This window comes from Microbacterium sp. NPDC028030, from assembly GCF_040637855.1.
Taxonomy (GTDB): Bacteria; Actinomycetota; Actinomycetes; order Actinomycetales; family Microbacteriaceae; genus Microbacterium.
The window spans coordinates 1,619,382-1,677,052 of record NZ_JBEZXF010000001.1 but is presented as its reverse complement, the minus strand read 5'-3'; the positions used below and the strand labels follow the sequence as shown (position 1 = coordinate 1,677,052).

At 69.5% G+C, this 57,671-nt stretch carries 54 protein-coding genes, 2 tRNA genes and 1 other RNA gene (2 of these 57 cut by a window edge); 11 read left to right on the top strand and 46 right to left on the bottom strand.

Annotated elements, in window-relative coordinates:
• The 9 genes from AB0E56_RS08335 to AB0E56_RS08295 form a co-directional block, all read right to left on the bottom strand.
• A protein-coding gene (locus AB0E56_RS08335) for an alpha/beta hydrolase (RefSeq protein ID WP_359798115.1) crosses the window boundary here: on the bottom strand, positions 1-66 show its 5' portion. Its footprint begins 1,488 nt before the window's first position; only the first 66 of its 1,554 coding nucleotides appear in the window; the start codon lies at positions 64-66; the stop codon falls past the left edge of the window.
• A complete protein-coding gene (locus tag AB0E56_RS08330; RefSeq protein WP_359798114.1) occupies positions 63-1,220 on the bottom strand; it encodes a DNA polymerase III subunit delta' in 1,158 nt (385 codons plus the stop codon). Before AB0E56_RS08330 ends, AB0E56_RS08335 begins: the two co-directional genes overlap by 4 nt.
• A gap of 69 nt (positions 1,221-1,289) precedes the next feature.
• Positions 1,290-1,919 (bottom strand): dTMP kinase, encoded by a 630-nt coding sequence (gene tmk / locus AB0E56_RS08325; RefSeq protein WP_359798113.1) that lies wholly within the window; start codon positions 1,917-1,919, stop codon positions 1,290-1,292.
• Entirely contained in the window at positions 1,916-4,777 is a 2,862-nt protein-coding gene (gene topA / locus AB0E56_RS08320; RefSeq protein WP_359798111.1) for a type I DNA topoisomerase, read from the bottom strand. Before topA ends, tmk begins: the two co-directional genes overlap by 4 nt.
• A 79-nt stretch (positions 4,778-4,856) precedes the next feature.
• Positions 4,857-5,183 carry a helicase gene (locus AB0E56_RS08315; protein WP_359798110.1) on the bottom strand — a complete coding sequence of 109 codons (327 nt, stop codon included), beginning with the start codon at positions 5,181-5,183 and terminating at the stop codon, positions 4,857-4,859.
• Positions 5,183-5,533: a TadE family type IV pilus minor pilin gene (locus tag AB0E56_RS08310; RefSeq protein WP_359798109.1), complete on the bottom strand. Its 351-nt coding sequence runs from the start codon at positions 5,531-5,533 to the stop codon at positions 5,183-5,185. The genes AB0E56_RS08315 and AB0E56_RS08310 overlap by 1 nt, the downstream gene beginning before the upstream one ends.
• Before the next feature lie 44 nt (positions 5,534-5,577).
• The gene (locus AB0E56_RS08305) at positions 5,578-5,775 is read right to left on the bottom strand and encodes a DUF4244 domain-containing protein (protein WP_359798107.1); all 198 of its coding nucleotides are present in this window, start codon (positions 5,773-5,775) and stop codon (positions 5,578-5,580) included.
• A gap of 49 nt (positions 5,776-5,824) precedes the next feature.
• Positions 5,825-6,727, bottom strand: a complete 903-nt coding sequence (locus AB0E56_RS08300) for a type II secretion system F family protein (protein WP_359798105.1) — start codon at positions 6,725-6,727, stop codon at positions 5,825-5,827.
• A complete protein-coding gene (locus AB0E56_RS08295; RefSeq protein ID WP_359798103.1) occupies positions 6,721-7,728 on the bottom strand; it encodes a TadA family conjugal transfer-associated ATPase in 1,008 nt (335 codons plus the stop codon). Before AB0E56_RS08295 ends, AB0E56_RS08300 begins: the two co-directional genes overlap by 7 nt.
• A 401-nt stretch (positions 7,729-8,129) precedes the next feature.
• On the opposite strand from AB0E56_RS08295, the gene acs reads away from it, so the two are divergent.
• On the top strand, positions 8,130-10,097 hold the full coding sequence (gene acs / locus AB0E56_RS08290) for an acetate--CoA ligase (RefSeq protein WP_359798102.1): 1,968 nt from the start codon (positions 8,130-8,132) through the stop codon (positions 10,095-10,097).
• Between the two features lie 87 nt (positions 10,098-10,184).
• On the opposite strand, the gene AB0E56_RS08285 is transcribed toward acs, so the two are convergent.
• Entirely contained in the window at positions 10,185-10,643 is a 459-nt protein-coding gene (locus AB0E56_RS08285; protein WP_359798101.1) for a RidA family protein, read from the bottom strand.
• Positions 10,640-10,864, bottom strand: coding sequence for a hypothetical protein (locus AB0E56_RS08280; protein WP_183150688.1), 225 nt, complete (start codon positions 10,862-10,864; stop codon positions 10,640-10,642). Before AB0E56_RS08280 ends, AB0E56_RS08285 begins: the two co-directional genes overlap by 4 nt.
• Before the next feature lie 89 nt (positions 10,865-10,953).
• On the opposite strand from AB0E56_RS08280, the gene AB0E56_RS08275 reads away from it, so the two are divergent.
• From AB0E56_RS08275 to AB0E56_RS08250, 6 genes are all read left to right on the top strand, one after another.
• Positions 10,954-13,512: a transglycosylase domain-containing protein gene (locus AB0E56_RS08275; protein ID WP_359798100.1), complete on the top strand. Its 2,559-nt coding sequence runs from the start codon at positions 10,954-10,956 to the stop codon at positions 13,510-13,512.
• Positions 13,503-14,444 carry a metallophosphoesterase gene (locus AB0E56_RS08270; RefSeq protein WP_359798099.1) on the top strand — a complete coding sequence of 314 codons (942 nt, stop codon included), beginning with the start codon at positions 13,503-13,505 and terminating at the stop codon, positions 14,442-14,444. The genes AB0E56_RS08275 and AB0E56_RS08270 overlap by 10 nt, the downstream gene beginning before the upstream one ends.
• Positions 14,445-14,501: 57 nt before the next feature.
• A tRNA-Pro gene (locus AB0E56_RS08265) sits at positions 14,502-14,578 on the top strand.
• Between the two features lie 66 nt (positions 14,579-14,644).
• On the top strand, positions 14,645-15,121 hold the full coding sequence (locus tag AB0E56_RS08260) for a VanZ family protein (RefSeq protein WP_359798098.1): 477 nt from the start codon (positions 14,645-14,647) through the stop codon (positions 15,119-15,121).
• Entirely contained in the window at positions 15,118-15,873 is a 756-nt protein-coding gene (locus AB0E56_RS08255) for an HAD-IIB family hydrolase (RefSeq protein ID WP_359798097.1), read from the top strand. The genes AB0E56_RS08260 and AB0E56_RS08255 overlap by 4 nt, the downstream gene beginning before the upstream one ends.
• A 49-nt stretch (positions 15,874-15,922) precedes the next feature.
• Positions 15,923-16,765 carry a DUF1295 domain-containing protein gene (locus AB0E56_RS08250; protein ID WP_359798096.1) on the top strand — a complete coding sequence of 281 codons (843 nt, stop codon included), beginning with the start codon at positions 15,923-15,925 and terminating at the stop codon, positions 16,763-16,765.
• A gap of 28 nt (positions 16,766-16,793) precedes the next feature.
• On the opposite strand, the gene AB0E56_RS08245 is transcribed toward AB0E56_RS08250, so the two are convergent.
• The 16 genes from AB0E56_RS08245 to ffs form a co-directional block, all read right to left on the bottom strand.
• Complete coding sequence (locus AB0E56_RS08245; RefSeq protein ID WP_359798095.1) at positions 16,794-18,053, bottom strand: alpha-hydroxy acid oxidase; 1,260 nt, start codon at positions 18,051-18,053, stop codon at positions 16,794-16,796.
• Positions 18,022-18,786 (bottom strand): FCD domain-containing protein, encoded by a 765-nt coding sequence (locus tag AB0E56_RS08240; RefSeq protein ID WP_359798094.1) that lies wholly within the window; start codon positions 18,784-18,786, stop codon positions 18,022-18,024. The genes AB0E56_RS08245 and AB0E56_RS08240 overlap by 32 nt, the downstream gene beginning before the upstream one ends.
• A 99-nt stretch (positions 18,787-18,885) precedes the next feature.
• Positions 18,886-19,539 (bottom strand): thymidine kinase, encoded by a 654-nt coding sequence (locus AB0E56_RS08235; protein ID WP_359798092.1) that lies wholly within the window; start codon positions 19,537-19,539, stop codon positions 18,886-18,888.
• A gap of 9 nt (positions 19,540-19,548) precedes the next feature.
• Entirely contained in the window at positions 19,549-20,979 is a 1,431-nt protein-coding gene (mqo, locus tag AB0E56_RS08230) for a malate dehydrogenase (quinone) (protein WP_359798274.1), read from the bottom strand.
• Between the two features lie 105 nt (positions 20,980-21,084).
• Positions 21,085-22,155, bottom strand: coding sequence for an aspartate-semialdehyde dehydrogenase (locus AB0E56_RS08225; RefSeq protein ID WP_359798091.1), 1,071 nt, complete (start codon positions 22,153-22,155; stop codon positions 21,085-21,087).
• A gap of 270 nt (positions 22,156-22,425) precedes the next feature.
• Entirely contained in the window at positions 22,426-23,706 is a 1,281-nt protein-coding gene (locus tag AB0E56_RS08220; RefSeq protein WP_359798089.1) for an aspartate kinase, read from the bottom strand.
• 115 nt (positions 23,707-23,821) lie between these two features.
• Positions 23,822-24,739 carry a DMT family transporter gene (locus AB0E56_RS08215; protein WP_359798088.1) on the bottom strand — a complete coding sequence of 306 codons (918 nt, stop codon included), beginning with the start codon at positions 24,737-24,739 and terminating at the stop codon, positions 23,822-23,824.
• A complete protein-coding gene (recR, locus tag AB0E56_RS08210; protein WP_017201469.1) occupies positions 24,736-25,329 on the bottom strand; it encodes a recombination mediator RecR in 594 nt (197 codons plus the stop codon). The genes AB0E56_RS08215 and recR overlap by 4 nt, the downstream gene beginning before the upstream one ends.
• Positions 25,329-27,569 (bottom strand): DNA polymerase III subunit gamma and tau, encoded by a 2,241-nt coding sequence (locus AB0E56_RS08205; protein ID WP_359798085.1) that lies wholly within the window; start codon positions 27,567-27,569, stop codon positions 25,329-25,331. Before AB0E56_RS08205 ends, recR begins: the two co-directional genes overlap by 1 nt.
• Positions 27,570-27,614: 45 nt before the next feature.
• Positions 27,615-30,122: a glycosyl hydrolase family 65 protein gene (locus AB0E56_RS08200; protein ID WP_359798084.1), complete on the bottom strand. Its 2,508-nt coding sequence runs from the start codon at positions 30,120-30,122 to the stop codon at positions 27,615-27,617.
• Positions 30,119-30,877: an HAD-IA family hydrolase gene (locus tag AB0E56_RS08195; RefSeq protein ID WP_359798082.1), complete on the bottom strand. Its 759-nt coding sequence runs from the start codon at positions 30,875-30,877 to the stop codon at positions 30,119-30,121. The genes AB0E56_RS08200 and AB0E56_RS08195 overlap by 4 nt, the downstream gene beginning before the upstream one ends.
• Before the next feature lie 101 nt (positions 30,878-30,978).
• Entirely contained in the window at positions 30,979-32,199 is a 1,221-nt protein-coding gene (locus tag AB0E56_RS08190; protein ID WP_359798080.1) for an acetate kinase, read from the bottom strand.
• Positions 32,196-34,313 carry a phosphate acetyltransferase gene (gene pta / locus AB0E56_RS08185; protein ID WP_359798079.1) on the bottom strand — a complete coding sequence of 706 codons (2,118 nt, stop codon included), beginning with the start codon at positions 34,311-34,313 and terminating at the stop codon, positions 32,196-32,198. The genes AB0E56_RS08190 and pta overlap by 4 nt, the downstream gene beginning before the upstream one ends.
• A gap of 64 nt (positions 34,314-34,377) precedes the next feature.
• The gene (locus AB0E56_RS08180; protein ID WP_359798077.1) at positions 34,378-35,031 is read right to left on the bottom strand and encodes a hypothetical protein; all 654 of its coding nucleotides are present in this window, start codon (positions 35,029-35,031) and stop codon (positions 34,378-34,380) included.
• Positions 35,032-35,087: 56 nt separating this feature from the next.
• Positions 35,088-35,699: a rhomboid family intramembrane serine protease gene (locus AB0E56_RS08175; protein ID WP_359798076.1), complete on the bottom strand. Its 612-nt coding sequence runs from the start codon at positions 35,697-35,699 to the stop codon at positions 35,088-35,090.
• Positions 35,700-35,762: 63 nt separating this feature from the next.
• Positions 35,763-35,859: signal recognition particle sRNA small type (gene ffs / locus AB0E56_RS08170), an RNA gene on the bottom strand.
• A gap of 145 nt (positions 35,860-36,004) precedes the next feature.
• Between ffs and AB0E56_RS08165 the strand changes: the two genes are divergently transcribed.
• From AB0E56_RS08165 to AB0E56_RS08155, 3 genes are read left to right on the top strand one after another with little or no spacing between them, the layout of a single operon-like run.
• Entirely contained in the window at positions 36,005-36,994 is a 990-nt protein-coding gene (locus tag AB0E56_RS08165; RefSeq protein WP_359798074.1) for a MoxR family ATPase, read from the top strand.
• An 11-nt stretch (positions 36,995-37,005) separates the two neighbouring features.
• Complete coding sequence (locus AB0E56_RS08160; RefSeq protein WP_359798073.1) at positions 37,006-38,196, top strand: DUF58 domain-containing protein; 1,191 nt, start codon at positions 37,006-37,008, stop codon at positions 38,194-38,196.
• Positions 38,183-40,450, top strand: coding sequence for a DUF3488 and transglutaminase-like domain-containing protein (locus AB0E56_RS08155; RefSeq protein ID WP_359798072.1), 2,268 nt, complete (start codon positions 38,183-38,185; stop codon positions 40,448-40,450). Before AB0E56_RS08160 ends, AB0E56_RS08155 begins: the two co-directional genes overlap by 14 nt.
• A 36-nt stretch (positions 40,451-40,486) precedes the next feature.
• On the opposite strand, the gene AB0E56_RS08150 is transcribed toward AB0E56_RS08155, so the two are convergent.
• The 13 genes from AB0E56_RS08150 to mpaB (AB0E56_RS08090) all read right to left on the bottom strand — a co-directional run bounded on the left by AB0E56_RS08150 (position 40,487) and on the right by mpaB (AB0E56_RS08090) (position 51,212).
• Positions 40,487-41,377, bottom strand: coding sequence for a rhodanese-related sulfurtransferase (locus tag AB0E56_RS08150; RefSeq protein WP_359798070.1), 891 nt, complete (start codon positions 41,375-41,377; stop codon positions 40,487-40,489).
• A gap of 75 nt (positions 41,378-41,452) precedes the next feature.
• Positions 41,453-42,187, bottom strand: a complete 735-nt coding sequence (locus AB0E56_RS08145) for a hypothetical protein (protein ID WP_359798068.1) — start codon at positions 42,185-42,187, stop codon at positions 41,453-41,455.
• A complete protein-coding gene (locus AB0E56_RS08140; RefSeq protein WP_359798067.1) occupies positions 42,184-42,912 on the bottom strand; it encodes an ABC transporter permease in 729 nt (242 codons plus the stop codon). The genes AB0E56_RS08145 and AB0E56_RS08140 overlap by 4 nt, the downstream gene beginning before the upstream one ends.
• Complete coding sequence (locus tag AB0E56_RS08135; RefSeq protein WP_359798065.1) at positions 42,909-43,625, bottom strand: ATP-binding cassette domain-containing protein; 717 nt, start codon at positions 43,623-43,625, stop codon at positions 42,909-42,911. Before AB0E56_RS08135 ends, AB0E56_RS08140 begins: the two co-directional genes overlap by 4 nt.
• A gap of 13 nt (positions 43,626-43,638) precedes the next feature.
• Positions 43,639-45,318, bottom strand: coding sequence for a daptide biosynthesis intramembrane metalloprotease (mpaP, locus tag AB0E56_RS08130; protein WP_359798064.1), 1,680 nt, complete (start codon positions 45,316-45,318; stop codon positions 43,639-43,641).
• Positions 45,315-46,103, bottom strand: coding sequence for a daptide-type RiPP biosynthesis methyltransferase (gene mpaM / locus AB0E56_RS08125; protein ID WP_359798062.1), 789 nt, complete (start codon positions 46,101-46,103; stop codon positions 45,315-45,317). Before mpaM ends, mpaP begins: the two co-directional genes overlap by 4 nt.
• An 86-nt stretch (positions 46,104-46,189) precedes the next feature.
• Complete coding sequence (gene mpaA3, locus AB0E56_RS08120; protein WP_359798060.1) at positions 46,190-46,300, bottom strand: MpaA3 family daptide-type RiPP; 111 nt, start codon at positions 46,298-46,300, stop codon at positions 46,190-46,192.
• A gap of 45 nt (positions 46,301-46,345) precedes the next feature.
• Positions 46,346-46,471, bottom strand: coding sequence for an MpaA2 family daptide-type RiPP (gene mpaA2, locus AB0E56_RS08115; RefSeq protein ID WP_258566874.1), 126 nt, complete (start codon positions 46,469-46,471; stop codon positions 46,346-46,348).
• A 42-nt stretch (positions 46,472-46,513) separates the two neighbouring features.
• On the bottom strand, positions 46,514-46,648 hold the full coding sequence (mpaA1, locus tag AB0E56_RS08110; protein WP_359798058.1) for an MpaA1 family daptide-type RiPP: 135 nt from the start codon (positions 46,646-46,648) through the stop codon (positions 46,514-46,516).
• Positions 46,632-47,837 carry a daptide-type RiPP biosynthesis dehydogenase gene (gene mpaC / locus AB0E56_RS08105; RefSeq protein ID WP_359798056.1) on the bottom strand — a complete coding sequence of 402 codons (1,206 nt, stop codon included), beginning with the start codon at positions 47,835-47,837 and terminating at the stop codon, positions 46,632-46,634. Before mpaC ends, mpaA1 begins: the two co-directional genes overlap by 17 nt.
• The gene (mpaD, locus tag AB0E56_RS08100) at positions 47,834-49,093 is read right to left on the bottom strand and encodes a daptide-type RiPP biosynthesis aminotransferase (RefSeq protein WP_359798054.1); all 1,260 of its coding nucleotides are present in this window, start codon (positions 49,091-49,093) and stop codon (positions 47,834-47,836) included. Before mpaD ends, mpaC begins: the two co-directional genes overlap by 4 nt.
• Complete coding sequence (mpaB, locus tag AB0E56_RS08095) at positions 49,090-50,139, bottom strand: daptide biosynthesis RiPP recognition protein (RefSeq protein ID WP_359798053.1); 1,050 nt, start codon at positions 50,137-50,139, stop codon at positions 49,090-49,092. The genes mpaD and mpaB (AB0E56_RS08095) overlap by 4 nt, the downstream gene beginning before the upstream one ends.
• The gene (mpaB, locus tag AB0E56_RS08090) at positions 50,139-51,212 is read right to left on the bottom strand and encodes a daptide biosynthesis RiPP recognition protein (RefSeq protein WP_359798051.1); all 1,074 of its coding nucleotides are present in this window, start codon (positions 51,210-51,212) and stop codon (positions 50,139-50,141) included. Before mpaB (AB0E56_RS08090) ends, mpaB (AB0E56_RS08095) begins: the two co-directional genes overlap by 1 nt.
• Positions 51,213-51,393: 181 nt before the next feature.
• Here mpaB (AB0E56_RS08090) and AB0E56_RS08085 point away from each other — a divergent pair.
• A tRNA-Ser gene (locus AB0E56_RS08085) sits at positions 51,394-51,481 on the top strand.
• A 59-nt stretch (positions 51,482-51,540) separates the two neighbouring features.
• On the opposite strand, the gene AB0E56_RS08080 is transcribed toward AB0E56_RS08085, so the two are convergent.
• The 6 genes from AB0E56_RS08080 to AB0E56_RS08055 all read right to left on the bottom strand — a co-directional run.
• Positions 51,541-52,143: a GNAT family N-acetyltransferase gene (locus tag AB0E56_RS08080; protein ID WP_359798049.1), complete on the bottom strand. Its 603-nt coding sequence runs from the start codon at positions 52,141-52,143 to the stop codon at positions 51,541-51,543.
• 29 nt (positions 52,144-52,172) lie between these two features.
• On the bottom strand, positions 52,173-52,802 hold the full coding sequence (locus AB0E56_RS08075; protein ID WP_359798048.1) for a phosphatase PAP2 family protein: 630 nt from the start codon (positions 52,800-52,802) through the stop codon (positions 52,173-52,175).
• 31 nt (positions 52,803-52,833) lie between these two features.
• Complete coding sequence (locus AB0E56_RS08070; protein WP_359798046.1) at positions 52,834-54,231, bottom strand: multidrug effflux MFS transporter; 1,398 nt, start codon at positions 54,229-54,231, stop codon at positions 52,834-52,836.
• A gap of 105 nt (positions 54,232-54,336) precedes the next feature.
• On the bottom strand, positions 54,337-55,491 hold the full coding sequence (locus tag AB0E56_RS08065; protein ID WP_183150711.1) for a cystathionine gamma-synthase: 1,155 nt from the start codon (positions 55,489-55,491) through the stop codon (positions 54,337-54,339).
• A gap of 85 nt (positions 55,492-55,576) precedes the next feature.
• Positions 55,577-56,953, bottom strand: a complete 1,377-nt coding sequence (locus AB0E56_RS08060; RefSeq protein WP_359798044.1) for a cystathionine beta-synthase — start codon at positions 56,951-56,953, stop codon at positions 55,577-55,579.
• Positions 56,954-57,049: 96 nt separating this feature from the next.
• Positions 57,050-57,671, bottom strand: the 3' portion of a protein-coding gene (locus AB0E56_RS08055; protein ID WP_359798042.1) for a carbohydrate ABC transporter permease. Its footprint extends 338 nt past the window's final position; the window shows 622 of its 960 coding nt (coding positions 339-960); the start codon falls outside the window, past its right edge; the stop codon is at positions 57,050-57,052.

Sequence of the window (57,671 nt, the reverse complement as noted above, 5' to 3'; positions counted from 1 at the left end):
CGCAGCGGCGATGCCGGCGATCACCGCAGCGGCGCGACGGAAGCGGGAAGTCGATCGATTCGTCACGGTTTCCTCCCGCTCGTGATCGTCACGAGCAAGCTCTCCAGGGCGAGCAGCGGGGCGACATTGCGCTCCAACGCCTGCCGCGTCTCGGCAAGGTGGTCAAGTACGACCAGCGTACGGGTCTCCGACCAGGCGTCTGCGAGACCCTCGAGTTCGGAACGCAGCTCGCTGTTGATCAGATCGTCGCCGCGCCCGAACTGGAGCATGACGACATCGCGGAACAGGGACTGCAGGTCGGTGAGCACGCGGTCGATGCCGTCTCGCAGGCTGCGGGTGGCGCGCTTCTTCTGGTCGTCTTCGAGAGCGGACAGCTGCGTGCGCAATGCCGGAGGCACCGCCTGCCCCTCGGCGATCCCGATCGTGCGCAGGAGAGAGGCCCGCTCGTTCGCGTCGCGCTCGGCGGTGAGGGCCTTCGCATCCTCGGTCGCGGCCTGGATGATCCGCCCGGCGACCTCGACCGCGTCGCCGACCCCGCGCACGGCGATGACCGACCTCAGGGTCTCGTCGCGCCGCCGACGAGCGGAATCGTCGGTCGCGAGTCGCTGCGCCATGCCGATGTGTCGTTGCGCGTGGCGAGCTGCCTGCTCCGCGATGCTCTCGTCGACGCCGGTGCGCAGACTGATCAGTCGGGCGACATCGGTCACGTCGGGCTCGCGCAGACGCAGCGAACGCACCCGGGAGCGGATCGTGGGCAGCAGATCGGCCTCGCTGGGCGCGCACAGGATCCACACCGTCTGCTCCGGCGGCTCTTCCAGCGCCTTCAGCAGCACGTTCGAGGTGCGTTCGACCATGCGGTCGGCATCTTCGACCACGATGACCCGGTAGCGACCGGCCGACGGCGCGAAGTAGGAGCGCTCGACCAGACTGCGAGCCTCGGCGATCGTGATGATGACCTTGTCGGTGCGCAGAGCCGTGACATCGGGGTGGGTGCCCGCGAGCACCTGGCGCATCACGGCCTCATCGTCGGGGTGATCGGCGATGAGGGCTGCGGCGAAAGCGTATGCGAGGGTCGAACGGCCCGAGCCCGGAGGACCGGTGATCAACCATGCGTGCGAGAGCGCTGCAGGATCGGATGCCGCGGTCCGGAGCGTGTCGACGGCCGCGTCCTGGCCCCACACATCCGCCCACGGGAACGGGGCGGGAACGGTCTGGGGCATGCACTCAGCCTAATCGTGACCACCGATGCGCACGCACGAGCGCCACGGAGCGCAGTCCGTCGCCGTCCGTCAGCCGAGCAGCGCGGCCACTCGCCCGCGGATCTGGGCGGCGATCTCTTCCGCCGGGGCGGCGGCGTCGAGCACGAGGAACCGGTCGGGTTCCGCCGCGGCGAGCGCGAGGTAGGCGTCTCGGACGCGACCGTGGAACTCCGCCTGCTCGGCCTCCAGCCGGTCGAACGGCTTGTCCGCCGAGTCGAGCCGCGCACGAGCAGCACCGGGGTCCAGGTCGAGCAGGAGGGTCAGATCGGGGAGCGCGCCTTCGGCCGCCCACAGCGACAGCTCGCGGATCTCGGTCGCATCGAGGACGCGGCCTGCGCCCTGGTAGGCCACGGAGGAGTCGAGGTAGCGATCCTGCAGGACGATCTCGCCGCGGTCGAGCGCCGGCCGCACGACCGTCGCGACGTGGTGCGCCCGGTCCGCCGCGTACAGCAGCGCCTCCGCGCGCGGCGCGATGTCACCGCGGTGATGCAGCACGATGTCGCGGATCAGGTGTCCGACCTCGGAACCGCCGGGTTCGCGCGTGCGCACCACGGTGCGACCGGTGCCTTCGAGCCATTCGGCGAGCAGATTCGACTGCGTCGTCTTGCCCGACCCGTCTCCGCCCTCGAGCGTGATCCACACCCCGTGACCAGAGGTCACGAGTCCGCCTTCTCTGCGGCCTTCGCCGCAGCGTTCGCGGCCCGAGTCGCCGCCGCCTTCTTCGCCGCCGCCGACCGGGCAGCCGATGTCGCCGCGGTCGTCTTCTTGGCGGCGGGCTTCTTGGCCGCGGGCTTCTTCGCGGCTGCCGTGGTCGCAGCCTTCTTCGCCGGGGCCTTCTTCGCCGGGGCCTTCTTCGCTGCGCCGCGCTTCGGGGTCGGACCCTTCGCCCGCTTGTCCGCGAGCATCTGCACCGCGATCTCGAACGTGATGTCTTCGACCTTCTGCCCGCGCGGGATCGTCACGTTCGTCTCCCCGTCGGTGACGTACGCGCCGAAGCGCCCGTCGCGGATTCGGATCGGCTTGCCGCTGACCGGGTCGGCCTCGAACTCGACGAGTGCGCTGGACGCGCGCCGCCCTGCCCCGTACTTCGGCTGGGCGTAGATCTCCAGCGCCTGCTCGAGCGTGACGTCGAAGATCTGCGACTCGTTCTCGAGCGAGCGGGAATCGGTCCCCTTCCTGAGGTAGGGGCCGAACCGCCCGTTCTGCGCCGTGATCTCGTCGCCGGTCTCCGGGTCGACGCCCACCACGCGCGGCAGGCTGAGCAGCTTGAGTGCCGTGTCGAGCTCGATCGTGTCGACCGACATCGAGCGGAACAGTGAGGCCGTGCGCGGCTTGGGAGCGGCGTCCTTCTTCTTCGCCCCGCGCTTGGGCTTCGGCGCCTCGACCACCTCACCGGTCGCCTCGTCCACGGCGGCGTCTTCGGACACCGGGTCGTTCTCCTGGACGTACGGTCCGAACCGACCGTCCTTGACCACGACGATCTTCCCGTTCTCGGGGTTCTCGCCCAGCACCCGGTCGCCGGCCACCGGAGCGTCGATGAGCTCCTGCGCCTTCTCGGCGGTCAGCTCGTCGGGTGCCAGGTCTTCCGGCACGTTGACGATGCGCGGCTTGGCCTCGGGGTTCTCCGGGTCGGCGACCTCGAGGTAGGGACCGTACTTGCCGAAGCGAAGGGTGGCCGTCTCGGTGATCGGCGTGGAGTTCAGCGCACGGGCGTCGATCTCGCCGAGGTTGTCGACGACCTGGCGGAGTCCGACGTGGGAGTCCGAGCCGAAGTAGAACGACTTGAGCCATTCGACGCGGTTCTGCTCACCGCGCGCGATCGTGTCGAGGTCGTCTTCGAGCGCTGCCGTGAAGTCGTAGTCCACGAGCTCGGCGAAGTGCTCCTCGAGCAGTCGGACCACGCTGAATGCGAGCCAGGTCGGCACGAGGGCCTGACCGCGCTTGACCGCATATCCGCGGTCGAGGATGGTCTCGGGGATCGAGGCGAAGGTCGATGGACGGCCGATGCCCTTCTCCTCGAGCACCTTCACGAGTGACGCCTCGGTGTATCGCGGCTTCGGCGTGGTGCGGTGGCCCTTGGCCTCGGCATCCGACACCACGAGTTCGTCGCCGACGGCCACGGCCGGGAGCGACTGGTTCTCGGCAGCATCGGCGTCGCTGCGCTTCTCGTCTCGACCCTCTTCGTACGCCTCGAGGAAGCCCTTGAAGGTGTACACGGTTCCCGAGGCGGTGAACTCCGCCTTCTTCCCGGCGGCGTCGACGGCGATCGTCACCGTGGTGGTCTCGTACTTCGCGTCGGACATCTGGCTGGCGACCGTGCGCTTCCAGATGAGGTCGTAGAGGCGCTGCTCATCACGATCGAGCTCGGACGCCAGAGAGGCCGGTGTGCGGAAGGTGTCGCCGGAGGGGCGTATCGCCTCGTGTGCCTCCTGCGCGTTCTTGCTCTTCGACTTGTAGACGCGCGGCTTCAGCGGCACTGCTGCGTCGCCGTAGAGGGCCACCGCCTGGCTCCGCGCCGCCTGCACCGCCTGGGTGCTCAGCGACGTGGAGTCGGTACGCATATAAGTGATGTACCCCTTCTCATACAGCCGCTGGGCGACGCCCATCGCCTGCTTGGCCCCCATGGAGAGCTTGCGTCCGGCCTCCTGCTGCATCGTGGATGTCGTGAACGGCGCGTACGGGCTGCGGGTCCCCGGTTTGGCCTCGACCTTGGTGACGGTGCCTGCGCCGACGGCGTCGATGGCTTCGGCGAGCGCGGTGGCCGCTGCCTCGTCGAGGATGACGACGGCCTTCTTGAGCTTCCCGTCGTCGTCGAAGTCGGTTCCACGGGCGAGCTGACCACCGTCGACGCGGACGAGTCGGATCTTGAACGAGGTGCCCGTCGCCGCCGCTGCGGCGTCGACGTCCCAGTACTCCGCCGACGTGAACGCCATGCGCTCGCGCTCACGATCGACGATGAGCCGGGTCGCCGCGGACTGCACGCGTCCGGCGGAGATGCCGGTCTTGACCTTGTACCAGAGCACGGGCGACACGTCCCAGCCGTAGAGGCGGTCGAGGATGCGGCGGGTCTCCTGGGCATCGACCAGGTCGTGGTCGAGCTCGCGGGTGTTGCCCACGGCAGCCTGGATCGCGTCCTTGGTGATCTCGTGGAAGACCATGCGCTTGACGGGGACCTTGGGCTTGAGCGTCTCGAGCAGATGCCACGCGATCGCCTCCCCCTCGCGGTCCTCATCAGTGGCGAGCAGGAGTTCGTCCGCACTCTTGAGCGCGCGCTTGAGTTCAGCCACGGTCTTGGTCTTGCGGTCGGAGACGACGTAGTAGGGGTCGAAGCCGTTCTCGATGTCGATCGAGTACTTCCCGTACGCCTGCTTGTCGTCGGCGGGGATGTCCTTCTTGTCGGCGAGATCGCGGATGTGGCCGACGGAGCTGAGCACCTCGTAGCCGTCGCCGAGGTATCCCTGAATAGACCGCATCTTCGTCGGGGACTCGACGATGACGAGCTTCTTGCCTTCAGCCAAGGGGCGTCCTTTCTTCGAAGCACACCATACACACCACTGTGTGGGGTTGTTCACAGTGAGCGAGGTCGCACGGCCGTCATCATCCCTCGGGTGGCCCGGCACGGGCTCGGGAGACGGCTGCGAGACCAGCGTACGCCGCCTGGACCTCCACAGTCGCCACGAAGCCTTCGAGGGTGCAGCCGGTGAGGGCGGCACCCGCCGCCTCGGCCACCCGCCCCGCGACCGTGCACGGCGCGTCCGCAGCGGGCACGGCTCCGCTGGCCGTATCTGCTGCTGCGAGCGCTGCGGCGTCGGCGGCACCTGCCGCGCGCTGCGCAGTGACGCACGCTCCTCCGACGGCTGCCAACCCGAGGGACAGTGCGGCCGCGACCGCGAGGACGCCGGCGGCAAGGGCCGTGCCCGCCATCAGAGGCCGCCGTCGAGCGCACAGCTCGACGCCTGCTGCGGCACCCGGATGAGGGTGCCGACCGTCGCCTCGGCGGTGGCCGTGACGCAGACCAGATCGCCCGAACGGGAGGAGGAGACGTTCGCCGCGGGGACCGCCACGTGCACGACCCGTGCCGCCGCCGCGGCCCCTTCACCGCGCCCGAGGAGACGGGCGGCGTCGGCCGACGCGTCTTGCAGGGCGACCTGGCGCGCCGCCGCACCGAGCGCACCCGCTCCGAGCAGGAACGCGAGCACCACCGCGGGCAGCGCGAGCGCGAGCTCGGCGGCGACCGATCCGCGCTCGCCCTGGTCGCGCTCGATGCGCGACACGGTACGGCACCGGCGTCCACCGCCGGACCTTCCCCCCGCACGCATCACGACACCGTCAGCGCTCGCCGCACGAGGTCGGTCAGGATGCCGCGGACCTCGTCGGATCTCATGATCGCGACGAGGAGACCGGCGAAGGCCACAGCGGCCATCGTGGTGATCGCGTACTCGGCGGTCGCTGCGCCGGTGTCGTCGCCGAAAAGTCCTGCTGCACGGCGTCGATCCAACCGGGGGATGTTCTTCATGATGTTCTTCTTTCTCTGGGATGCGGCGCATCGGGTGATCTGGGGGTGGTCACGACGACGGCAAGGGGGTCGACGCCAGGACGCTGAGCAGAAGAGGAGCCACACCGAGCAGCAGGAATGCCGGCAACGTGCACACGCCCAGCGGGATCAAGAGTCGCGTCGAGAGCTTCGCCGCGCGCAGGCGCCCCTGCACTCTGGCGGAGTGGCGGTCCTGTGCCGCGGATGCCCTGAGGAGTTCGGCAGCGGGCACGCCAGCGGCACGCGACAGATCGAGCACGGCGTCGATCCGCTCATCGTCTCCGACGGATGCCGAGCTCTCGGCGACCAGTCGCCGCGCTCGGTCGATGGAGACGCCGCCCGCGAGCGCCACGGCCATCAGTTCTGCCTGCATGCCCGGGATTCCCGGTGCCGGTCGCGCGCGCCGCAGCAGTCGTCCCGTCCACACACGTGCGGCGAGCACGAGGAGGAGGCCGACGATCACGCAGAGGGCGCCGAGAGGGTTCCCGGTCACGACGCCGAGGGTGTCGAACCCGAGAGCGAAGCCGAGCACGAGTCCGGCGAAGGGCATCCAGAGCAGCAGTCGAGCGGTCCCTGCGGGCTCGGCGAGGGCGATGCGCACGTCGTCGGCGGCGGCCGAGGCGTCGCGGAGCGACTCGGCGATGATCCGGAGAACCTCCGCGAGCGGGGCGCCGACCGTCGTCGCGATCTCCCACGCCGCCGCCAGGTCGACCCACGCGCCTCCCTCGGCCTCGATCGCGGGCAGAAGGGGGACGCCGCGGTCGACCCGCTCGACCACGGCCGCAGCGTGCTGGTCTCCGGTTCCGGCGACGTGGCGCCACGCGATCAGCGGCACCGCTCCCGCCTGCAGAAGCACCGCCAGCGTCTGCACGGATGCAGCCACGTCCACACCGTCGCTCGATCCGCCTGCGCGTCCGCGCAGCCGGATCACCACGGACTCACCTCCTGGATGTCGAGGCGGTCGCCGGTGATCACGAGGCGTCCTGCATTGTGGATCCGTCGGACTCCGCCCGGAGCCCGGTCGAGGTGGAGCACCACGGTGAAGGCGCTGACGGACTGACGCGCAAGCGCGACGGCGTCCATGCCCGCCAGAGCACCGAGGGCTTCGAGCCGAGCGGGAACATCCCGGAGTCCACTGGCGTGCAGAGTGCCCGCACCCCCGTCGTGCCCGGTGTTCAGCGCTGTGAGCAGTTCTCGAACCTCTTCGCCGCGGCACTCGCCGACCACCAGCCGGTCCGGCCTCATCCGGAGGGATTCGCGCACGAGGCGGGCGAGGGTGATCCCTCCTGCGCCCTCCAGGTTGGCCTGACGCGCCTCGAGCGCGACGTGATGCGGATGGCGGGGGCGCAGCTCGGCCACGTCTTCGATGGTGACGATCCGCTCGGTCGGCGCCACCGCCGAGAGCAGTGCGGAGAGCAGCGTGGTCTTGCCGGTTCCGGTTCCGCCCGTGATGAGGATGTTCGCGCGCTTCGCGACGAGGTCGAGCAACCATGCCTGTTGGCGCGCTCCGAACGCGCCGAGGGCCGCGAGAGCGTCGAGATCTGCGGCGCGCACCCTGGGGATGCGGATCGACAGAGCGGTTCCCGTGGTCGAGACAGGTGCGAGGACGGCGTGCACGCGGATTCCGGAGTTCAGACGAACGTCGACGCACGGTGCCTGATCGTCGAGATGGCGTCCACCGAGACCGACGAGGGCGACGGCGAGCTCGCGGACCTCCCGCTCCGACGCCCGCCAGTCGGCCACGGCTTCGGGCTCGTGCCCTCGATCGACGAACAGACCGCATGCCCCGTTGACGAAGACGTCGGTGACGGTCTCGTCGATATGAGCGCGGAGGGGACCGAAGGCGTGATCCAGGTGCAGCGGCTCGGAGGCCGCGTCCGCCGAGCGCGCGACACGCGAGTCTCCCCTGGGCTGGATGACGAAGGAATCTGTCATACCGTGACGCTAGGCCGCGGTGCGCCACCCCGGTTCCCGGCGTTCCTCGATGACTCGAGGACTGTGCAGAAGCCGATCCCTCCCCCATCCGGTGCAGGAATTCGGCGCGAGCGGGCGGCCGCATCCGAGAGCGCTCCCAACGGAATGGGCGGCATCTCACGGGGGGAATGAGATGCCGCCCACGGCGGACCACGATTGGGGGAATCGGGCACGCCAAGGCCGGAATGAGATTTCGGCTGTCGTCGAGTGTACGCAAGGCGACCGTCCTGACAAAACCGACGCGACTACCGACTTTCGGCAGTATGCGCCCCCGGGTCACGAGGATAGATTCACCGTGACCTGGTCGACCACCCCCGCGACCACGCTCGAACGACCCGAATGCCGCAAAGGAGCGCCTGCCGATGAGCAGCCAGATCGATCACCTTCTCGACGAGACCCGGCGGTTCGCGCCGTCGGAGGAGTTCGTCGCCCAGACCATCTCGTCGCCTGCCCTGTACGAGCGCGCTGCCACCGATCGCGAGGCATTCTGGGGCGAGCAGTCCCGCGAGCTCGTGCACTGGCACAAGCCGTTCACACAGGTGCTCGACTGGACGAACCCGCCCTTCGCCAAGTGGTTCGACGACGGCGAGCTCAACGTCGCCTACAACTGCCTCGACCGCCATGTCGAAGCCGGCAACGGCGATCGCGTCGCCCTGCACTGGGAGGGCGAGCCCGGCGACTCCCGCCGCATCACCTACGCGGAGCTCACCGACGAGGTCAAGCGCGTCGCGAACGTGTTGTCCGGACTCGGCATCGGTCAGGGCGACCGCGTCGCGATCTATCTGCCGATGATCCCCGAGGCGATCGCCTCGATGCTCGCGGTCGCGCGCCTCGGCGCCATCCACTCGGTCGTCTTCGGCGGGTTCAGCGCCGACAGTCTGCGCTCGCGCATCGACGACGCGGGAGCGAAGCTCGTGATCACCGCCGACGGCGGCTACCGCAAGGGTCGCGTCTCGGCGCTCAAGCCCGCGGTCGACCAGGCGCTGGCCGACCGCGGTGAGGGCGAGCAGCAGACCGTCGAGCACGTCCTGGTCGTCAAGCGCGGCGGGAACGACGTCGACTGGATCGAAGGTCGCGACCTGTGGTGGCACGACGTGGTGCCCGAGGCTTCGACCGAGCACACCGCGCAGGCCTTCCCCGCTGAGAACCCGCTCTTCATCCTCTACACCTCGGGGACGACGGGGAAGCCCAAGGGCATCCTGCACACCTCCGGCGGCTACCTCACCCAGGCCGCGTACTCCCACAAGTACGTGTTCGACCTGCACCCGGAGACCGACGTGTTCTGGTGCACGGCCGACATCGGGTGGATCACCGGACACAGCTACGTCACCTACGGGCCTCTGGCGAACGGCGCGACCCAGGTCCTCTACGAAGGAACCCCGGATACGCCGCACCCCGGGCGCTGGTGGGAGATCATCGAGAAGTACAAGGTCTCGCTCTTCTACACCGCCCCGACCGCCATCCGCTCGTTCATGAAGATCGGCCGCAGCGTCCCGAAGAAGTTCGACCTGTCATCCTTGCGTCTGCTGGGATCGGTGGGCGAGCCTATCAACCCCGAGGCATGGATGTGGTACCGCGAGGTGATCGGCGCCGGCAAGACCCCGATCGTCGACACCTGGTGGCAGACCGAGACCGGCGCGATCATGGTGTCGGCACTCCCTGGTGTCACCGAGACCAAGCCCGGATCCGCACAGGTCCCGCTTCCCGGCATCTCGATCGATGTCGTCGACGAGCAGGGCGTCGAGGTGGGCAACGGCAACGGCGGACTGCTGGTGATCACCGAGCCGTGGCCGAGCATGCTGCGTGGCATCTGGGGCGATCCGGAGCGCTACCGCGAGACCTACTGGGAGAAGTTCGAGGACCAGGGCTACTACTTTGCCGGCGACGGCGCGCGCCTCGACGAGGACGGCGACCTGTGGCTGCTCGGCCGCGTCGACGACGTCATGAACGTCTCGGGGCACCGTCTCTCCACCGCCGAGATCGAGTCGTCGCTGGTGGCGCACGAGGCGACGGCCGAGGCCGCGGTGGTCGGCGCATCCGACGAGACGACCGGCCAGGCCGTGGTCGCCTTCGTCATCATCAAGGAGAGCTACCTCGCAGAACACGAGCCCGCCGGTCTCGCCCAGCAGTTGCGCCTGTGGGTCGGCGAGCAGATCGGCGCCATCGCTCGTCCCCGCGACGTGTACATCGTCGGCGAGCTGCCCAAGACCCGCTCGGGGAAGATCATGCGGCGCCTCCTGCGCGACGTGGCCGAGGGGCGCGAGGTCGGTGACACCACGACGCTCGCGGACACCGCGGTGATGAGCATCATCTCGGCTCAGGTGAAGTAGGTCCGTCACCCCATACGACGAACGCGCCTCCCCGAGACGGGGAGGCGCGTTCCTCGTTCTGCGATCGACACGGATGCCGACGGCGAGTCAGGCGAGGATGAAGGTCACCTCGACCTCCACGGGGCTCCCGAGCGGAAGCTCCGCGACCCCGACGGCCGCGCGGGCATGGCGCCCCGCATCGCCGAAGATCTCGCCGAGCACCTCGCTCGCACCGTTGACGACGCCGGGCTGACCGGTGAATGCGTCAGCGGAGGCGACGAATCCCCCCACGCGCAGCACTCCGGCGATGCGGTCGACGCCACCTGCCGCGTCGGCGGCCGCGGCGAGAGCGTTCAGCGCACAGGTGCGCGCATAGGCCTTGGCGTCTTCCGCCGAGACCTGCGCCCCCACCTTGCCCACAGCCGGCAGAGTGCCGTCGACGAAGGGCAGCTGACCCGAGGTGTACACGAGCCCGCCGTGGACGACGGCCGGGACGTAGGCCGCGACGGGAGCGGCGACGGCGGGAAGCTCGATACCGAGCTCGGAGAGACGGGCGGCGACGCTCACGCCTGTCCTCCCTCGAACTGGCGGGCAGCCTGCTCCGCGGCGGCGAGCCCCGCGTTTGCCGAGGCGTCGGTGGTCACGGGGCGCTTCAGGTAGGCGACGAGCCCTCCCTCGGGACCTTGCACGACCTGCACCAGCTCCCAGCCCTGCTTGCCCCAGTTGTTGAGGATCGCAGCGGTGTTGTGGATCAGCAGCGGCGTGGTGAGATACTCCCACGTGGTCATGGCACTCCTGTCGATCGGGGCGCGACACCCTGATCCGGGGCCGGGCTCGTCAAAGGTGGTATTCAGGGAACTCCCCTACGATCAAGCGTATGCCCCAAAAGAATCGCACGGTGAGAGGCGTCCTCGGCGGTCTCGTCGGGCTCGTCGGTCTGAGCGCCGTCGCCGGACTCCTGGTCGCTGCCAGCGTCACCCCCGTCTTGACGATGTCCGGACTCGCCGGCGCCCAGGCGCTCACGCTCTTCGACGAGCTCCCCGAGGTCCTGCAGGTGGACAACCCCATGGAGCAGTCCACGATCTACGCGACCGATCAGGACGGCAAGGACATCGCCCTCGCCTCGTTCTACGAGCAGAATCGCGTTCCCGTGAAGTACGACCAGGTCTCTCCGGTGTTGTACGACGCGATCCTCTCCAGTGAGGACAAGAGCTTCTACAGTCACGGCGGCGTCAATGTCGGCGCCACCGTGAAGGCGCTGATCGACAACGTCCGCGGAACCTCCAGCCGTGGCGCGTCGACGATCAGCCAGCAGTTCGTCAAGAACGTCCGCATCCAGGAGTGCGAGCAGAACGTCGACACCACCTCCGACACGTATTCCGAGGAGCTGCAGCAGTGCTGGCGGGATGCGACGGAGGCGACGGGCGCCGACGGCATCGAGCGCAAGCTGCAGGAGATGCGCTACGCCATCCAGATCGAGAAGGACTACTCGAAGAACGACATCCTTCTCGGGTACCTCAACATCGCGAACTTCGGCGGCACCGTCTACGGCATCGAGGCCGCGTCGCGCTACTACTTCTCGACGACGGCGGCGAACCTGACCGTGGCACAGGCCGCGACCCTCGCCGGCATCGTGCAGAATCCGAACACGTACCGGATCGACAAGAAGGAAGGCACCTGGACCAATAAGGAAGGCGTCGCCCAGAACAGCGAGGCCGACGGGTACGCGGGGACCAAGGACCGCCGCGACTACGTGCTCGGCCGCATGCTCGCCGACGGCAAGATCACGCAGGCGCAGTACGACGAGGCCAAGGCCGCTCCGATCACGCCCGCGATCAAGGTCCCGACCCAGGGCTGTGGAGGCGCGGGCCCGAACGCATACTTCTGCCAGTACGTGAAGTCCATCGTGGAGAACGACGAGGCCTTCGGGGCGACCGACCAGGATCGGCGCGACCTCCTGCGCCGCGGCGGGCTCAAGATCTACACGTCGCTCGACTTCCGCATCCAGAACGATGCCGCCCGCACGATGGGCGAGATCGTCCCCGCGAACTACGACAACAACTACTTCGGCGCCGCCGGGGTCTCGATCGAGGTCGGCACCGGTCGCATCCTCTCGATGACCCAGAACACGCAGTTCGTGGAGACCCCGACCGACGACCTCGCCAAGACCTCCCTCGTCTTCGCGGGTGACCAGCTGCACGGCAATTCCGGCGGCTTCCAGGTGGGATCGGTGTACAAGCTGTTCACGCTGATCGACTGGCTCGAGAAGGGCCATTCCGTCAACGAGGTGCTCAACGGCCGCGTGCAGACGAACCTGAAGATCCCCGTCTGCACCGTTCCGCAGCCGACGAACACCAAGGAGATCGGCAACTTCGGTGGGGGCGGCGGATCCACGGGGTCGGTCATGAACTTCACGCGCAACTCGCTCAACAGCGGGTACTTCGCCATGGCGTCGAAGCTCGACATCTGCGACATCAACGAGGTCGCCGACCGGATGGGCGTCACGCTCGCCAGCGGCAAGAAGGTCACCGACGAGAACGTGCCGTACGACGTGCTCGGCCCGAAGAACATCTCGCCGATCGCCATGGCCGGCGCCTACGCCACGGTGGCGAGCGGTGGCACGTACTGCACGCCGCGAGCGATCGACCGCGTCGTCGGCCCCGATGGCAAGGAGCGAGAGCTGCCTGCGGCATCATGCACCGAAGGTGTCATCTCCAAGGAAGTCGCTGCGACGGCAGCCTATGCCCTGCAGGGTGTGATGAACGGCGGCACCGGGCGGGATGCGAATCCCAACGACGGCACGCCCCTCATCGGCAAGACCGGAACGCACGACCGCTGGTCCACCATGATGATCGAGTCGAGCACGAAGGTCACCACCGCCGTGTGGGCCGGCCGTTGGAAGGGCCAGGCCGACATCTATCAGAAGTGGGCGGGCAACTACCGGCTCAATGAGATGCGGTACCCGCTGGCCAGGGCTGCGCAGGCGGCCGCGAACGCCGCGTACGGGGGCGACAGGTTCCCCGAAGAGTACGGCAACCTGACCCGCCGCGTGGTCACCGAGGTACCGAACGTCGTCGGCATGACGATGGATGAGGCGAGGTCGACGCTGGAGAGCCGGGGCTTCTCGGTCAACAACGGCGATCCCGTCGAGAGCGACAAGCCGACGAACATCGTCGCCGCTCAGGATCCGTCCGGACAGGCGGCCGGTGGCGCGACCATCACCATCTCGCCCAGCAACGGCCAGGGAACGACCGTGCCGGCGGATCTGGTCGGTAAATCGCCCACCGAGGCGACGGCGGCCCTCCGAAGTGCGGGGTTCACGTCGATCGACATCGACAACTCCTGCAACCCGCCGAGCGCGGTCGTGGCGTCCACGAATCCCCCGCCGGGCACGGCGACCAGCAAGACCACCGGCATCACCGTGACGTGTCAGTAGGTACCGGCCGGACGGCGCACCCGGCCCTCATCGCGCTCGGCGCGGTGGGGGCCGTCGGTGCGGCCGCGGCAGTTTGGGGCATCGGCATCGAGCGCTACCTGTTCACGGTGCGCGACGTCACCGCTCCCGGCCTCCCCGAGGGGTCGAAGCCCCTGCGGATCCTGCACCTCTCCGACGCGCACATGGCGCCGTGGCAGCACCGCAAGCAGGACTGGCTGGCCTCGCTCGCCGCACTGAAACCCGATCTCGTCGTCAACACCGGCGACAACCTCGGGCACGTGAACGGTCTCGACGGCATCCGACGCGCGTTCGACCCGCTCGCGGGCATTCCCGGCGTGTTCGTGCACGGATCGAACGATGTCACGGCTCCCTCCCCCAGGAACCCCCTGCGGTACTTCCTCGGACCGTCGAAGAAGCATCGCGAGCCCGCGCATCTCGACACTGAGGCGATGGACCGCTACTTCACGGACGAGCTCGGCTGGACCGACCTGAACAACGCTGCGGCACGGCTCACGGTCGCCGGAGCCGCGCTCGACGTCTTCGGGGTGAACGACGCCCACCGGGACTGGGACCGTCTCGACGTGCTTCCGGCCGCCATCGCAGACCTCGGACGCGAGGACGCCACGATTCCGATGCTGGGCGTCACGCACGCGCCGTACCAGCGGGTGCTCAACGGATTCACGGACCTCGGCGCGGACGCGATCCTCGGCGGGCACACCCACGGCGGGCAGGTCTGCCTCCCCGGCTACGGCGCCCTGGTAGCGAACTGCGACATCCCGTTGAAGCAGGCGAAGGGGCTCAGCACCTGGTCGCACGGTGGCCGCTCCGTGCCGCTCAACGTCAGCGCCGGGTGCGGGCACTCCATCTACGCGCCGGTCCGTTTCGCCTGTCGCCCCGAGGCGACGCTGCTCACCCTGACCGCACGGAGCTGATCGACCGCCTCGATTCGGTGCGCAGAGCATTTCCCTGTAGACTCGGAGGGTTGCAAACGGGGTGTGGCGCAGCTTGGTAGCGCGCTTCGTTCGGGACGAAGAGGTCGCAGGTTCAAATCCTGTCACCCCGACCAGTGACACCGGAAGGCCGCCCCCAGGGGCGGCCTTCTCTGTATCGGGTTCGCGCACGAAGGGAACGCATGGGCTCTCTGCTCCCGCCGCCGCGCCGTTTCACCAGGGCCTGGGCACTCGTGCTGGCCATCCCGTTCCTCGCCGGTCTCGCCGCCCTCACGCTCACCCCGTCGCGGATCGAACAGGCGATGCCGAACCTGCTCGACGTGGTCCTGGGCGTTGCGCACCGCCTCGGCTGGAATTCGCTCGACTTCACGCGTCTCGAGATCATCGCGAACATCCTGGTGTTCGTCCCCGTCGGCATCCTGGCGTTCGTGCTGCTCCCCCGTCGTGTCTGGCTGCTCGCCCTGCTGGCAGGCCCGGTGCTGTCCGTCGCGATCGAGACCGCGCAGCGCGTCGCTCTGCCGCACCGCGCGGCGACCGTGACCGACGTCCTGGCCAACTCCACCGGAGCGGCCGTCGGTGTCGCGCTGGCAGTGCTCTGCACGGTCCTGGTCGCCCGACGCTCCTCACAGGATTCACCTTCTAGGCTGGAGGCATCATGAACGCGCCCGCACTCGTCGCCTTCGACCTCGATGACACGCTCGCCCCGTCCAAGGGTGTGATCGACCCGCGGATCGCCGATCTTCTCCGCGCCCTCCTCCGCACGGTCGACGTCGCCATCATCTCCGGCGGCAACGAGGCACAGTTCCGTTCGCAGGTCGTCGCGCGTCTCGGTGATGCGGACGCCGCAGACCTCGCACGCCTTCACCTGCTGCCCACCTGCGGCACACGCTATCTCCGCCACGACGGCACCGACTTCACGTCGGTCTACGCGCACGACCTCAGCGATGAGGAGAAGCGTGCCGCACTGACGGCGCTGCGTGAAGAGGCCGAGCGTCTCGGGCTGTGGGAGGCGGAGCCCTGGGGCGAGATCCTCGAAGACCGCGGCTCGCAGATCACCTTCTCGGCGTTGGGGCAGCGCGCCCCTCGCGAGGCCAAGCACGAGTGGGACCCGACCGGGAGCAAGCGCGGTGCCCTGCGCGACGCCGTCGCCGCCCGTCTTCCTGGACTCGAGGTGCGCTCGGGAGGATCCACCTCGATCGACATCACCCAGGCCGGGATCGACAAAGCGTTCGGCATGCGGCAGCTCGCTGCGCACACGGGGATCGCCCTGACCGACATGCTGTTCTACGGCGACCGCCTCGACGAGGGCGGCAACGACTACCCCGTGCTGGCCATCGGCGTGCCTTCTGTGGCGGTGGACGGCTGGGAGGACACGGCCGACAAGCTCGAGGTGCTGCTGCGCGCACTCTGACCTCGCGGGTCGGCGCACCCCGCCCGCCGAGGGGCCCTAGCATGTCGTCATGGATGCGCTGCTGATCGTCATCATCGTCGCCGCGGCCGCGAGCGCCGTGTGCTGGATCCTGTCGCTGATCACGCGAGACACGTCGTGGGTCGACCGCGCCTGGTCGATCGTGCCCGTCGTGTACGTCTGGATCTTCGTGGCCGGCGCCTTCGCCGACGGCGACGGTTCCGCCCGCGTGGTGATCATGGGCGTGCTCGCCACCGCCTGGGGGGCACGCCTCACCTTCAACTTCGCGCGCAAGGGCGGCTACACGGGCATGGAGGACTACCGCTGGGCGATCCTGCGTGGCCGCATGCGTCCGTGGCAGTTCCAGGTCTTCAACGCGCTGTTCATCATCGTCTATCAGATGACTCTGCTCGTGCTGATCACCCTCCCCGCGCTGGTCGCGGCGGAGAACCCCTCCGCCCTCACGGTGTGGGACGCGGTGTTCGTCACCGCATTCCTGGGGTTCCTGGTCGGTGAGACCGTGGCCGACCAGCAGCAGTGGCGCTTCCATCAGCGCAAGAAGCAGGCCGGCGGCACCCTAGAACCCGGGTTCGCGACCACCGGGCTGTTCCGCTACAGCCGGCACCCGAACTTCTTCTTCGAGCAGGCGCAGTGGTGGGCCTTCTACGCGATCGGAGCCACGGCAGCGGTCACGGGCGGTGCAGGTGTGATCGGCGGCGCGGTGAATCCGACGATCGTCGGCCCTGTGCTGCTGACCCTGCTGTTCCTCGGATCGACGATCTTCACCGAGTCGATCACGGCCTCGAAGTACCCGGCGTATGCGGAGTACCGCCGGACGACGTCCATGCTGGTGCCGCTGCCACCCCGCACCCGCGCGGTGGCCCCGCAGTCCTGATCACGGGGCCACCGCTCGGTCGTCTCTCTCAGTGCACGCGAGCCTCGGAGGCCGCGCGCGAGACCGGGACCAGGCGCGTCAGCTGCGTGACGTGACCTGGCTCGAGCTCGGCGAGCGAAGACACGCCGAGCAGTCGCATCGTCCGCTCGATCTCGCTGCGCAGGATCGCGATCGTCCGGTCGACGCCCTGACGACCGCCGGCCATCAGACCGTAGAGGTAGGCGCGCCCGATCAGCGTGAAGTCCGCACCGAGCGCGACGGCGGCGACGACGTCGGCGCCGTTCATGATGCCGGTGTCGATCATGACCGTGAAGTCGTCGCCCACCGCCTTGCGGACTTCGGGCAGCAGGTGGAACGGAATGGGGGCACGGTCGAGCTGACGGCCGCCGTGGTTCGACAGCACGATGCCGTCGACCCCCTCGTCGCGCAGCCGCACGGAGTCCTCCACGTTCTGCACGCCCTTGATGATGATCTTGCCTGGCCAGATGTCACGGATGACCGCGAGGTCGTCATAGCTGATCGTCGGATCCATCGCCGCGTCCAGAAGCTCGCCGACCGTGCCGCCCGTGGTGCTCAGCGAGGCGAACTCCAGCTTCGGCGTCGTCAGGAAGTCGAACCACCACCAGGGGCGCGGGATCGCGTTGATGATCGTGCCCAGGGTGAGCTGCGGCGGGATGCTGAACCCGTTGCGCTTGTCGCGCAGTCGCGCACCGGCGACGGGAGTGTCGACGGTGAACTGCAGGGTGTCGAAGCCGGCGGCCGCCGCGCGACGGGTGAGTTCGTACGAGATCTCGCGGTCGCGCATGACGTAGAGCTGGAACCAGTTGCGCCCGTGCGGGTTGGCGGCCTTCACGCCCTCGATCGACGTGGTGCCGAGGGTGGAGAGGGTGAACGGGATGCCGGCGGCAGCCGCCGCGCCCGCTCCGGCGACCTCGCCCTCGGTCTGCATCAGGCGTGTGAAACCCGTCGGAGCGATGCCGAACGGCAGAGCCGACGGACCGCCGAGGATCTCCACGCTCGTGTCGACGTCGGGCGCAGGGCGCAGGATCCCCGGGTGGAACTCCACATCCTGGAAAGCCTGACGCGCCCGCGTGAGGGAGAGCTCACCCTCTGCGGCGCCGTCGGTGTAGTCGAACGCCGCCTTCGGGGTCCGGCGCTTGGCGATCGTCCGCAGATCGTTGATCGTCAGCGCGGCGTCGAGGCGGCGCTTCCTGCCGTCGAGCTCCGGCTTCTTGAACTTCATGAGCTCGAGGAGCTCAGCGGGGTTGGGGAGCTGGCGCTGCACCATGGTCTGCCTCTCGGTTCGGGGATGAGATGTCGCGGGTGAGGCCCGCAGACGTGTAATAGCCGGTGATGTGCGTGCGCACGAGGGCGCGAGCGGCGTCGACGTCGCCGGCATCGATCGCCGACACCAGGGCGCGATGCTCCGCACGGAGGCTCGCGGCCATCGCCTCCCAATCCGGGATCGCGGAGACGCCCGCCTGCACGTAAGACTCGATCGAGGAACGCAAGCCGGCCATCATCGCGGCGATGACCGTGTTCCCGCTCGCCTCAGCGAGGGAGAGGTGCAGCTGGGCGTCGAGCGCGAGGAACTCCTCCGGCGCGAGCTCCGGGGCATCCATCGCCTGGAGCAGCCGATGGGCGTGCGCTGTGTCGCGCTGCGGGGCCGCGGCCATCTCGGCGACGACGGCGTCTTCGAGCACGAGTCGCGTGCGCACGACGTGATCGAGGGGGAAGCCCTGAGCCGCGACCTGCAACCGGAGCAGGGCCGACATCCCCCCGGTCGGAGTGGCGATGACGATCGCACCGGACTGCGGGCCCGACCCGGTCGCGGTGCGGATGAGGCCCATGACCTCGAGGACGCGGAACGCCTCGCGCACGCTCGATCGACCGACGCCGAGAGCAGTGGCGAGGTCGCGCTCCGATGGCAGGCGGTCGCCCGGCCCGAGGCGGCCGTCGAGGAGGTCGCGCTCGATGTGCTCGAGCACGAGCTGCCATGCGCGCGTCGGCTGGTCGGCCATACGTCCTCCTGTGGTCTGACCACAGGCTACCCCGTGTGGTCAGACCACGCAAACGAGCGCACCCCGCAGACGGGATGCGCTCGGACGACGTCGGAGGGATCAGCCCAGGCGGCCGCCGGACTCCTCGAGGTAGCAGGTGCCGCACAGCGACTCATAGGTGGTGAGCTCCGGCGACGCGGTGCCGACCGCACCCTCATCGATCGCGACCTGGTCTCCGTCGAACACGAATCGTCCTCCGACGACGCGACCGTTGAACACGGCCTTCCGCCCGCAGCGGCAGATCGTCTTGAGCTCCTCCAGCGAGTGCGCGATCGCCAGCAGACGCGCGGATCCGGGGAACGCATGGGTGAGGAAGTCGTTGCGGATGCCGTAGGCCATGACCGGGATGCCGTCTTCCACTGCGATGCGGAAGAGGTCGTCGACCTGGCTCGGAGTGAGGAACTGCGCCTCGTCGATGAGCAGGCAGGCCACATCGCTCGGCCTGCCGGGAAGCAGCGCGTCGTCGGACGCATGCTGCAGCCGCTGCCGGTGCTCCGCGAACAGCACGCGCGCGTCGTCGTCGGGAGCGATCAGGAAGTCGACAGGGCGGGTGACACCGAGCCTGCTCTCGATCTCCGACGCCCCCTTGGTGTCGATCGCCGGCTTCGCCAGCAGCACGTGCTGCCCGCGCTCCTCATAGTTGTACGCCGCCTGGAGCAGAGCGGTCGACTTGCCCGAGTTCATCGCGCCGTAGCGGAAGTAGAGCTTCGCCACGGTGCGACCTCAGACGTTGATGCCGAGGGCGGCGGCGGTCGCTTCGGTCGACTCCTCCGCCAGCGCCGCATCATCGTTCAGCTTCTTGCCGAAGGTGGGGATGAGCGCACGAAGGTCGGGCTCCCACCCGGGATACTCCGCCGGGAAGCACTTCTTGAGCAGGTCGAGCATGATCGGCACGGCCGTCGACGCGCCGGGCGAGGCCCCGAGAAGACCGGCGATCGACCCGTCCGAGGCTGCGACGACCTCGGTGCCGAACTGGAGGATGCCGCCCTTCTTCGGGTCTTTCTTCATGACCTGGGCACGTTGTCCCGCGTCGATGAGCGTCCAATCCTCATCCTTCGCCGTGGGCATGAACGTGCGCAGGCTGTCGACCTTCTTGGCGTGGTTCTTCAGCAGCTCGCCGATCAGGTAGGTGATGAGGTCGGGGTTCTTGACGGCGACCTGCAGCATCGGGAGAAGGTTGTGCGCGCGCACCTGCGACACGATGTCGAGCATCGAGCCGTTCTTCAGGAACTTGGGGCTGAACGTCGCGAACGGACCGAACATGAGCGAGGACTCGCCGTCGACGACGCGCGTGTCGAGGTGCGGCACCGACATCGGCGGCGCGCCGACCGACGCCTGGGAGTAGACCTTGGCCTTGTGCTGCGCGACGATCTTCGGGTTGCTGGTCTTGAGGAACTGGCCGCCGATCGGGAAGACGCCGTAGCCCTTGATCTCGGGGATGCCGGAGTTCTGCAGCAGCTTGAGGGCCCAGCCGCCGGCGCCGACGAACACGAAGCGCGCTCTGACCTCGTTCGGGGTGTGCCCGATGCTGTTGCGGTACTTGACCAGCCAGGTGCCGTCCTTCTGCTTCTTCAGGCTGCGCACCTCGTGGTTCGTGCGCAGCGTGACGCCGGAGTCGGTGAGGTGGTCGAAGAGCTGATGCGTGAGCGCGCCGAAGTCGACGTCGGTTCCCGCCGGCACGCGGGTCGCGGCGAACGGCTCACCCTTGCGCCGATGCTGCATGAGCAGGGGCGCCCAGGTGTTGATGACGCGGGAGTCCTCGCTGTACTCGATTCCAGCGAACAGCGGCTGCTCCTTGAGGACCTCGTAGCGGGCCTTGAGGTAGGCCACGTCCTTCTCGCCGCGCACGAACGTCATGTGCGGGGTGGCGTTGATGAAGGTGGACGGCGCGTCGAGCACGCCCTTCTCCACCAGCGACGACCAGAACTGACGGCTCTGCTGGAACTGCTCGTTGATCGACACCGCCTTGGCGGGGTCGAGCGGGGCATCGCCCTGCTGCGGCATGTAGTTCAACTCGCACAGGGCGGCGTGACCCGTGCCGGCGTTGTTCCACGGGTTCGAACTCTCCTGGGCCACATCCGAGAGTCGCTCGAACGCGACGATCTTCCACTCCGGCTGCAGCTCGTGCAGCAGAGTACCCAGGGTGGCGCTCATGATGCCACCGCCGATCAGGACGACATCGACGTTTTCAGTCACCGAACCAGTCTAGTTCGCGGGCGCGCCGCCGCAGACCATGCGACGGCATCGGAGCGCGGGGACTCAGCTCACCGGCGCGAGACGCTCCGCGAGCACCTCGGCGATCTGGACGGCATTCAGCGCTGCGCCCTTGCGGAGGTTGTCGTTGCTGACGAAGAGCACGAGCCCCTTGCCCTCGGGCGCGGACTGGTCGGCGCGGATCCGGCCGACGAAGCTCGGGTCCTTGCCTGCGGCCTGGAGCGGCGTCGGCACCTCGTCGAGCACGACACCGGGCGCCGCGCTCAAGACCTCGCGAGCACGCTCCGGCGTGATGTCGCGCGCGAACTCGACGTGGATCGAGAGCGAGTGACCGGTGAAGACCGGGACCCGCACGCACGTACCGGCGACGCGGAGGTCGGGGAGCTCGAGGATCTTGCGGCTCTCGTTGCGGAGCTTCTTCTCCTCGTCGGTCTCGTTGTCGCCGTCGTCGACGAGGTTGCCGGCGAACGGGATCACGTCGAACGCGATCGGGGCGACGTACTTCTCGGGCTCGGGGAAGTCGATCGCGGAGCCGTCGTGCACGAGCCGCAGGGTGTCGCCCTGCGCGAGGACGCCCTCGACCTGGCCGAGCAGCTCCTGGGCGCCGGCGAGACCGGAGCCGGACACGGCCTGATAGGTGGACACGATCAGACGCTCGAGGCCCGCCTCCGCGTCGAGGACCTTGAGCACCGGCATCGCGGCCATCGTGGTGCAGTTCGGATTCGCGATGATGCCCTTGGGCCGGTCGTCGATCGCGTGCGGGTTGACCTCGCTGACGACGAGCGGCACCTCGGGGTCCATCCGCCACGCGCTGGAGTTGTCGACGACCACGGCGCCGGCGGCGGCGAAGCGCGGTGCGTAGGCCCGGCTCGCGGTGGCACCGGCGGAGAACAGGGCGATGTCGATGCCCGCGGCATCCGCCGTCTCGACGTCTTCGACGATCACGGTCGCGCCGCCGAACTCGATCGCGGTACCGGCGGAGCGCGCCGAGGAGAACAAGCGCAGATCGCGGATCGGGAAAGACCGCTCGGCGAGAATCTCGCGCATCACGGTGCCCACCTGGCCGGTGGCGCCGACGATGGCGACGGAGAGTCCTGATTCGGAGATGCGGGTCATGAGGTTCCTTGGCGTCGTGCGGTACTGCGTACGAGGCTTCGGGCGCGGCGTCGGGATGCTGAGGCTGCGCCTGGCGCCGGTGTCAGGTTTCGGTGAGTCTATCGCGGTCGGATGCGGCTGGGGGCCACCCGCATGTCGCCCCGGGCACCGATGAAGTTCCATCTCGAGAACAGGCCATCACGCGGGATCAGGCGGATGTCGGCCGCGCGCGCCTGATTCGGCGGGATCGCCTGATGCGACAGCCGTGTGAGAAGGAGGTGCCGGGTCGGATCAGCGGCCGGTGCCGGCGTGGACCGTGGCCTCGGCGTCGCCGTCGAGACCGTAGGCGGTGTGCACGGTGCGCGCCGCCTCGGTCAGGTCGGTGTCGCGGAGCACCACCGAGATGCGGATCTCCGACGTGGAGATCATCTCGATGTTGATGCCGCCGGCTGACAGCGCCTCGAACAGGGTCGCCGAGACACCGGAGTGCGTGCGCATCCCCGCGCCGACCACCGACAGCTTGCCGATCTGGTCGTCGTGGATGAGGTTCTGGAAGCCGACCTCGGTCTGGTCGCCGGCGAGGGCCTTGAGCGCCGCGGCGGCATCCGCCTTCGGGACGGTGAAGGAGATGTCGGTGCGTCCGGTGGCCGACACGTTCTGCACGATCATGTCGACGTTGGCGCCGGACTTGGCGACGATCTTGAAGATCTCGGCGGCCTTGCCCGGAACGTCCGGCACGCCCGCGACCGTGATCTTGGCCTGGCTGAAGTCGGTGGCTACGCCGGCGACGATCGGTTCTTCCATGACTGCTCCCTCGGCTTCGCGAGGGTTCTTCATGCCCTCGCCCAGAACGTATGTACCCTCGGCCGACGAGAACGTCGACCGAGCGTGAATCAGGACGCCGTGACGGCGTGCGTACTCGACAGCGCGGATGTAGAGCACCTTGGCGCCGTTGGCGGCGAGCTCGAGCATCTCCTCGCTGGAGACGTGATCGAGCTTCTGCGCCTTCGGGATGACGCGCGGATCGGCGGTGAAGATGCCGTCCACATCGCTGTAGATCTCGCACACGTCGGCGTCGAGCGCGGCGGCGAGGGCGACGGCGGTGGTGTCGGAGCCGCCGCGACCGAGCGTGGTGATGTCGCGGGTATCGCGGTTGAAACCCTGGAATCCGGCGACGATCACGATCGCACCCTCGTCGAGCGCTTCGCGCAGACGGATGGGGGTGACGTCGACGATGCGGGCCGCGCCGTGCTGCGAGTCGGTGATCATGCCCGCCTGGCTGCCCGTGAACGAGCGGGCCTCGAAGCCCATCGAGTGGATGGCCATGGCCAGCAGCGCCATCGAGATGCGCTCCCCGCTGGAGAGGAGCATGTCGAGCTCGCGCGGCGCGGGGATGGGCGCGACCTCATTGGCGAGGTCGAGCAGCTCGTCGGTCGTGTCGCCCATGGCACTGACGGCCACGACGACGTCGTGTCCGGCGCGACGGGTGTCGACGATGCGCTTCGCGACGCGCTTGATGCTCTCTGCGTCGGCGACGGACGAGCCGCCGTACTTCTGCACGATGAGGGCCACGTTCACTCCCTGGGATGTCGGGCGGATCCGCCCACGCTCATTCTACGGAGCAGGCGTATGCCCCGTCGCGCATGTGTCGCCCGCGCGCGGTGCCGAGCGGATGCGGGCGCGGGGGTCAGGGGGTGGGAGGGAGAGCCTCGGGGGTGACGGGGCGGAGACGCCCGCCGGTGGCCGCGAACCAGCATCCGATGATGATCAGCGGGAACCCGATGAGCAGCCCCGGCGTCAGAGGTTCGGCGAGCACGATCGCTCCGAGGACGATCGCGACCACCGGGTTGACGTAGGTGAACAGCGGGGCGCGGGCCGGTCCGACCTCGCGGATGAGAGCGAAGAACGCCAGGAACGCCACAGCCGTGCAGATCACCGCGAGAGCGAGGAGCGCGACGATGGACGGGAGCGTGGGGAGCTGATGTTGGGTCAACGCGCCGATCGGCAGGTAGAAGACGCCGATCATCAGCAGCGACAACGTGATGGTGCCCAGCGAAGGGACGTCGTTCAGCTTGCGCGCCACGATGAACGGGGCGATCGCGTAGAACACGGCGACCAGCAGGACCTCGCCCGCCGCGAGCAGACTGACCTCGCCTCCGAAGAGCCCGGGGCCCGCCACCACGATCGCGACGCCGACGAACCCGACGAGCAGGCCGATACCTCGAGCAGGCCGGAGCACCCCGCGGTCGCCTCCGCCGAGAGCGATCAGCGCAGCGAACAGCGGAACGGTCGCCACGAGCAGGCCCGTCATGCCGGATGGGAGCGTCATCTCGGCATGGCCGAGCAACAGGAAGGGGCCCGCCATCTCCACCGCGCCGAAGGCCAGCACCCACGGCCAGTGCCTCAGTGCCGCACGCAGCGCCCCGCTCCGGATCGCGAACGGCAGCAGCAGGAGTGCCGCGAGGAGTGTGCGCCCTGCAACGATCGCCGGCGGCGAGAACGACTCGACCGCGACGCTGATGAACAGGTAGGGGACGCCCCACAGCAGAGCCATGGCCCCGAACAGCAGCCAGCCGCGACGAGAGAAGCCGGCGCTCGGGGTCACAGGACGCGCCGGCCCTCGAACGCCCGCCCGAGTGTGACCTCATCGGCGTACTCGAGGTCGCCACCGACGGGCAGCCCCGACGCGAGCCGCGACACCGTGATCTGCATCGTGGTCAGCAGACGGCTCAGGTAGCTCGCGGTCGCCTCCCCCTCGAGGTTCGGGTTCGTGGCGAGGATCACCTCTTGCACGGTGCCGTCGGCGAGTCGCGTCATGAGCTGGGCGATGCGAAGGTCGTCGGGCCCGATGCCCGCGATCGGGCTGATGGCACCGCCGAGCACGTGATAGAGCCCGCGGAACTCGCGCGTCCGCTCGATGGCCGCGACGTCTTTCGCGTCTTCGACGACGCAGATCAGGGCCTGGCTGCGACGGGGGTCTCGGCAGATCGCGCAGCGCTCCTGTTCCGCGACGTTCCCGCAGATCTCGCAGAACCGCACCCTCGTGCGGATCTCGCTGAGCAGCTCGGCGAGACGCGCGACGTCGAACGTCGGCGTCTGGAGGATGTGGAACGCGATCCGCTGGGCGGACTTGGGGCCGATGCCGGGGAGTCGACCGAACTCGTCGATCAGCTCTTGAACGATGCCGTCGTACATCAGGAGAACCTCGTCGGGGGCTCGTAGGGCTCTTCGCGAAGGAACGTCGCGCCGAGCACCTGGCGGATCACGGCCTCCCCGTAGCGCTGGACTCCCCCGACCGAGGGAGCGCGCTCGACGACGACCGGAGCCGATACCGTCGAGCGCTGCGCCTGCGGAGCGGCGCGCTCGGGAGCGGCGCGCTCGGGAGCGGCGCGAGGGGTCAGCGGCGGCTCATACGAAGGGTCGTACGGCGGCTCGTCGTCGAACGCCGGCGCCTCGTCGTCTCCGGGGAGCGGGGGCTCGTCGCTGTCGACCGCGCCGTCGGAAGGCGGGATCGGAGCCGACGCCGCCGCCTCGACCTCTTCGGGCTCCTCATCGACCGGAAGCGGCGACGAAGGAACGGACGGACTGCTCGATGTTTCGGCCTGAGCGGTGGGGATGGGAGCGACCGCCCATTCCGTCACCGGGGATGCCGAGGCGCTGCGGACTCGCGGCAGGGAGGACCCCGCTGACGCAGGCTCCGATGCAGGAGCGGAATCGGCGGGCGCAGAGGGTCGGGACGCTGCTGACTGCCGCGGTGCACCACCGGCCGGCATCGGCGCGGGGAGGTATTTGACCCGCACACCGAGCTCGTGCTCGATCGCGGAACGGAGGTGGTCGGACGGCCCTGAGCCCGGAGTCGTGCCCTTGAACTTCGCGACGTCGTGCTGGCTCGTGAACCCGAGGGTCAGCACCTCGGTCTCGGTGACGTAGGCCAGCGGCTGCACAGCCGTCGCCAGCAACCACGACGTGCGGCTGATGCCCTCGAGGCGCGTGAGCACCGCAGGCCACGACGCGGTGATGCGCTCGAACGTCACCGGCCCCTGAGGGATGCTCGGCTCCGCGACGGGTTCCGGGGTCGGAGTCGCGGCACGATCAGGGGTCTGGCCCTGCTCCGCGGCAGTGTCGGCCGCCGGAGCTGCCGCAGGTGCCGGAGCTGCCGCAGGTGCCGGAGCGGCAGCAGGTGTCGCGTCCGTCGCAGCCGGTGCGGGAGCGGGAGCGGATGCCGGAGCAGCCGCGGTCGGCGCAGCGGCGGCCGCGCGCGTCGGTGCGGCACCACGATCGAGCGCGGGGGTCGCTGCAGCCGGGGCCGCAGCATCCGGCGCCCCGGCGAGCACTCGCGCCACCATGAGCTCGAGGTGCAGACGCGGCGATGTCGCACCCGACATGTCGTCGAGTGCGGTGCTGACCACATCGGCCGTACGCGAGAGTCGCGCCGAGCCGAAGGCCTGAGCCTGGCCGCGCATACGCTCCAGGTCGTCTTCGGCGATGCCGCGCAGGACGGCCGAGGCCCCCGCGCCGACGGCGGCGATGACGATGAGGTCGCGCAGACGCTCGAGCAGGTCGTCGACGAAGCGGCGAGGGTCCTGACCGGTCTGCACGACGCGGTCGATGGCAGGGAAGGCGGAGGCCGCATCCCCTGCGGCGAGCGCGTCGACGATCTCATCGAGCAGGGCGGCATGCGTGTACCCGAGGAGGGAGACGGCGCGGGCATAGCCGACAGTGACGGTCTCGGAACCGGCCGGCGCATCGGAACCGGCGATCAGCTGGTCGAGCAGCGAGAGCGTGTCTCGGGGGGATCCTCCGCCGGCGCGGACCACGAGCGGAAGCACGCCCTGCTCGACGATCACGCCCTCTTCGGCGCACAGCTTGGCGATGTACTCGAGCATCGCGGCAGGCGGCACGAGTCGGAACGGGTAGTGGTGCGTGCGGGAGCGGATCGTGCCGAGCACCTTCTCGGGCTCGGTCGTCGCGAAGATGAACTTGACGTGCTCCGGCGGCTCTTCGACGAGCTTGAGCAGCGCGTTGAACCCCTGCGGGGTGACCATGTGCGCCTCGTCGAGGATGAAGATCTTGAAGCGGTCGCGGCTGGGCGCGAAGGTCGCCCGTTCGCGCAGATCACGCGCGTCGTCGACGCCGTTGTGGCTCGCGGCATCGATCTCGACCACGTCGAGGGAGCCGCCTCCGGCACGGGACAGCTCGACGCAGCTCGGGCAGGTGCCGCACGGGACGTCGGTCGGGCCCTCGGCGCAGTTCAGGCAGCGCGCGAGGATGCGGGCCGATGTCGTCTTGCCGCAGCCACGGGGGCCGGAGAACAGATAGGCATGGCCGACCCGGTCTCCGCGCAGCGCCGTCATGAGGGGATCGGTCACCTGCGACTGCCCGATCATCTCGCCGAACGTCTCGGGTCGGTAGCGGCGGTAGAGGGCTGTGGTCACCACAACAGCCTAAGGCGTGCCACCGACCTTCGGCGGGCCGAGCGATCAGTCGATCGGCTCGATCACCGGGATCGCCGTCGTGATCACGGGGACGGATGCGGACATGCGCGTCCCGTCCTCGCGGCGGGCGTCGGCGAACTGCCGCAGCGTCGGTCGTCCGGGGATCCGCGGACCCTGATCGGCGAGCGGCACGACGGCCGCATCCTCCACGGTCGCGAAGTACGCGGTGTCTCGCACGCTGAACGGCACCGGGGGGCCGCTGCGCACCTGCACGCGCAGCTCGTCCCTGGTGACGGTGACGTGCAGCGTCGATCCCTGCCACTGCAGCGGGAACGACAGCGACGGCCAGTCCGCGGGCAGCCGAGGGTCGAAGCTCAGGTCGCCCGCGTAGTCGCGCATGCCGCCGAAGCCGCACACCAGCGCGGTCCACACCCCGCCGGCCGAGGCCACGTGCACGCCGTCAGCCGCGTTGTGGTGCAGGTCGTGCAGGTCGACGAAGAGCGACTGCTCGAAGTACTTCTGCGCGAGGTCCTGGTAGCCCACCTCGGCGGCGAGGATCGACTGGACGACCGCCGACAGCGTCGAGTCGCCCGTTGTCAGCGGATCGTAGTAGTCGAAGTCCGCCTTCTTCTCCTCCGGCGTGAAGTGGTTGCCCTGCAGGAACAGCGCGAGCACGACATCCGCCTGCTTGAGCACCTGGAAGCGGTAGATGACCAGCGGGTGGAAGTGCAGCAGCAGGGGCCGCTGCTCGGCAGGCGTGTTGGCGAGGTCCCACACCTCGCGCTCGAGGAACAGCGAGTCCTGGGGATGGATGCCGAGACCCTCGCTGTAGGGGATGTACATGGCCTCCGCCGCGCGCTCCCACGCCTCGGCCTCGCCGACACCGAGCCCGGTGCGGTCGACCAGCTTCACGTAGTCGTCGGGGTAGCTCTGCCGGATCTCGCGCACGACCTTGGCCGCGTAGCGGAGGTTGTAGCGTGCCATGACGTTCGTGTAGAGGTTGTCGTTCACGACGGTCGTGTACTCGTCGGGACCGGTGACGCCGTGGATGTGGAACGTCTCCAGGCCGTCGCCGGCGTCCGCCTCCTCCACCAGGCGTGTCGCGCGCCAGAAGCCGAGAGTCGCCCACAGCCGCGCTGTCTCGATCGCGATGTCGGCGCCCTCGCGGCGCAGGAACTCCTCGTCGCCCGTGGCGCGCACGTACTTGCCCAGTGCGAAGCTGATGTCGGCGTTGATGTGGTACTGCGCGGTGCCGGCTGCGTAGTACGCCGAGGCCTCCTCGCCGTTGATCGTGCGCCACGGGAAGAGCGCGCCGGCTTCGTTGAGCTGCGCGGCGCGACGACGAGCGGCCGGCAGCATCTTCACTCGCGCGCGGAGCGCGTTGTACGCCCACCGCGGCGAGGTGTAGGTGAGGAAGGGGAGCACGTAGATCTCGGTGTCCCAGAAGTAGTGGCCGCTGTAGCCAGAGCCCGACACGCCCTTGGCAGGCACGCCGGCACCATCGGCGCGGGCGGATGCCTGCGCGAGCTGGAACAGGCACCACCGCGTGGCCTGCTGCAGGTCGTCGCGTCCGCCGATCTGCACATCGCTGCGCTCCCAGAACGCGTCGAGCCACTCCCGCTGCCGCGTGAAGACCGTCTCGACGCCCTCGTCGGCAGCGCGGTCGAGCGAACGACGGCAGCGGTCGACGAGCTCCCGCGGAGGCACCCCTCGCGAGGTGTGGTAGCTCACGAGCTTGGTGACAGTGATCGGGACGCCCGCCTTCGCCTGCACGCGGAAGACGTTCTTCGCGATGTCGGGCTCCACGAGCGTCCGGGCGTTGTACTCGTTCTCGGTCTCGACGACGTGGTCGGCGACGACGGCGACCGTCATCCCGGAGTCCGCAACGCGGTAGGACAGCGCGGAGCGCAGCCCGTCCTGCCAGTGTTCGGCCGGCTCCAGCACGCGATCGGCGATCTTCTCGGCCTTGCGAGGGTCGAACGCGGCGCCCTTGGTGCCGATCGGCGTGCCCGCGTACACCCCGGCGCCGTCCTGCCGGTTCAGCAGCTGACAGCTGATCGTGACCGGCGCGTCGGAGTTCTCCACGACGACCTCGAGCCGGAGGACGGCGAGATGGCGCTCCTCGAAGCTCACGATGCGCTCATCGCGCATCCGCACCCGCTTGCCCGACGGCGTCTCCCACACCACGTGGCGCTCCAGCACCCCGGTGCGCATGTCGAGGGTGCGCCGGTACTCCCGCACGTCCGCGTCATCGAGCGAGATCGGCTCGTCGTCGACGTACACGCGCATGACCTTGGCATCCGGGGCGTTGACGATCGTCTGTCCGACCTCCGCGAAGCCGTAAGCCTGCTCCGCGTGCCGGATCGGCCAGGTCTCGTGCAACCCGTTGATGAACGTGCCGTGCTCCTGGGCGCCGCGACCCTCGATGTGGTTGCCCCGAAGACCGAGGTAGCCGTTGCCGACGGAGAACAGCGTCTCGCCGACGCCCTCCTCCGAGTAGTGCGTGTCGATCAGGCGCCACGGGTCGACGGGGAAGCGGTCGCGATCGATCATGCGGTCTCCGGGGTATCGGTGCGGGAAGCGGGGATGAGGACGGCGAGGTCGTCGACCACCACGGTGGCGCCTGCCGCGCGGAGCGCGTCGGCACCCGCGCCGCGGTCGACGCCGACGACGTCAGCGAAGCCGGCCGCCGCGGCCGAGGCGGCGCCGGAGGTGGCGTCTTCCACGGCGACGGAGCGCGAGGGGTCGACGCCGAGGGCGACGGCTCCGGCGGCGAACATGTCGGCGGCGGGCTTGGACGCGAGACCATCGCGTTCGGCGACGACGCCGTCCACGACGACCAGGAAGAAGGAGCGGATGCCGGCCGCCCCCAGGACCTCTTCGGCGTTCTTGGAGCTCGACACGACGCCCAGCGGGATGCCGGCCGCGTGCAGGCTCTCGACGAGCGCGAGCGAGCCGGGGTACGCCGCGATGCCCTGACCGCGCAGGGCTGCCGCGAACGCGGCGTTCTTGCGGTTGCCGATGCCGCACACCGTCTCCGCCGAGGGCTCGTCGTCGACCTGACCCCACGGCACTTCGACGTTGCGGCTGCGCAGCAGACTCGCGACGCCGTCGTAGCGCTTCTTGCCGTCGACGTAGTCGTAGTAGTCGGCATCCGTGTACGGCGGAGTGATGTCCCAGCGCGCGAACACGTCGTCGAACACGGCCTGCCACGCCCGCATGTGGACCTCGGCGGTCGGGGTGAGGACGCCGTCGAGATCGAAGAGCACGCCGTCGGCGTGGAACAGGTCGGGCAGTGCTTCTGGCACAGAGCCTCCAGGGAGAAGGGCGATCAGCGGGCCGGCACCTCTCCGTGCCACTGTGCCAGCGTAATGCGGTCGCGCGCCAGGGGGTAACCCCTGCGGGAGGGTCAGAGCAAAGCGGCGGTCTGACGCGCGATCTGCAGCTCCTCGTCGGTCGGCACGACGAGGACCGTCACGGCCGACGCGTCGGAGGAGATCCGGCGGATGCCGCGCTCACGGGCTTCGTTCCTGGTCCGGTCGATCTCGACGCCGGCGAACCCGAGCGTCGCCATCGCCGCGGCCCGCACGGGTGCCGCGTTCTCGCCGACGCCGGCCGTGAAGGAGATGACGTCCACTCCCCCGAGCTGCGCGATGTACGCGCCCGCATAGGCGCGCAGTCGATGAACGTACACGTCGAACGCGAGTGTCGCGGCGTCGTCCCCCGCCTCGACGCCCGCGAGGATGTCGCGCATGTCGCTGCGACCGGCGAGCCCCGCCAGACCGCTGCGGGTGTTGAGCAGCGCGTCGAGGTCGTCGATCGAGAGGCCGGCACGCCGCGAGAGGTGCACGAGCGCTGCGGGGTCGATGTCGCCCGACCTGGTCCCCATCACGAGGCCCTCCAGCGGGGTGAGCCCCATCGAGGTCTCCACCGACCGACCGCCGTCGACGGCGGTCACGGAGGCACCGTTGCCGAGGTGGAACACGATCTGCCGGAGCCCGGCGGGGTCGCGGCCCAGGAACCCTGCGGCCGCTTCGCTCACGTACTGGTGGCTGGTGCCGTGGAAGCCGTAGCGCCGCACCCGGTGCTCTGCGGCGAGCGCCGCGTCGATCGCGTACGTGTAGGCCGCGGGCGGGAGGGTCTGGTGGAACGCCGTGTCGAACACCGCGACATGCGGCACACGGTCGAACACGGCGCGCGCCGCGCGGATCCCGGCCAGGTTCGCGGGGTTGTGCAGCGGCGCGAGCACCGCGAGCTCGTCGATCTGCCGCTCCACATCGGCGTCGATCGGCGTCGGCGCATAGAAGCGGGCCCCACCGTGGACCACGCGATGACCGACTGCGACCGGAGGGTGCTCCTCGAGCGAGGGGCCGTGTTCGGCGAACTGCTCCCGCATGACCTCGAACGCCGTGGCGTGGTCGGGGATCGGACGCTCGCTGCGGTAGGTCGCGTCGAGCATGGTGGGCGCGGCCTCCGCCCCGCTCGCCGGCCGCACGGTGTGGGCGACCGGGCTCGCTTCCTGACCGATGCGCTCGATCAGCCCGTTCGCGAGCAGATCCTCCTGCTCGATGTCGATCAGGCTGTACTTCAACGAGGAGGACCCGCTGTTGATGACGAGGATCGCACTCACGCCGCAGCTCCCTGCGCCTGGATCGCCGTGATCGCGACCGTGTTGACGATGTCGTCGACGAGAGCGCCGCGGGACAGGTCGTTGATGGGCTTGTTGAGTCCCTGCAGCACGGGTCCGATCGCGACCGCTCCCGCGGAGCGCTGCACGGCCTTGTAGGTGTTGTTGCCGGTGTTCAGATCGGGGAACACGAAGACCGTCGCCCTCCCCGCCACGGCGGAGTCGGGGAGCTTGGCCTTGGCGACCGCCGCATCCGCCGCCGCGTCGTACTGGATCGGGCCCTCGACAGGCAGCTCGGGCGCGCGCTCGCGGACGAGGGCGGTCGCGGCGCGGACCTTGTCGACGTCGGCGCCCGACCCGGACTCCCCCGTCGAGTACGACAGCATCGCCACGCGCGGATCGATGCCGAACTGGCGGGCGGTCGTCGCGGACGAGATCGCGATGTCCGCGAGCTGCTCGCTCGTGGGGTCGGGGATCACCGCGCAGTCCCCGTACACGAGGACCCGGTCGGCGAGCGCCATCAGGAACACGCTGGAGACCACATTCACGCCCGGCTTGGTCTTGATGATCTCGAACGACGGCCGGATCGTATGCGCGGTCGTATGCGTCGCACCGGACACCATGCCGTCGGCGAGACCCGTGTGCACCATCATCGTGCCGAAGTACGACACGTCGGTCACGGTGTCCGCAGCCTGGGCGACCGTGATGCCCTTGTGGGCGCGCAGCCGCGCGTACTCGGCGGCGAACCGCTCGACCAGCTCGGGGTCGGTCGGGCTGAGCACCTGCGCCGCGGCGATGTCGACGCCGAGCTCGGCGGCGCGCGCACGGACGGACGCCTCGTCGCCGAGGATCGTCAGGTCGGCGATGTCACGCGCGAGCACCGTGGCCGCAGCGCGCAGGATGCGATCGTCTTCTCCTTCCGGCAGGACGATGCGGCGACGGTCGGCTCTGGCCCGCTCGATGAGGCCGTACTGGAACATCAGCGGCGTGACGACGTGCGCTTCGGCGAGCCCGAGCTGTTCCGTGAACTCGGCGATGTCGACGTGCGCCTGGAACAGTCCCAACGCCCGGTCGTAGCGACTGCGCGAGTCGGCAGAGATGCGCCCGCGGGTGCTCATCACGCGCACGGCCGTGTCGTAGGTGCCGAGGTCTGTCGTGATGATCGGCACTGACGACGCGAACCCGTCGAGCAGCTTCACGATCGGCTCCGGCAACGGGAAGGGGCCGTTGAGGATGATGCCAGCGATCCGCGGGAACGTCCCCGAGGAGTCGGCCAGCAGCGCGGCGAGCAGCACCTCGGTGCGATCCGCGGGAATCACGACGACGGCCTCTTCCGTGAGCCGCGGCAGCACGTTCACCATCGACATCCCCGCGACGACGATCGTCAGCGCCTCTCGCGTCAGCCGGTCGTCGTCGCCCTTGAGCAGGGTCCCGTCGACGGCGGCCAGGATGCCGCGGATCGAGGGGGCGACCAGCGCGCGGTCCTCCGGGATGGCCCAGACCGGGGTGCGCTCCTGCGGGAGGGCGGCTTCGACGGTCTCGACGATGGCGTCGAGGGCTTCGGGGTCGGCGCGGTTCACGGCAACGGCGAACAGCTCCGCACGTTCCTGCCTGAGCTCGGAGAGGGCGAGCGCGGCGATCTGGGCGACGGCAGCGGCGGTGCGGGCCGTCGTGGTGCCGAGCTGCTCGGCCTGGCGCTGCTGGTCGCGGCCGCTGAGCACGAGGAGCACGGGCGAGCCGAGATTCGCGGCGATCCTCGCATTGAACCCGTGCTCGGCGGGGCTGGCGACATCGGTGTAGTCGCTGCCGATGATCACGACCGAGTCGCACTGCGCTTCGACCGCCTTGTACCGCGCCACGATGGTCGCCAGTGCGGCCTCAGGGTCGCTCCGCAAGTCGTCGTAGGTCACGCCGATGCAGTCCTCGTAGTCGAGGTGAACACCGTCGTGGGCGAGCATGAGTTCGAGGATCTCGTCGCGATCGGTGACGGATCGCGCGATCGGACGGAAGACCCCGACCCGCGGCGATACGCGCATCAGGGCGTCGAGCGCCCCGAGGGCGATCGTGGACTTGCCGGTATGGCCTTCGGCCGAGGTGATGTAGATGCTCTGCGCCACGGCTTCAGCTTAGGCGCGGCAGCCTCCGCCCCTCCCGAACATCGCCGGGACTATTGCGCGATCGTCACCCGCACGGCCCGGAGAGCGCATCGACGACCGCCGTCGCATCCGCCTGGAATCGCGCGTAGTAGTCGCGGTCGGTGTTGACCTGCACCCGATGGATCGCGTGCGAGGGGGCCATCGACTGCCAGTCCGGCACGCGCCCCAGCCGCTCGAAGAACAGCGTCGTCGCCGTCGCGGGATCCATCCGCTGCTCGACGCTCCCCCACCAGTCCTGCTGCTGGAACAGCCCGATGCTCGACGTGCGGGATCCGTCGGGGTTCGTGAATCCGCGCGTCTCCCAGTCGCCGTAGTCGATGTTGCGGAGGCTGCTCTCGCCCATCGCGGTCATCACCCCGAGGACCTGCCCCTCCCTCGGGTACCCGAGGGAGGCCGCGGTGCGGACGATGGTCGCCGCGTTCTCGAGCTGCGCGCCGCTCCAGCCCTCGATGCCCGCCTCGGGGAGCGTCTGCGGCTGGTCGACGCACACGGGTGCCGGTTCGTGCGCGAGCCCCCGCGGGATGAGCACCAGCATGCCCCCGAGCACGGCGACGGCCCCGATCGCCAGGAGCACGCGCTGCAGGGTCTTCCGGCGACGCGCGCGGATCGCCGCCCGCTGCCGTGCGCTCGGACTCCTCCGTCTCGCGGTGCTGCGGCGGCGCGCCGCGGGCTTCTTCACTGCGCCCTTCCTCGCCCCGGTGGCGCGCTTCGCCCGTGGCGCCGCGCGTCCCCTCGTCATCGTGCCAGCGCTCCACGTTCGACGCGGGGGCGGCGTCCGATCAGCGCGGCGAGCCCCCCGCCGACCGCCCCGAACAGGTGCCCCTGCCAGGAGATCCCCTCCGCGACGCCGAACACCCCGGCGACCATCGAGCCGCCGTAGAGCGCCACGACGACCACGGCGATGATCGCGTACAGGATGCGGTGTGCCACACGCCCCGGCGCGAACACGCGCATCACGACGTAGCCGAAGTACCCGAACACCAGCCCCGACGCGCCGATCGTCAGCGTGCCCGGCGCGTTGACGATCCAGGTGCCGAGGCCGCCGACGACCGCGACGATCGCGGTGACCGCCCAGAACCGGCGGGCGCCCTCGACCGCGACCAGGCACCCCAGCACCAGGAACGGCACGGAGTTGGCGATCAGGTGCTGCCAGTTCGCGTGCAGGAGCGGACCGAGCACGATCCCCCCGAGACCCGAGATCTCCCACGACCGCAACCCGAATCCGGTGAAAGAGCCGGGCAGCACGGCATCGGCGAACTGCACGACCCACATCGCGACGAGCAGGAGCACCGGCGAGGCGAAGCGGCCGAGCGGATGCGTCGGTCTCGGCGTCGGGGTGGCGGTCACCGGACGATTGTCGCAGGTGCGCCCCGGAGGAAGCTGCGTGTCGAGCGTCATCGTCCGGGCGAAGAAAATGACTCTCCGCGCACCCAGCAGAGCCCGGTTACCCTTGCTGCGTTTCCGCCCTGGGGGAATTGGCCTGGATGCCGCCACGCGGAGAGCCGTCTCCTATCCTAACCCGATGCGTCCGGTGCTTTCGCACAGCGCCCGCTCCGAGCACGCATCCTCAAAGGAACCTGCCAGAGCGCCCGCCGCCGCACAGGGTTACGATCGAGTAACGCGCATCGCAGCGCCGACGCGAGAGGGAACGCATGTCAGAGAACGCCCCCCTGAACCCGGTGATGATCGACGCCGACACGTTCGCCGCCCAGACGTCTGCGATCCTCGGCTCCATCGGTCAGGTGATCGACGGGAAGCCCGATGCCGTGCGCAGCGCCCTCGTGTGCCTCCTCGCCGAGGGACACCTGCTGATCGAAGACGTCCCCGGCGTCGGCAAGACGATGCTCGCCAGGGCCCTCGCCGCCAGCGTGGACGCGACGGTGCGCCGCATCCAGTTCACTCCCGACCTGCTCCCCGGCGACGTGACCGGCGTCTCGGTGTACAACCCGGTCGACCGGGAGTTCGAGTTCAAGCGCGGCGCGGTGTTCGCCCACATCGTGATCGCCGACGAGATCAACCGCTCCTCGCCCAAGACGCAGTCCGCGCTGCTCGAGGCGATGGAGGAGGGACAGGTCACGGTCGACGGCGCGACCCATCTGCTCCCGACACCCTTCCTCGTGGTGGCGACCCAGAACCCGCTCGAGATGGAGGGCACGTACGCTCTTCCCGAAGCGCAGCGCGACAGGTTCATGATGCGCATCTCCATGGGGTACCCGGATGCCGCCGCCGAGGCGCTCATGCTCCGGCAGCGCGATGTCGTGAATCCGCTCGAGGCCGTGTCGCCCGTCGCCGACGCGGCGTCCGTCTCGCAGCTCATCGCCTGGGCGCGCTCGGTCCACGTCGCCCCCGCGCTCGAGGACTACACGGTCGCTCTCGCCCAGGCCACACGCTCCGACCCGAACCTCCACCTCGGTGCGAGCCCGCGGGCGACGCTGCAGCTGATCAGAGCAGCCAAGGTCTGGGCGGCCCTGGACGGGCGCGACTTCGTCATCCCCGACGACATCACCGCCCTGCTCATCCCCGTGCTCGCGCACCGCCTGCTGCCGGCGCGCGGAGCCCACCGTGCCGGGGCCCAGCCGGTCGAAGCGGCGCTGACCCAGATCGTCGAACGGGTGCGGGTGCCCGTCGCCACGCGCTCCTGACCGAGGCCCCGATGCGACGACGCCGATCCCTCACCCTCCGCGGAACCGGTGCGCTCATCGCCGCCCTCGGCTGCATGATCGCGGCCAACATCCTCGGCACCCGCATCCTCCTGTACATCGGCGTGCTGCTGGCCGCCCTGACGCTGTTCTCGCTCCTCGCCGTGCGTCTCCCCCGTCGCTCCGGAACAGTCACCCGTCAGATATCCACCGACCTGCTCACGGTGTCGGAGACCTCACGGGTGACCGTGCGGCTCTCGCTGCGGGCCCTGCGGGTGCCGCGGGGACTGTGGCACGACGTGCTGCCGGCGGCCGTCTCGGGAGACTCCGGCGGGGAGTACCCCTCCGAGACCGGGCAGCTCAGTTATCCGATCACCGGCATCCGCCGCGGGGTCTGGCCACTGGGGCCTCTGCTGCTGCGCACCGTCGATCCGTTCGGCCTCGCGCAGCGCGAGCAGGCGTTCGGCGACACGAGAAGCATCACGGTGGTGCCGGAGGTCTTCGCCCTGACGCCGCTGGCCGTGCGGGTCGGGGCAGCGGGCGGCACGGCGCACACCTCGTCGACACGGCTCGGGCAGGGCAGCGACAATCTCTCGCCGCGCGGCTACATCCCCGGCGACTCGATGCGTCGCATCCACTGGCGGGCCACCGCTCACCGCGGTCAGCTCATGGTGCGTCAGGAGGAAGAGGAGTCCAGCCCCGACGCCGTCGTCGTGCTCGACCGCAGCAGCCGCCACTGGGAGTCACCGGGCGCCGACGCCGACCCCGCGTTCGAAGCGGCCGTGTCGCTGTGCGCCTCCGCGGCCGTGCACCTCGCGGCGGAGGGCTACAGCGTCGATGTGATCGACAGCGCCGGGATGCTGCTGGGGGCGCTGCGCGGGCATGAGGACGACCGCGACGGTCTGCTCGTGGCCCTCGCGATGGTCGCCCCCCGCGGCGAGAGCCGTGACCTGGCGACACTCATCGGAGGATCACCGCCAGGTCCGCTCGTCTACGTCACGGGACGCCTCGACGAAGAGGATGCCGCTCTGCTGCGACCGGCAGGGGCCGCGGCTCCGATGCTGTTCAGCACCGAACTGCTCCCCGGAGCGATCGAGGCGGCCTCCCCGCACGGCTGGACGGTGGTGCCCCTCGGATCCGACGTCGCCGAGGCCTGGGAAGACGCCGTCTCGGCACGGATCGGGGTCGGCGATGTTCCGCGCTGAGCAGTCCGCACCGGCAGCGGCAGCGCCTGCGGTGGGATCGCCGCGATGGCACGGCGACCGCGAGGAACCGTACGGTGTCGTCGCCCCGGCCGCCCTGGCCGCCGTGGCCACCATGGTCGCGATGTGGCCCTACACCTCGGTGATCTCTCCCGGCGCATGGTCGTTCGACGTCCTGCTCGTCGTGATCGCCGTCGCCGGTACCGGGATGCTGCTGCGCCGCCTGCTGCGCCGACGCGCCCCCTGGCTCCGCGATGTCGGCACGTTCGCCGGACAGATCGCGGTCGCGGTCGCCGTCGTGACGCTGCTCATCGCCGGGGACACCGCCTTCCTGGGGATCATCCCGACCTCGACGACGATCGCGCTGTTCGGGGCGCTCGGCGCCGCGGCGGTCGAAGCGGTCGTCTTCGGTTCCGCTCCACTGGACGCCTCCCCCGCACTCGCGGCCGCCATGAGCGTCGGCTTCGCCGTCGTCGCGATCCTGATGGATCACCTCGTAGCGCATCGTTCCGCGGTGCTGGCCGCCCTCCTCACCGGCAGCATCGGCGCCGTGCCGATGATCGTCACGCTGGGCGAGACGAACGTCGTCTGGTTCGTGCTCTTCGGCGTGACCGTGCTCCTCCTCTTCCGCTTCACGGCACGCCGCCATCCGGAATCGCCGCGACGCTCATCCACTCCGGTCGCCGTCGCGGTCGGCGCCGCGGCGCTGGTCACAGCCGTCGCGATCGCTCCTGCCCTGCCCCTCTCGACCAGCGTGGCCGGCACGGGGGTCGGTGTGACGGTCGACGCCTCGCTGCGTCTGGGCGACGACCTGCGCCAGCCCAATCCGGTGGAGGTGCTGACCGTCGCGGCGGAGACCGACACCGCTCCGTACCTGCGGCTCACGACGCTCTCGCGTTTCGACGGGCGCGTGTGGCAGCCCGATCAGGGGGATCTCCAGTCGCAGGACGACGGGTTCGGCGCACCGGAATGGACCGGGGACGTCGCGACGGAGGAGCAGAACACCTCCATCCGGGTGCTGCGCATGTCGAGCTCCTGGCTCCCGGTGCCGTATCCCGCCACGGATGTGCAGGGGCTCAGCGGCTCCTGGCGGGTCTCGCCCGACAACCGCACCCTCTTCTCCCGCAGTGCGGATGCCGTCGGCAACGACTACACGGTCACCTCATCCCGGCTCGCCCCCACCCTGGAGCAGATCCGCGCTGTCGACGCCGCCGCTCCGGTGAACGACCCCGACACCGAGTCGGTCGAGCTGCCCGGCATCGTCGATGAACTCGCCGCCGAGGTGACCGCGGCGGCGAGCACCGACTACGACCGGCTCATCGCCCTGCAGAACTGGTTCCGCTCGGACTTCACCTACTCCCTGGAGACCCCGGTGGAGGAAGGGTTCGACGGCACGGGGGCCGAGGCCGTCGGCGCGTTCCTCGAGGAGCGTTCGGGGTACTGCGTGCACTTCGCGGGAGCGTTCGCGCTCATGGCGGAGAGCCTCGGCATGCAGGTGCGCATCGTCGTCGGCTACCTTCCCGGCTCGCTCACCGACGAGAAGCGCGGCACCGAGTCGGTCTTCTCGGTGACCAGCGACCAGCTGCACTCCTGGCCCGAGGTCCGCTTCCCCGGCATCGGCTGGATCCCGTTCGAACCCACCGCGTCGCTGGGTGTTCCGACCGCCTTCAGCCCTGGCACCACCGAGGGCAGCGACCCCGGGAGCCCCTCCACGCCCGCACCGACCACGGCGCCGCAGACGGAAGAGACCTCGGGTCCGGAGATCGATCGGAACGATGCGGGCGGCGACTCCGCCAGCGGCGACGAACTGCGCACGCTCGATCCTGCACCGGTGCTGCTCACGACGCTCGGCGCGGTGGCGCTGCTTCTCCTCCCCGCGGCGATCCGCATCGTCGAACGTCGGGGTCGGATGCTCAGGGCGCGCCGCGGAGACCCGGCGGCGGCCTGGGCCGAGCTCCGCGACACGCTGATCGACCTGCTGCTGCCCGTGTCCGATGCGGAGACCCCGCGCGTGCGGGCCGCCGGGCTGGTCGACGAGAGTCACGTGGATCCCGCGGCGATGCGCCGCCTGACCGACGCCGTCGAGCGGGCGAACTACGCCAGATCCGGTGACGTCCCGACCGACCTCTCTCCGGCGTTGCGCGAGGTGATCGTGCAGCTGCGTCGCAGCGTGGATCGTCCGACGCGTGTGCGGGCGACCCTGCTTCCCCGATCGCTGTACGCCCCTCGCGCCGCCGAACCCGGCGTCGCGGTGTGACCTCGGCCCGTCAGCGGGCCTCCACGGTCGCGGCGCTCAGGCCGCGTGGGTGGCGCACGCGACGGCGTCGCACGCCTCGCACACGACGAACTGCGAACGGCACGACGGGTCGGGGCAGTTCGCGGTGCGCTTCGTCGCCGCTCCGCACCCTGCGCACTCCCCGATGACCCGCGCGTGATCGGAGAAATCGACGGAACCGCGGCCGTCGAACACATACAAGGATCCGTCCCAGAGACCGTCGTCGCCGTACTTCTCCCCGTACCGGACGATGCCGCCCTCGAGCTGGTAGACCTCGCCGAAGCCGCGCGACGTCATCAGGCTCGACAGCACCTCGCAGCGGATCCCGCCGGTGCAGTAGGTGACGACGGGCTTGCCCTTGAGGTCGTCATAGGCACCGGAGTCGAGAAGCCGCACGAAGTCTCTGGTGGTGTCGGTGTCGGGAACCACCGCGCCGCGGAACCGACCGATCTGCGCCTCGAGGGCGTTGCGTCCGTCGAAGAAGACCACCTCGTCACCGCGTTCGGCGATCAGCCCGTGCAACTCTTCCGGGGTCAATCGCGCGCCGCCGCCGACCACTCCGTGCTCGTCGACGCGCAGTTCGCCCGGGGCGCCGAAGGAGACGATCTCCTCGCGCACCTTGACGCTGAGCTTGGGGAAGTCGACGCTGCGCCCCTCGGCGTCCACCCCCGTCCCTTCGCTCCACTTGATGTCGGCGTCGGCGAAGGGCGCGTACGAGCGGAAGGACCGGCGCCACTTCTTCAGGGCACCGATGTCACCGCCGAGCGTGCCGTTGATCCCGTCCTTCGAGATGAGCACGCGCCCACGCAGCCCGAGCGCCTCCCCGAGGTCGCGTTGCCAGACGCGCACCGCCTCGGGGTCGGCGAGAGGGGTGAACGCGTAGAAGAGGACGATCTTGGGTGTTGCCACCTAGGGATCCTACGTCGTGTCCCGTGACGATCGGCATACGCCCGTCGGCATGCGCACGGAGGTCGCTCGAGGCGACTAGGTGACATCGCGCCGCAGGAAGAGGATCGCCCCACCGAGCAGCGCCGAGGTCACCCATCCGCCGGCCACCAGCACAGCCAGGGAGCCGTCGAGGCGGAGCTCCGGCGTGATGCCCACGGCGGTGACATCGAACGGGAAGGCCTGGAGCATCGCGAGGAGAGGGAGATAGACGGCCCCCGCTCCCCAGACCATCGCCAGGAGCACCGCCACCCCCATCGACATCGCTGCGACGAAGAGTGCCGCCAGGTGTGACTGCACGACGAGGCCGACGCCCATCCCCCAGAGGCCCGCGACGGCGCCGACCACGAGAGCGGATCCGACGGATGACCAGTTCACCGGGACTCCGCCCATCGTGACCGCCAGAGCCACATGCCCGCCGAGGACGCCCGCCAGAGCCACGAGCGCGCCTCCGACGGCAGCGGTCGGCAGCCTGGCGAGCAGGAGCACCCACCGCGGCTGCACCGTGAGTCGTTGCACGATCACGCCGTCTCGCCGATCGACCGTGTAGCGGAACGACCCGTAGACCGCCGCGAGCACGGCGCCGTATGTCGCGAGCACGACGCCGAACGGGGCGGCGAGCGCTTCGCGGAGATCTGCCGGCGCACCAGCGAGCTCCGGCGGGACCCCGGCCGCCACCGACAGCGACACCACGAACGCCGCCGCGGCCGCTCCGAGGAGCACGACATCGCCGACGAAGCCGACGGCCTGCGCTCGAAGCGCCCGACCGATCACGCGACCCTCCTGCGCCCCAGAACCCAGGCGACGAGGACCAGCGCGATCGTCCACGCGAGTCCGACGCCGAGGGCAGGGACGAACTCGAGCAGGCGGCCCTGGTAGCCGGGGACGCTCAGTGCGGCGAGGGCGAGCCCCGGCGAGAACTTCGCCACGTCCGGCGCCGTGCGCATCAGGGCGAACTCCACCGCCATCGGAACGACCAGGACGATGCCGGCGGTCAGATAGTAGTTCCGGGTGATCCAGCCGATCGCTCCTCCGATGAGCGCGCCGAGCACCGCACCGCACACGGCGCCGACGTAGATGTGCCACGCGTGGGGAGTGAGCACGAGCGTCGACCCCTCGGGGATGAGAAGAGCCAGGACGAGGACCGTCCAGAGCGCGAAGATGCCGACCGACAGCGCGACGGCCACGAGGGTGCCGGCGATGAGCTTCGCGGAGAAGGCCCGCCGGTAGCCGACTCCCGTGAGCGTCCGGTCCATCGAGTCGTAGTAGTACTCCCGGGTCACGGCGTACGCACCGACGAACGCCGCGGAGATAACGGACCAGGCGAGGGGCTCCAGCAGTCGGGTGGTGGCCGCAGCGGAGTCGAGGCCGGCGAGGTCGAAGCGCGACCCGTCGGAGAAGAGCACGAAGACGGGCATGAGGAGCGCGACGAAGTAGACCGCGATGACCGAGGTCCCGCTCACGGCGCGCAGAACCTCGCTCCGGATCGCGCCCCTCATGCGGACGCTCCTTCGACCAGCTCGAAGTACCTGCTCTCGAGCGTGTCGCTGTCGCGCGTGACGAGGTCGTCGAGGCGTCCGGAGAAGAGCGCACGCCGTCGGATGATGACGACCTCGTCCACGACCTGCTCGAGCTCGGCGAGCTGATGGCTGGCGATCAGCACGGTGCCACCACGTTCGGCGAAGTCGCGGAGGAATCCGCGCAGCCAACGGATGCCGTCGGGGTCCAGCCCGTTCGCGGGCTCGTCCAGCACGAGCGTCCGCGGCGAACCGATGAGGGCCGTCGCCAGCCCGAGTCGCTGGGCCATGCCCGTCGAGAAGGTCTTCACCCGACGATGCGCGTCCGCTGTGAGTCCCACCTCCGCGAGCACCTCGTCGACGCGGCTGCGGGGTGCACCGCTCGCGAGCCGGCAGATCTCGAGGTGGCGCCGCGCCGAGATCCCGGCTTCGAAACCGAACCCGTCCATGTGCACGCCGACGTGCGATGCCGGGTCGGCGAGGGCCGAGAACGCCACGCCGTCGATGAGGGCTTCGCCGCTCGTCGGCGCGAGCAGACCGACGATCGTCCGCAGCGTCGTCGACTTGCCTGCGCCGTTCGGCCCCAGGAGCCCGACGATCGTGCCCCGTGGTACGGCGAACGTCAGCTCGTCCACGGCGATCCGGTGCCCGTACCTCTTGGTGAGCCCTCTGACTTCGATTGCGTGATCCTTCATCCTCATCCCTTTCCTACTTCCCACTCCCGGGGAGCGACAGCGGCATCGTGACGCCCGTCGTCCAGAGGGTCTGCCACAGATTGCGCACGCCGAGTTCGATCCGCGCCTGGCCGGCGGGCGGCAGGTTCCCGGCCTCCTCCGCGACCTCCAGCCGTGCGACGACCACCGCCGGTACGGACACCCCCGCAGCCGTCACCGGGAGCAGCGCATCGAGAGGGGCCTCCGTCGGCGTCGGGCGCCGGGGCCGAGCGACGGCGTCACCGACCCGATCGTTCGCGAGGATGCCGCTGCTCGTCAGGACGACGTGCGCGCCCGCCGGCACATCCACATCCACGTTCTGCGCGGCCTGGACGAGGACCACGCCGTCGTCGCGTGCGACGAAACCGAGAGTGGCCGTCACCGGGACCGGGATGAAGGCGCCCGCCGTCACGATGGTCGCGAGCAGCAGGGCACACACCGAGATCACGCGGAGCCGCGAGACGCCCGATCGGAAGATGCGGAGCAGCGCCTTGGCGAGGAGTGAGACCGCCACGAGGACGACCACGGCCTCCAGCGTGACCACCAGCAGTCCGAGGATCGGCCCGCCCCCGGCGAGCGCTCGAACCGCGCGGGCGATCGCGAACAGCACCAGCACCGCGGGTGCGACGAGGCTGGCGAGTCCGAACGGGACGCTCCACCACCTCTCCAGATGCATGCTCGACCGACGCCCGCCGAACAGGATGCGGGCCAGGAAGTCCGCGCCGTCGCGCATCGCACGGACGCGGAGGTTCGGTTCGTCCACGGCGCTCATGAGCGCGATGTACCCGTCGAAGCGCACGAACGGGATCAGGTTGAGGAGGACGACGCCGACGCAGGAGACGGCGACGAGCAGCAGCACCTCGTGGACCGCCGGTTGCGGGAGCAGGAGGGCGGCGAGGAGCGCGACGGCGGCGGCGAGGGCGTGCACCGCCGGGCCCGCGAGCGCGACCGCGATGCGCTGTCTGCGGTCGCGCAGACGCCAGCCGTCGGTGACATCGACGAAGAAGGCGGGCGTGAGGTAGAAGAGCATGAAGCCCGCTCTGCGTGCGCTGCCGCCGAACCTCGTGAGCGTGAGTCCGTGGGCGCACTCGTGGAGCAGCGTCAGGAGGGACAGCACGACGACGACGACCACGAGGCCGGGAAGCGCGATCGGCCTCGTGAGGGCGTTCCGCAGTTCGCCGGCCTGAGCGATCGCGGCGAGGATTCCCCCGCTCAAGAGCACGGCGACCACCCAGAGGAGTACGCGGGGTGGGACCGGGAGGAGCAGGCGGTTCATGCCGCCGAACAGCGCCGGGGCGCGAAGGGTCGCGACCTGGAGGGTGAAGGGTGGCCGGTAGCTCAGCCGACCGGGTGGGAGTCTCGCGTCGTCCCCGAGGAACCCCGCAGCGCTGAGGCGTCGGATCAGCTGCCCGAAGCTCTCCTCCGACTCGGACGCGGCGAAGCGGGCGCGCAGATCACGGAGCGCGGTGTGGCCGTCCATCGCCGTCAGCAGCTCGACGATCGTGCCGGACATCCTCGCCGATGGCACCCCGTGGAACGTCGCGATCCATCCCTCTCCGTGAGCCGCCTCCTCGAAGACCACGCCGGACGCCAGGCGCGGGCGCGCGTCGGCCGCGAGGGGTGGCGTCTCGGCGGACGCGCGTCGGCGAGCGGACCCGATCCGCGGCACGGTCATTGCTCCCGTTCCGCGGTTCCCGCCCACGATGTCGTGAGCAGGCGGATGTCCACGCCGTGCGGCGTCCGGACCGGTGACACCTCGGGGCGGACGAAGCCTGCATCCACGAGCTCGCGCGCGAGGAGTTCGTGATCGAGCAGTCGCAGACGACTCGTGAACACCGTCACCTCGCTGCCGGGCACCACCTCGCAGACGCGCACCCAGTTGACCAATCGCGCCGTGCCGCCCTCCTCGATCTGCTGTGAGAAGAGATAGGTGTCGTCTCCGTCGAGCCCTGGCACCACGACCTCCTGGTCTGTCGACGTCAGGAGGCTCTGTGCAGAGGCGCCTCCTGCGACGGTGAAGGCGAACACTCCTCCGGCCGCGAGATGTCGACGCACGTTCGCGTACAGCAGCGACCTCCCGGCACGGTCGAGCAGCGTGATGGATGTCGCCCCGATGACGATGAGCCCGAACCGCTGCGGCAGCGAGAAGTCGCGCATGTCCGCGACGACGCACTGCACCCTGTCGTGGTCCGGCAGTGCACGACGAAGGTGGGAGAGCATGTCGTCGGAGAGGTCGACGGCGGTCACGTCCTCGCCGGATCTCACCAGCGGAACGGTCAGCCTCCCGCTGCCGGCGGCGAGATCGAGGATCGGGCCCGCCGCGCCGCGTGCGAGCGCCAGGATCTCGCGGATCTCTGCCCGGTCGGGACCGACCAGTCGCTCATAGAATTCGGTGCCCGCACCCGCGTACAGGTCCTGAGCTCTCGGAGATGCCCCCTCCCTCTCCAGGCGCGCCGCCACGGTTCGGGTTATCGGATCTGGAACTGGCATTTCGCCTCTCTGTGCGGAACGGGGTGCGGGCGCGTGGGGCACCCGCACCCCTTCTCTCAGGTCGCGATCGCGGCCGCACCGCCGATGATGGCGATGATGTAACTGACGTGCTCCCACCATTCGAGGGGCGCGTCGATCTCTTCGAGCTCCTGGAACTCGAGCGTCATCGTCTGCACTGTTGACCTCCTCGGTCACTCTTTCCGGTCTCGCGCCTACGTCAGGGCGAGGATTCCGATGATCACGCCCACGGCAAAGCCCCGGATGTAGTCGTCGGTGTCGTTCAGCGCTTCCATGGCCTCGAGTTCGGTGAACTCGAGCGTCGACATCTCGGCGTGCATGTGTGCCTCCTTCCCTCTATCGGTTTCCGCCTGGCGACGGCATCACGTGGCGGCGGCTGCACCGATGCCGATGAGTACCAGCGCACCGATCACGCCCTGATAGAAGCTCTCCCAGCTCAGGGCTTCCATCTCGTCGAGTTCTTGGAAGCGGATCCGCTTCTCACTCTTCGTGTCCATTCGTTTCACCTCCTCGCAGACTCGTCGAAAGCCGGCGGTCGCCACCGACCGGTCGCGGGCTCCAGTCGGAGTCGCGAAGCAGATCGCAGAAGTCGTCGGCCACGAGACCACGGAGCATGGGGTGACGGTCTCCCCACGCCCTCTCCGTCGCCGTGGCGATGCGATCGATCTCGGCTGCGGTCGGTCGCGGCGCACGCGGGATCCCCCAGCTGTCGATGAGCGCCGCGATGCCGGATGCCGGATCGTGGGGCACCGCCGTCCCGCACGCGACGCCGCGCCAGAAGAGTTCGAGGCTGTCTCGGTCTCCCCACCGCGCGTCTCCCGCGCAGATCCGACGCCAGACCGCAGAGATGATCGTCGCCGTCGCGACCATCTTTCGCACCTGCAGGTGATACGCCACTTCGTTCGCCGCATACCAATGCCTGGCGCTGTACGGGTCGGGCCCTCGCAGCGCCGCCGTGCGCTGGGTGGCTGCACTCAGGCGCGCGAGGCGCAGTCTTCCCGCTGCGGAACTCGTGTCGCGGGTGGCCGACTCCAGCAGCGCTCTCCCCAGAGCGACGGCATCTCTGTGCTGCCTGACGCTCCTCCGCGAACTCGTCGACGCGCCGGCCAGACGGAGGAAGGCCTCCATGACTCCCTCGCCGACGGCACGGGGTGCGAGCGTGGCCAGGGCGTACGGATCGAGGATGGCGTGGCGCGGCGTGAGTGCGCGTCCGACCAGGAGCCGGTGACCGTGTTCGTTCGTGAGGATGCCGACGCTGTTCGTCTCCGACGAGGTGCCGAGCGTCGTGGGCACCGCGACGATGTCCACGGGCGGCGGAGCATCGGGCACGAAGGTCAACGCGGCGCTCGACGCGTGTCCGATGACGTAGTCGAGCACGTGTTCCCCGGCGGCCGCGAGGGCGGCGATCTTGCCGGCGTCGAGCACGCTGCCTCCTCCGATCACCACGATCACGGCGGGCGGCCGGTGGGCGATCTCCCGTGCGATCGCGACCACGGTCGTCGCATCGACCGACGACGCGTCCACCCTCACGGCTCGCGTTTCGCCTGCGACGAGAGAGGCGATCGGGAGGGCCACGTCTGCAATCACCAGCGTCTCGCGACCCGCGGTCAACCTCTTCGTCATGCGACGCGCGACACCGGTGCCGTGCCACAGCGTCGGCACTCGTCCCCCGAACGCGCCGCTCACATCGACACCTCGTGCACGCGCGAGAGCCCGGCGCGCACGGCTGCCTCGGTGTCGCGCAGCTCGCCCGCTGTGAAGCCGTAAGGCGGAATCAGCTCGATGGCGCTGGGCCCCGGCTGCACGAGGACGCCGTTGTCCGCGATGGCCGACACGACGCGAAGCACCTGGATTCCGGAGAGCGGGCTCCCATCCGCCTTGCACAGTCCGAGCCCCACGAAGCAACCGCTCCCCGTCACCTCTGTGACCAGGCCGTCCGCGGTCAACGACCGGGCCATGTCCCACAACTGGGCCGCGAGCGCACGAGTGGTCGCTGTCACGTCGATGCGGTGCAGTTCGTCGATCACCGCGAGGATGGCCGCCGCGCATGCGGGTGTCCCCGCCTGTGTCTCGCCGTGCACGAACGTCCATCCCCCGCGCACGAACGCCGACGCGATGCGTGGTCCCACGAGCACCACAGCCGCTCCCATCGCACCGTTCGTGAGCGCTTTCGAGAGGATCAGGACATCGGGTGCGGCCTCCCATCCGTCGGTGGCGAACATGGTCCCGGTGCGGCCGAAGCCCGTCGCCACCTCGTCGGCGACCACCAGGAATCCGTGCTGTTCCCGCAGCGCGAGGAGACGACGGATGAAGGTGTCGGACAACGCGTGCGCCCCACTTCCGAGGACCGGCTCGACGACGACCGCCGCGACTCTGGATCCTTCGCGCGTCAGCAGCGTCTCGAGTTCGTCTCCGTCATCGGCGTGAGACACGTGCCGCACGGCTCGACGGTCGACGGCGTACGCGGACTGGAGCAGGTCGTCGCCGCTCAACGCATGACTGCCGTACATGGTCCCGTGGTAGCTGCCGCGGAGTCCGACGACGATCGTGCGGAATCCCGCGCCCTGGTGCGCCCAGTACTGTCGTGCGAGCTTCATCGCGGCGTCGTTCGCGGCCCCGCCCGAGGTGGAGAAGACGACGCGGCTGTACCGCCGGGGGTTCGCGAGCTCGAGGAGAGCGTCAGCCGCGGACTCCGCGTACCGATGTGGTGCGCGGAACAGCGACAGGTAGGAAGCATCGTGCGTCGCCTTGCACACGGCTGCGGCGACCGCCGGGTTGCCGAAGCCGAGGGGGACGTTCCACAGCCCGCTCGTGGCGCACAGCCGCGTGGATCCATCGGCGAACTCGATGCGGTGTCCGGCGGCACCCACGGCGACCCGGTCGGGCGCGAAGGTCGAGTCCGCGGGGAGCATCGACGTCCACAGAGCGTGCGGAACGCTCACTGCTCGACCCCGTCCACCCGATTCGAGACGTCCGTTGGCCTACCGAGGTGGACGTCGAGCGCGGTGACGGCCTCACGGCACAGGGTGCCCGCCTCAGACGCCGACGTGCCGAGCTGTCGCGCCACCCGCCCTGCAGCGACCTCCAGAGTGCTCGAGGTCTGCGTGGCGGCGACCACCATCGCTGTCGACCGTGACAGCAACTGGCGGCGCAGGGTCGTCGTGTCTGCGAGCACGAACACGTCTGCGGTCTCGACGAGGAACGGATCCGCGGTGAGTGGTTCGGCGTCTGCGAGGTGATCGTCGAAGAACGCCCCGCCGAAGCCGGAGATCGTGGCGGCCCCGTTCGCCAGGCGGAGCATCTTCATGAGGTCCGTCGCGAGCAGATACCGTCCGATCCATCCGCGGGTCGCCAGATCGGCGTCGAGCACATGTGCGGGCACTGCACCCGCTAGTGCAGCGGAGCGGGGCACGGGGGTGGCGAGCAGGGTGGGCAGCTGATCGACCATGCCGATGACCTCGCCACCGATACCGAGGGCGACAGAGCCGTCCCGGTGCACCCTGATGGCGCTGGGAGTGACGAGCTCCGTCGGTTTCATGAGGGCGCTTCGGTCCGCGAGGAGCACCCGCGGGTCGAGCAACGCCGAGGGGAAGACTCCGGTGCGACGAGCGAGGTCGGCGTCGGCGAGGAACGCCTGCCAGCCGGTCCCGTCGACCATGCTCACCGCCGTGGGACCGACGATCTGGACGAAAGCCGCGGCGACGTAGTCCTGCAGTTCGACGACACGTTCGCCGAGGAACAGCTCGTCGCCGACGTCGCTCAGGGCTCCGCTGTAGCGGACCGTCATCCCCTGCCCGTCGTACGCCCCGCACTCCATCGGCAGGAGCACCGCGTCGTCGGGACCGGCCACGCCCCACACATCCTCCGTCGCTGCTCCGGGCTCGACGAGGAACACCCGCGCATACTCCCGTCTCTCGCCGGTGATCCACTCGCGGAGCGCCCGCGCACCCCGTTCGTCCGCCTCGACCGCACGCTCTCCTTGCCGCATCAGGCAGCGTCCCGCCCGCGCCGGACGAGGTCGAGTCCCGCCGCCGCGAATCCGTCCTGCACGTCCCGCACGATCTGGGCAGCATCCCCCACACGCACGCCGAGCTCGGTCGCGAGCAGAGCCGTGGCCGCTGACTCGTCGGCCGTCGCGATGAGGCATTCGGCCGCCCGAGCGGTGTCGGGATCGAGCGGGAACCGTCTGCCGCTGACGGGGTCGGCCAGCAGATACTCCCCCATGTCGACGGCGAGGAGGAAAGGGGCATCAGCCGACAGGACCGAGGGGTAGGCCGCGCCCTCGTCGAGGGCTCGCACCAGGTGCCCGCCGAACCCCGAGACGGTCGGTCGCCGCGGTACGTCATCCCACCGTCGCAGCAGTTCGAGGAGCGCGGCGTACCGCCCGATCCATGGCCGATCGTCGAGGTCCGCCGCGAGCATGGCAGGGTCGACGATCCGCGCGAATGCCCGGCCCGGTCCAGCACCGACGGCTGCGGACGCCTCGATGTCGGCCCGCTCATCACCGACGTGACCGAGCAGGAGCCCGTCGACCCCGTCCCGGTACTCGCCGGCGGCGGTGACATGGACCCGCACGAGTGCGTCCCGCGCACCGTCGGCGCCGGCGAACAGGGCCCGCACGTCCAGGAGCACGTGGCGGTCGAGCAGCTGGTCGACGAAGATCCCGCATTCCCTCGCCGTGTCGGCATCGCTGAGAAAGGCGGCGATGCCCTCCGCACTGCGCTGGCGGACCACGGTCGGCCCGCCGATCGACAGCAGCGGCGCCGCGACGTAGTCCTGCAGTTCGACCGCGAGGCGTCCGTCGACGGCGATCACGTCGCCAGGACGACGGAACCCTCCGAGGTATCCGACCATCCGCGGATCCTCCGGCTGTGCCGTGCTGGAGGGCGCGAAGATCACGTCGGCGGGTTCGGCGATCTGCAGCACCGCCCCCGCGTGCGCGACCGACTCGAGGAAGAACGCCGTTCCGTCCAGCAGCGCGCGTCGTCCGCTGACGTACTGCTCGAATGCCGTCGTCGTGCGATGGCCTGATCGCGACATCGTCGTCGAACTTCGCTGCATGCGTCCCCCCGAAGGTCCCGATGCTCGCGCATCGTCCTCGTGTGAGGTTAAAACGTCCGCATTCAAGATGCAATATGTTACATATGGCACGCCCAGAGCCGGTGAGTGAGTTCACCTCTCCGTCTGGGGGAGCTGTCACGTCCCGCCCGGGCGATCGGATAGGATGGACAGGTTGTTCCTTGGTGACGTGTCCGAGCGGCCGAAGGAGCACGCTTGGAAAGCGTGTGTTGTGCAAGCAACCGCGGGTTCGAATCCCGCCGTCACCGCCAGAAAGTCGAGAAGGGCCTCCGCTGATGCGGAGGCCCTTCTCGTTTGTCGCCCCGTGTCGTCAGTCGCCGAAGCGCACGCCGTAGATCTGCCCGCCCGGCTCGGCGGGGAGGCGCGTCATGCCGAGGCGCTCATAGAACGCGGCGGCTCCGGCGTTGTTCGGGTCGATGCCGAGGTGCAGCCCGCGCACACCCCGCCGGGTCAGCTCGGCGAACAGCGTGTCCATGAGAGCGCGGCCGAGCCCCTGACCCTGGGTCTCGGGGAGCAGGTCGATGTGCAGGTGGGCTGGGTAGTCCGCAGCGTTCGGCTCGATGCCGGGCGCGCGCCCGTAGCCGTAGTCCACCATGCGGTCCTCGCGCGTGACGATGTCTGCAGGCCGGGGGTGGCGCTGCTGTCGCGTGGGCCACCATTCGTCGCGGAACCACGTGTAGAACGCATCGGTGTCGTCGGTCGCGACGACGTAGCCGATCGTCCGGTCGTCGTCGCTCTCGACCACCCAGGCGAGGTCGGGATGCCGTTCGGCGTACGGCACGGCGAACAGGTCGCCCCACAGTTCGTCATCCGAGAGGATGCCGGTCGCGTCGCCCCCGGCGTCGGCCGTCTTCACGCAGATCTCGTACAACGCGGCGCGGTCGGCGGGGCGATACGGACGGATGCGCGACACGGAGAACTCCTCTGGGTGGACGGGTCCGATCAGCCTATCGGCGCTTCGACCTCGGACTTCGTATGCTGCACCCAGGGCAGCAGCCAGGCCGCCAGCACCAGGACGACGCCGGCGCCGACCAGCGCACCCCCGACGGTGTCGGTGGCCCAGTGCACCGAGAGGAACGTGCGCGAGAGGGCCATCGCCAGCACCCACACCGCTCCCGCGATCGCCACCCACACTCGGGGGAAGATCACCCACAGCACGAGCGCGATCGTGGCGGCGTTCGCCGTGTGCCCCGACGGGAACGAGCCGTAGTCGCTCACGACCAGCATGTCGTCCGGCCGGGCGCGGCCGAAGATCGTCTTGAGCAGCTGGACGGCTCCCGCACTCGCGGCGAAGCACACGGCGGCGAAAACCGCCCCCCGCCACCGCCGGGCGAGCACGAGCACGAGGATCGTGAGCAGCGGAACACCGAGGATCGCGACCCAGCCGCCGCCGACCCAGTTCAACGCGAGAGCGAAGTCGAGCATCCACTCGGCACGCGCGCCGGAGATGGTCTCGTTCCACCAGTGGTCGAACCCTGGCGTCTCCGGATAGACGAACACGACCACGGCGCCGAGAACCGTTGCGAGCGCGAGGAGACACACTCCCCACCACAGCAGCGTGCGCCTGTTCATCGTCCCATTCTGTCGGATGACCCCTGAACGATCAGGGAGTGAGCATGCCCACCGTGCGGGGACGCACGACCAGCCACAGTGAGAGGATGCCGATCGCCGCGCAGCCGACCATGACCGACGCCATGGTCGTGGCCGTGATCCCTGCGCCGTGGGAGAGCCAGCCGACGACGGGCGAGATGAGTCCCGCGACGCCGAAGTTCGTGGCGCCGATGATCGATGCCGCCGTACCAGCGGCCTTGCCGTGCCGGTCGAGCGCGAGCACCTGCACGTTCGGGAACGTGAAACCGCACGCCGTCATGAAGACGAACAGCGGCACGACCGTTCCCCAGAGCCCGAGTCCGAGCTGATCGGTGACGATGATCGCGACGGCGGCGAGCAGCAGCACGGCGGTCGAGTAGGCCATGACCCACTGCGGACCGAATCGGGCGGCGAGCCGCGACGCGGTCTGCACCCCGACCACGACGCCGAGCGAGTTCACGGCGAACAGCAGACCGTACTGCTGGGCATCGAGTCCGTGCGTCTCCTGGAACAGGAAGGGCGAGGCGGAGAGGTACGAGAACAGACCAGAGAAGGTCATCCCTCCGATCACGAGCACGCCGAGGAACACCCGGTCGGTGAGCACCGAGCGGTAGCGCTGGAGCATTGTCGCCCCACCGCGGTCCTGTCGGCGCGCGACGGGCAGCGTCTCCGGGACGAACAAGATCGTGCTGAGCAGCATCACGATGCCGTAGGCCGCGAGGACACCGAAGATGCCGCGCCACGGCATGAGCGTCAGCAGCCAGGATCCGATGAGCGGTGCGATCACCGGCGCGACGCCGGAGACCAGAGCGAGGCGGGAGAGCATGACGACCAGACGCCGACCTCCGAACAGGTCGCGCACGATGGCCATCGCCACGACGCCACCGGCGGCCGCGCCGACGCCCATCAGCACCCGCGCGGCACTGAGCAGACCGAGGTCAGGGGCGAACGCCGCTCCCACGCTCGCGAGGACGTGCAGGGCCGTCACCACGATCAGCGGCACCCGACGGCCGACCTTGTCGCTCAGCGGACCGACGACGAGCTGACCGAGGGCGAAGCCGATCATCGTGCCGGTCAGGGTCAGCTGGATGGCCGCCGCCGTGGTCTGGAAGTCCTCCTCGAGCACGGGGAAGGCGGGGAGGTACAGGTCGATCGTGAACGGACCGAGCGCCGTCAGCGCCCCGAGCAGGATGATGTAGAGCGTCCGGCGGCCCAGGGAGATCGCATCTCCGGGGTGCAGCATGATCGGCGCGGTGGCCGGGTTCGCGCCGAGGGTGCGGATCGCGCCGGTGGGCGTCGAGGTGCGGATGCTGCCGGTCGCGGTGCGCTCGACAGGCGGGATCGCGCTCGCGTCGACGGACGGCTCCGACGGTGCGGCAGGGGTGGAGTCAGTGCGGGGAGCGTCGGACACGACGTCCTTCCAGAGTTCGGGGATGCGCGGCTCGAATCGATTCGCCGCGGGGAAGACCCCATGCTACCGCCGTCTCACCCACTCCCCGGCGCGGGGAGGCGATCCTCAGCGGGCGATCCGGTCCAGCCCCTGCTCGAGGTCGGCGATCAGGTCGCCGATGTCCTCGATGCCGACGGAGAGCCGCACCACGTTCTCCGGCACCGCGAGTTCGGTGCCGCGCACCGAGGCATGGGTCATGTCCGGCGGGTAGCCGATGAGCGACTCGACGCCGCCCAGCGACTCGGCCAGCTGGAAGAGCGTCGTGCTCTCCGCGAAGGCACGTGCCGCATCGGCGCCGGCGGCCAGTCCGAGCGAGAGCATCCCACCGAATCCGCTCATCTGCTTCGCGGCGATCTCGTGGCCGGGGTGAGAGGCGAGACCGGGGAAGAACACCTGCGCGAACTCGGGACGAGCCGCCGCCCACTCGGCGATCGCCTGCGCATTCTCGGAGTGCTGGCGCATCCGCAGAGCCAGAGTCTTGATGCCGCGAGTGGTGAGCCAGGCGTCGAGGGGCGCCGACACGGCTCCCACGGCGAACTGCTGGAACTTCACCTGGTCGAAGAACCGGTCGTCGCGGAACACGACGGCGCCGCCGAGCACGTCGGAGTGCCCGCCGAGGTACTTCGTGGTGGAGTGCACGACCAGGTCGGCACCGAGCGCGAGCGGCTGCTGGAGTGCGGGCGACGCGAAGGTGTTGTCCACGACCACGAGCGCACCGGATTCGTGCGCGATCTCGACCGTCAGCGCGATGTCGACGACCTTCAGCAGCGGATTGCTCGGCGTCTCGAGCCACACGATCTTCGTCTCGGGCCGGATCGCCGCGCGCAGCACGTCGACGTCGGAGAGTTCGACCGTCGTGGTCTCGATGCCCCAGGGGGCCAGCACCTTGGTGAGCAGTCGATAGGTGCCGCCGTAGACGTCGTTGCCGAGCAGCACATGATCGCCGGGCTTCAGGATCCCGCGCAGCAGAGCATCCTCCGCGGCGAGGCCCGATGCGAACGACAGGGCGCTCGCGCCGCCCTCCAGTGCCGCGAGCTGGGTCTCCAGCGCGGATCTCGTGGGGTTGCCCGCACGGTTGTACTCGTAGCCCTCGCGGAAGCCGCCGATGCCGTCCTGCACATGCGTGGACGACTGGTAGATCGGCGGGATGATCGCGCCCGTGGTCGGGTCGGCGGCTTGTCCCGCATGGATGGCACGAGTGGCGAAGGCGTGGTCGGACATGAGTCTCAGCCTACGTCTGCGACCACCACGGCGACCGCCCCTGTTACGCCGGGCGTCGAGCGCGACGCCCGCACAGCAGCCGACGTCAGCGTGAAAGGTACGCCAGCAGATCCTGTCGGGTGAGCACGGTGTGCGGCTTGCCGTCTTCCGTGACCAGCAGCGCATCGGCATCGGCGAGCGCAGCTCTGGCCTGACCGACGGATGCGTGGATGCCGATGAGCGGAAGCCGCTCCCCCACGTGCGATCCGACCGCATCCGTGGCACTCGCCTCGCCGCGGAACAGCAGATCGAGCAGCCCCTTCTCGTCGACGGTTCCGACGACCTCGCCCATCATGACGGGCGGCTCCGCACTGAGCACGACCAGCTGCGAGACGTCGTACTCGGTCATCATGCCGATCGCCTCCAGCACGGTGTCGGTGGGATGGGCGTGCACGAGGTCCGGCATGCCGGCGTCCCGCCGAGGAGTGCGAGCGGCCAGCACGTCGGCGACGGTCTCCCCCTCTTCCACATCGCTGAAGCCGTACGAGCGCATCCATCCGTCGTTGAAGATCTTGCCGAGGTAGCCGCGCCCGCCGTCCGGCAGGAGGACCACCATCACGGCGTCGGCTGGCAGCTCGCGTGCCACGCGCAGCGCGCCGACGACGGCCATCCCGCTCGATCCGCCGACGAGGATGCCCTCCTCACGGGCCAACCGGCGCGTCATCGCGAACGACTCGGCGTCGCCCACCGCCACGATCTCGTGCGGCACGGTCGGATCGTAGGCGCCGGGCCAGATGTCCTCCCCCACGCCCTCGACGAGGTACGGGCGCCCTGTGCCGCCGCTGTAGACGCTGCCCTCGGGGTCGACGCCGACGATCCGAACCCGTCCGTCCGACACCTCGCGGAGGAACCGTCCCGTGCCGGTGATCGTCCCACCCGTGCCGACTCCGGCCACGAAATGGGTGATCCGTCCGTCGGTGTCGCGCCAGATCTCCGGGCCCGTGGTCTCGTAGTGGCTGCGCGGACCGTTCGGGTTCTCATATTGATTCGGCTTGAACGCACCGGGGATCTCACGGGCGAGGCGGTCGCTCACGCTGTAGTACGACTCCGGGCTGTCGGGGGCGACCGAGGTGGGGGTCACGACGACCTCGGCGCCGTAGGCCCGCAGCACGTCGATCTTGTCCTCGCCGACCTTGTCAGGCAGCACGAACACGCACTTGTAGCCACGCTGCTGGGCCACCAGGGCCAGTCCGACGCCCGTGTTGCCGCTGGTGGGTTCGACGATCGTGCCACCGGGCTTCAGATCGCCCACGGCCTCGGCGGCGTCGATGATCCGTGCCGCGATCCGATCCTTCGATGAGCCGCCGGGGTTCAGGTACTCGAGCTTCACGAGCACCGTGCACGCGATGCCCTCTGTGACGTGCCGGAGCTTCACGAGGGGCGTGTCGCCGACGAGATCGACGATGGAGTCTGCGTACTTCATGACTTCAGGGTAGACGCGCGGATGCCGCGACCGGGGCTGTGTTGCAGCCGACCGCGGCATCCGTTCTCACGAAAGGCCCCCTGCGCTTCCGAAGTGTCAGCCCTTCGTCGATCCGGCCAGCAGACCGCGGACGAAGTAGCGCTGGAGTGCGAAGAACACGATCAGCGGCACGATGATCGACACGAAGGCGCCTGCCGTGAGCAGGTACCAGCCTTCGCCGCGGCCGGTGATCTCGGCGAGCACCTTCGTGATCGGCGACGCTGCTCCGTCGGCGAACACCAGGGCCACGAGCAGGTCGTTCCACACCCAGAGGAACTGGAAGATCGCCACCGACGCGATCGCCGGCATCGTCAGCGGCAGCACCACGCGGAAGAAGATCTGTCCCCGCGATGCGCCGTCGACGCGCGCGGCCTCGATGATCTCGCCGGGGATCTCCGACATGAAGTTGTGCAGCAGGTAGATGGCGAGCGGCAGGGCGAACATCGTGTGCGCGATCCACACCTGCGCGTAGCCGCCGGCGACATCCAACCCCAGCGTCACCTGCACGCCGAACAGGTTGATGCCCCGGGAGAACGACGAGAGCAGCGGGACCAGGGCCATCTGGATCGGCACGATCTGCAACGCGAACACGAAGATGAACAGCGCGTTGCGCCCCTTGAATTCGATCCACGAGAACGCATAGGCGGCCATCGCGGCGATCATCAGGGGGATGAGCGTC

Bases quoted from the DNA above. Each gene is read 5' to 3' on its own strand.
- AB0E56_RS08330 (WP_359798114.1), bottom strand. From the start codon at position 1,220: ATGCCCCAGACCGTTCCCGCCCCGTTCCCGTGGGCGGATGTGTGGGGC.
- AB0E56_RS08315 (WP_359798110.1), bottom strand. From the start codon at position 5,183: ATGGCGGGCACGGCCCTTGCCGCCGGCGTCCTCGCGGTCGCGGCCGCA.
- AB0E56_RS08305 (WP_359798107.1), bottom strand. From the start codon at position 5,775: ATGAAGAACATCCCCCGGTTGGATCGACGCCGTGCAGCAGGACTTTTC.
- AB0E56_RS08295 (WP_359798103.1), bottom strand. From the start codon at position 7,728: ATGACAGATTCCTTCGTCATCCAGCCCAGGGGAGACTCGCGTGTCGCG.
- acs (WP_359798102.1), top strand. From the start codon at position 8,130: ATGAGCAGCCAGATCGATCACCTTCTCGACGAGACCCGGCGGTTCGCG.
- AB0E56_RS08280 (WP_183150688.1), bottom strand. From the start codon at position 10,864: ATGACCACGTGGGAGTATCTCACCACGCCGCTGCTGATCCACAACACC.
- AB0E56_RS08275 (WP_359798100.1), top strand. From the start codon at position 10,954: ATGCCCCAAAAGAATCGCACGGTGAGAGGCGTCCTCGGCGGTCTCGTC.
- AB0E56_RS08260 (WP_359798098.1), top strand. From the start codon at position 14,645: ATGGGCTCTCTGCTCCCGCCGCCGCGCCGTTTCACCAGGGCCTGGGCA.
- AB0E56_RS08255 (WP_359798097.1), top strand. From the start codon at position 15,118: ATGAACGCGCCCGCACTCGTCGCCTTCGACCTCGATGACACGCTCGCC.
- AB0E56_RS08250 (WP_359798096.1), top strand. From the start codon at position 15,923: ATGGATGCGCTGCTGATCGTCATCATCGTCGCCGCGGCCGCGAGCGCC.
- AB0E56_RS08245 (WP_359798095.1), bottom strand. From the start codon at position 18,053: ATGGTGCAGCGCCAGCTCCCCAACCCCGCTGAGCTCCTCGAGCTCATG.
- AB0E56_RS08240 (WP_359798094.1), bottom strand. From the start codon at position 18,786: ATGGCCGACCAGCCGACGCGCGCATGGCAGCTCGTGCTCGAGCACATC.
- mqo (WP_359798274.1), bottom strand. From the start codon at position 20,979: ATGAGCGCCACCCTGGGTACTCTGCTGCACGAGCTGCAGCCGGAGTGG.
- AB0E56_RS08225 (WP_359798091.1), bottom strand. From the start codon at position 22,155: ATGACCCGCATCTCCGAATCAGGACTCTCCGTCGCCATCGTCGGCGCC.
- recR (WP_017201469.1), bottom strand. From the start codon at position 25,329: ATGTACGACGGCATCGTTCAAGAGCTGATCGACGAGTTCGGTCGACTC.
- AB0E56_RS08200 (WP_359798084.1), bottom strand. From the start codon at position 30,122: ATGATCGATCGCGACCGCTTCCCCGTCGACCCGTGGCGCCTGATCGAC.
- AB0E56_RS08165 (WP_359798074.1), top strand. From the start codon at position 36,005: ATGTCAGAGAACGCCCCCCTGAACCCGGTGATGATCGACGCCGACACG.
- AB0E56_RS08160 (WP_359798073.1), top strand. From the start codon at position 37,006: ATGCGACGACGCCGATCCCTCACCCTCCGCGGAACCGGTGCGCTCATC.
- AB0E56_RS08155 (WP_359798072.1), top strand. From the start codon at position 38,183: ATGTTCCGCGCTGAGCAGTCCGCACCGGCAGCGGCAGCGCCTGCGGTG.
- AB0E56_RS08140 (WP_359798067.1), bottom strand. From the start codon at position 42,912: ATGAGGGGCGCGATCCGGAGCGAGGTTCTGCGCGCCGTGAGCGGGACC.
- AB0E56_RS08135 (WP_359798065.1), bottom strand. From the start codon at position 43,625: ATGAAGGATCACGCAATCGAAGTCAGAGGGCTCACCAAGAGGTACGGG.
- mpaP (WP_359798064.1), bottom strand. From the start codon at position 45,318: ATGACCGTGCCGCGGATCGGGTCCGCTCGCCGACGCGCGTCCGCCGAG.
- mpaA3 (WP_359798060.1), bottom strand. From the start codon at position 46,300: ATGACGCTCGAGTTCCAGGAGCTCGAAGAGATCGACGCGCCCCTCGAA.
- mpaA2 (WP_258566874.1), bottom strand. From the start codon at position 46,471: ATGCACGCCGAGATGTCGACGCTCGAGTTCACCGAACTCGAGGCCATG.
- mpaA1 (WP_359798058.1), bottom strand. From the start codon at position 46,648: ATGGACACGAAGAGTGAGAAGCGGATCCGCTTCCAAGAACTCGACGAG.
- mpaB (WP_359798053.1), bottom strand. From the start codon at position 50,139: ATGCGGCAAGGAGAGCGTGCGGTCGAGGCGGACGAACGGGGTGCGCGG.
- mpaB (WP_359798051.1), bottom strand. From the start codon at position 51,212: ATGCAGCGAAGTTCGACGACGATGTCGCGATCAGGCCATCGCACGACG.
- AB0E56_RS08075 (WP_359798048.1), bottom strand. From the start codon at position 52,802: ATGAACAGGCGCACGCTGCTGTGGTGGGGAGTGTGTCTCCTCGCGCTC.
- AB0E56_RS08065 (WP_183150711.1), bottom strand. From the start codon at position 55,491: ATGTCCGACCACGCCTTCGCCACTCGTGCCATCCATGCGGGACAAGCC.
- AB0E56_RS08060 (WP_359798044.1), bottom strand. From the start codon at position 56,953: ATGAAGTACGCAGACTCCATCGTCGATCTCGTCGGCGACACGCCCCTC.